Origin of the sequence: Serratia sp. 1D1416, assembly GCF_003641105.1 — a bacterium.
GTDB lineage: Bacteria > Pseudomonadota > Gammaproteobacteria > Enterobacterales > Enterobacteriaceae > Serratia > Serratia ficaria.
Genome location: NZ_CP032738.1, coordinates 4,946,478 through 5,003,256, shown reverse-complemented (window position 1 = coordinate 5,003,256; position 56,779 = coordinate 4,946,478). Strand labels below are relative to the sequence as shown.

Annotated in this window: 49 protein-coding genes, 3 tRNA genes, 3 pseudogenes and 1 riboswitch (2 of these 56 only partly in view); of the genes and pseudogenes, 25 read left to right on the top strand and 30 right to left on the bottom strand. The window is 59.4% G+C overall.

Features of this window, described 5'->3' with window-relative positions:
• Positions 1-423, bottom strand: the start of a protein-coding gene (locus D7I37_RS24260; protein WP_061797478.1) for a glycoside hydrolase family 1 protein. Its footprint begins 1,005 nt before the window's first position; 423 of the gene's 1,428 nt are visible here — the first part of the coding sequence; its start codon is at positions 421-423; its stop codon lies beyond the left edge, outside the window.
• Positions 424-431: 8 nt separating this feature from the next.
• Positions 432-1,754, bottom strand: coding sequence for a PTS sugar transporter subunit IIC (locus D7I37_RS24255; RefSeq protein ID WP_095098295.1), 1,323 nt, complete (start codon positions 1,752-1,754; stop codon positions 432-434).
• Positions 1,755-1,935: 181 nt separating this feature from the next.
• Here D7I37_RS24255 and D7I37_RS27130 point away from each other — a divergent pair, with 181 nt between their 5' ends.
• The 6 genes from D7I37_RS27130 (at position 1,936) to D7I37_RS27495 (ending at position 11,093) form a co-directional block, all read left to right on the top strand.
• A complete protein-coding gene (locus D7I37_RS27130; RefSeq protein ID WP_165283121.1) occupies positions 1,936-2,106 on the top strand; it encodes a hypothetical protein in 171 nt (56 codons plus the stop codon).
• Positions 2,107-2,260: 154 nt separating this feature from the next.
• Complete coding sequence (gene gcvA, locus D7I37_RS24250) at positions 2,261-3,166, top strand: transcriptional regulator GcvA (protein WP_061797565.1); 906 nt, start codon at positions 2,261-2,263, stop codon at positions 3,164-3,166.
• 75 nt (positions 3,167-3,241) lie between these two features.
• Entirely contained in the window at positions 3,242-4,069 is an 828-nt protein-coding gene (locus D7I37_RS24245; RefSeq protein WP_095098292.1) for a DMT family transporter, read from the top strand.
• Positions 4,070-4,089: 20 nt separating this feature from the next.
• The gene (locus tag D7I37_RS24240; RefSeq protein WP_129544502.1) at positions 4,090-4,980 is read left to right on the top strand and encodes an oxidoreductase; all 891 of its coding nucleotides are present in this window, start codon (positions 4,090-4,092) and stop codon (positions 4,978-4,980) included.
• A gap of 537 nt (positions 4,981-5,517) precedes the next feature.
• On the top strand, positions 5,518-9,921 hold the full coding sequence (locus D7I37_RS24235) for a DUF4011 domain-containing protein (protein ID WP_242502737.1): 4,404 nt from the start codon (positions 5,518-5,520) through the stop codon (positions 9,919-9,921).
• The gene (locus D7I37_RS27495; protein ID WP_242502736.1) at positions 9,918-11,093 is read left to right on the top strand and encodes a DUF3320 domain-containing protein; all 1,176 of its coding nucleotides are present in this window, start codon (positions 9,918-9,920) and stop codon (positions 11,091-11,093) included. The genes D7I37_RS24235 and D7I37_RS27495 overlap by 4 nt, the downstream gene beginning before the upstream one ends.
• A gap of 272 nt (positions 11,094-11,365) precedes the next feature.
• Here D7I37_RS27495 and D7I37_RS24230 read toward each other — a convergent pair.
• Together D7I37_RS24230 and D7I37_RS24225 are read right to left on the bottom strand one after the other, a co-directional pair.
• A pseudogene (locus D7I37_RS24230) lies at positions 11,366-11,817 on the bottom strand (Arm DNA-binding domain-containing protein); the annotation flags it as partial.
• A gap of 161 nt (positions 11,818-11,978) precedes the next feature.
• A tRNA-Asn gene (locus tag D7I37_RS24225) sits at positions 11,979-12,054 on the bottom strand.
• A gap of 325 nt (positions 12,055-12,379) precedes the next feature.
• Here D7I37_RS24225 and nac point away from each other — a divergent pair.
• Positions 12,380-13,303 (top strand): nitrogen assimilation transcriptional regulator NAC, encoded by a 924-nt coding sequence (gene nac, locus D7I37_RS24220; RefSeq protein ID WP_129544501.1) that lies wholly within the window; start codon positions 12,380-12,382, stop codon positions 13,301-13,303.
• Positions 13,304-13,315: 12 nt separating this feature from the next.
• Here the strand turns inward: nac and D7I37_RS24215 are convergent, their stop codons facing one another.
• Together D7I37_RS24215 and opgB are read right to left on the bottom strand one after the other, a co-directional pair.
• Positions 13,316-14,779, bottom strand: coding sequence for an AMP nucleosidase (locus D7I37_RS24215; RefSeq protein ID WP_061797446.1), 1,464 nt, complete (start codon positions 14,777-14,779; stop codon positions 13,316-13,318).
• A gap of 161 nt (positions 14,780-14,940) precedes the next feature.
• Complete coding sequence (gene opgB / locus D7I37_RS24210; RefSeq protein WP_095098259.1) at positions 14,941-17,244, bottom strand: phosphatidylglycerol--membrane-oligosaccharide glycerophosphotransferase; 2,304 nt, start codon at positions 17,242-17,244, stop codon at positions 14,941-14,943.
• A 292-nt stretch (positions 17,245-17,536) separates the two neighbouring features.
• Here opgB and D7I37_RS24205 point away from each other — a divergent pair, with 292 nt between their 5' ends.
• Complete coding sequence (locus D7I37_RS24205) at positions 17,537-18,256, top strand: transporter substrate-binding domain-containing protein (RefSeq protein WP_129544500.1); 720 nt, start codon at positions 17,537-17,539, stop codon at positions 18,254-18,256.
• A gap of 56 nt (positions 18,257-18,312) precedes the next feature.
• Here D7I37_RS24205 and D7I37_RS24200 read toward each other — a convergent pair whose 3' ends face one another.
• The 6 genes from D7I37_RS24200 to D7I37_RS24175 form a co-directional block, all read right to left on the bottom strand.
• Positions 18,313-19,248: an ABC transporter substrate-binding protein gene (locus tag D7I37_RS24200; protein WP_061797441.1), complete on the bottom strand. Its 936-nt coding sequence runs from the start codon at positions 19,246-19,248 to the stop codon at positions 18,313-18,315.
• Between the two features lie 26 nt (positions 19,249-19,274).
• The gene (locus tag D7I37_RS24195; RefSeq protein ID WP_061797439.1) at positions 19,275-20,042 is read right to left on the bottom strand and encodes an ABC transporter permease; all 768 of its coding nucleotides are present in this window, start codon (positions 20,040-20,042) and stop codon (positions 19,275-19,277) included.
• On the bottom strand, positions 20,039-20,776 hold the full coding sequence (locus D7I37_RS24190) for an ABC transporter ATP-binding protein (RefSeq protein ID WP_061797438.1): 738 nt from the start codon (positions 20,774-20,776) through the stop codon (positions 20,039-20,041). The genes D7I37_RS24195 and D7I37_RS24190 overlap by 4 nt, the downstream gene beginning before the upstream one ends.
• On the bottom strand, positions 20,773-21,453 hold the full coding sequence (tenA, locus tag D7I37_RS24185) for a thiaminase II (RefSeq protein WP_061797437.1): 681 nt from the start codon (positions 21,451-21,453) through the stop codon (positions 20,773-20,775). The genes D7I37_RS24190 and tenA overlap by 4 nt, the downstream gene beginning before the upstream one ends.
• 62 nt (positions 21,454-21,515) lie before the next feature.
• Positions 21,516-21,618, bottom strand: a riboswitch (TPP riboswitch).
• Positions 21,619-21,795: 177 nt separating this feature from the next.
• Entirely contained in the window at positions 21,796-22,194 is a 399-nt protein-coding gene (locus D7I37_RS24180) for a putative T6SS immunity periplasmic lipoprotein (RefSeq protein WP_129544499.1), read from the bottom strand.
• A gap of 3 nt (positions 22,195-22,197) precedes the next feature.
• Complete coding sequence (locus tag D7I37_RS24175; protein WP_242502735.1) at positions 22,198-22,746, bottom strand: type IV secretion protein Rhs; 549 nt, start codon at positions 22,744-22,746, stop codon at positions 22,198-22,200.
• Positions 22,747-22,990: 244 nt separating this feature from the next.
• Here D7I37_RS24175 and D7I37_RS24170 point away from each other — a divergent pair, with 244 nt between their 5' ends.
• The 3 genes and pseudogenes from D7I37_RS24170 (at position 22,991) to D7I37_RS27745 (ending at position 25,053) form a co-directional block, all read left to right on the top strand.
• On the top strand, positions 22,991-23,965 hold the full coding sequence (locus D7I37_RS24170) for a GlxA family transcriptional regulator (RefSeq protein WP_095100193.1): 975 nt from the start codon (positions 22,991-22,993) through the stop codon (positions 23,963-23,965).
• Between the two features lie 78 nt (positions 23,966-24,043).
• A pseudogene (locus D7I37_RS27750) lies at positions 24,044-24,289 on the top strand (glyceraldehyde 3-phosphate dehydrogenase NAD-binding domain-containing protein); the annotation flags it as partial.
• A 147-nt stretch (positions 24,290-24,436) separates the two neighbouring features.
• A pseudogene (locus tag D7I37_RS27745) lies at positions 24,437-25,053 on the top strand (type I glyceraldehyde-3-phosphate dehydrogenase).
• Between the two features lie 52 nt (positions 25,054-25,105).
• On the opposite strand, the gene D7I37_RS24160 reads toward D7I37_RS27745, so the two are convergent.
• The 4 genes from D7I37_RS24160 to D7I37_RS24145 form a co-directional block, all read right to left on the bottom strand.
• Positions 25,106-25,894 carry an inositol monophosphatase family protein gene (locus D7I37_RS24160; RefSeq protein WP_061797434.1) on the bottom strand — a complete coding sequence of 263 codons (789 nt, stop codon included), beginning with the start codon at positions 25,892-25,894 and terminating at the stop codon, positions 25,106-25,108.
• A gap of 9 nt (positions 25,895-25,903) precedes the next feature.
• Positions 25,904-26,980: an ABC transporter ATP-binding protein gene (locus D7I37_RS24155; protein WP_061797432.1), complete on the bottom strand. Its 1,077-nt coding sequence runs from the start codon at positions 26,978-26,980 to the stop codon at positions 25,904-25,906.
• Complete coding sequence (locus tag D7I37_RS24150) at positions 26,977-29,205, bottom strand: iron ABC transporter permease (protein ID WP_129544498.1); 2,229 nt, start codon at positions 29,203-29,205, stop codon at positions 26,977-26,979. Before D7I37_RS24150 ends, D7I37_RS24155 begins: the two co-directional genes overlap by 4 nt.
• Positions 29,206-29,283: 78 nt before the next feature.
• Complete coding sequence (locus D7I37_RS24145) at positions 29,284-30,312, bottom strand: ABC transporter substrate-binding protein (RefSeq protein WP_061797431.1); 1,029 nt, start codon at positions 30,310-30,312, stop codon at positions 29,284-29,286.
• A 236-nt stretch (positions 30,313-30,548) separates the two neighbouring features.
• Here D7I37_RS24145 and D7I37_RS24140 point away from each other — a divergent pair, with 236 nt between their 5' ends.
• Positions 30,549-31,571, top strand: coding sequence for a LacI family DNA-binding transcriptional regulator (locus tag D7I37_RS24140; protein ID WP_231922070.1), 1,023 nt, complete (start codon positions 30,549-30,551; stop codon positions 31,569-31,571).
• A gap of 60 nt (positions 31,572-31,631) precedes the next feature.
• Here the strand turns inward: D7I37_RS24140 and D7I37_RS24135 are convergent.
• A tRNA-Asn gene (locus D7I37_RS24135) sits at positions 31,632-31,707 on the bottom strand.
• Between the two features lie 102 nt (positions 31,708-31,809).
• Positions 31,810-32,598, bottom strand: coding sequence for a DgsA anti-repressor MtfA (gene mtfA, locus D7I37_RS24130; RefSeq protein WP_061797427.1), 789 nt, complete (start codon positions 32,596-32,598; stop codon positions 31,810-31,812).
• A 92-nt stretch (positions 32,599-32,690) separates the two neighbouring features.
• Here mtfA and D7I37_RS24125 point away from each other — a divergent pair.
• Positions 32,691-32,780, top strand: a tRNA-Ser gene (locus D7I37_RS24125).
• A gap of 149 nt (positions 32,781-32,929) precedes the next feature.
• On the opposite strand, the gene D7I37_RS24120 is transcribed toward D7I37_RS24125, so the two are convergent.
• Entirely contained in the window at positions 32,930-33,730 is an 801-nt protein-coding gene (locus D7I37_RS24120) for a MetQ/NlpA family ABC transporter substrate-binding protein (protein WP_061797425.1), read from the bottom strand.
• Between the two features lie 181 nt (positions 33,731-33,911).
• On the opposite strand from D7I37_RS24120, the gene D7I37_RS24115 reads away from it, so the two are divergent.
• Together D7I37_RS24115 and D7I37_RS24110 are read left to right on the top strand one after the other, a co-directional pair.
• Positions 33,912-34,133, top strand: a complete 222-nt coding sequence (locus D7I37_RS24115; protein ID WP_061797423.1) for a DNA polymerase III subunit theta — start codon at positions 33,912-33,914, stop codon at positions 34,131-34,133.
• A 110-nt stretch (positions 34,134-34,243) separates the two neighbouring features.
• A complete protein-coding gene (locus D7I37_RS24110; RefSeq protein WP_242502734.1) occupies positions 34,244-34,537 on the top strand; it encodes a YicS family protein in 294 nt (97 codons plus the stop codon).
• 13 nt (positions 34,538-34,550) lie between these two features.
• Here D7I37_RS24110 and D7I37_RS24105 read toward each other — a convergent pair whose 3' ends face one another.
• Positions 34,551-35,528 (bottom strand): GlxA family transcriptional regulator, encoded by a 978-nt coding sequence (locus D7I37_RS24105; RefSeq protein WP_061797420.1) that lies wholly within the window; start codon positions 35,526-35,528, stop codon positions 34,551-34,553.
• A 162-nt stretch (positions 35,529-35,690) separates the two neighbouring features.
• On the opposite strand from D7I37_RS24105, the gene D7I37_RS24100 reads away from it, so the two are divergent.
• From D7I37_RS24100 to D7I37_RS24090, 3 genes are all read left to right on the top strand, one after another.
• The gene (locus D7I37_RS24100; RefSeq protein WP_061797418.1) at positions 35,691-36,377 is read left to right on the top strand and encodes a cysteine hydrolase family protein; all 687 of its coding nucleotides are present in this window, start codon (positions 35,691-35,693) and stop codon (positions 36,375-36,377) included.
• 121 nt (positions 36,378-36,498) lie between these two features.
• Complete coding sequence (locus tag D7I37_RS24095) at positions 36,499-36,699, top strand: hypothetical protein (protein WP_061797416.1); 201 nt, start codon at positions 36,499-36,501, stop codon at positions 36,697-36,699.
• 156 nt (positions 36,700-36,855) lie between these two features.
• Positions 36,856-38,304, top strand: coding sequence for an EmmdR/YeeO family multidrug/toxin efflux MATE transporter (locus D7I37_RS24090; RefSeq protein WP_061797414.1), 1,449 nt, complete (start codon positions 36,856-36,858; stop codon positions 38,302-38,304).
• Between the two features lie 3 nt (positions 38,305-38,307).
• Here the strand turns inward: D7I37_RS24090 and D7I37_RS24085 are convergent, their stop codons facing one another.
• Positions 38,308-39,132 (bottom strand): AraC family transcriptional regulator, encoded by an 825-nt coding sequence (locus D7I37_RS24085; RefSeq protein ID WP_095100191.1) that lies wholly within the window; start codon positions 39,130-39,132, stop codon positions 38,308-38,310.
• A gap of 199 nt (positions 39,133-39,331) precedes the next feature.
• Between D7I37_RS24085 and D7I37_RS24080 the strand changes: the two genes are divergently transcribed.
• Positions 39,332-40,639, top strand: a complete 1,308-nt coding sequence (locus D7I37_RS24080; protein WP_061797412.1) for an alpha-glucosidase/alpha-galactosidase — start codon at positions 39,332-39,334, stop codon at positions 40,637-40,639.
• 81 nt (positions 40,640-40,720) lie between these two features.
• On the top strand, positions 40,721-41,989 hold the full coding sequence (locus tag D7I37_RS24075) for an MFS transporter (RefSeq protein WP_129544497.1): 1,269 nt from the start codon (positions 40,721-40,723) through the stop codon (positions 41,987-41,989).
• Here D7I37_RS24075 and D7I37_RS24070 read toward each other — a convergent pair.
• The 3 genes from D7I37_RS24070 to D7I37_RS24060 form a co-directional block, all read right to left on the bottom strand.
• The gene (locus D7I37_RS24070; protein ID WP_061797409.1) at positions 41,970-42,149 is read right to left on the bottom strand and encodes a hypothetical protein; all 180 of its coding nucleotides are present in this window, start codon (positions 42,147-42,149) and stop codon (positions 41,970-41,972) included. The two genes, D7I37_RS24075 and D7I37_RS24070, sit on opposite strands and share 20 nt — an antisense overlap.
• A gap of 300 nt (positions 42,150-42,449) precedes the next feature.
• Complete coding sequence (locus D7I37_RS24065; protein ID WP_061797407.1) at positions 42,450-44,822, bottom strand: glucose/quinate/shikimate family membrane-bound PQQ-dependent dehydrogenase; 2,373 nt, start codon at positions 44,820-44,822, stop codon at positions 42,450-42,452.
• A gap of 587 nt (positions 44,823-45,409) precedes the next feature.
• Positions 45,410-46,303, bottom strand: coding sequence for a LysR family transcriptional regulator (locus tag D7I37_RS24060; protein WP_061797406.1), 894 nt, complete (start codon positions 46,301-46,303; stop codon positions 45,410-45,412).
• Positions 46,304-46,513: 210 nt separating this feature from the next.
• Here D7I37_RS24060 and D7I37_RS24055 point away from each other — a divergent pair, with 210 nt between their 5' ends.
• Positions 46,514-46,909 carry a cupin domain-containing protein gene (locus tag D7I37_RS24055; RefSeq protein ID WP_061797404.1) on the top strand — a complete coding sequence of 132 codons (396 nt, stop codon included), beginning with the start codon at positions 46,514-46,516 and terminating at the stop codon, positions 46,907-46,909.
• 140 nt (positions 46,910-47,049) lie between these two features.
• Here the strand turns inward: D7I37_RS24055 and gabD are convergent, their stop codons facing one another.
• The 3 genes from gabD to D7I37_RS24040 all read right to left on the bottom strand — a co-directional run bounded on the left by gabD (position 47,050) and on the right by D7I37_RS24040 (position 50,259).
• Positions 47,050-48,525 carry an NADP-dependent succinate-semialdehyde dehydrogenase gene (gene gabD / locus D7I37_RS24050; protein WP_129544496.1) on the bottom strand — a complete coding sequence of 492 codons (1,476 nt, stop codon included), beginning with the start codon at positions 48,523-48,525 and terminating at the stop codon, positions 47,050-47,052.
• A gap of 196 nt (positions 48,526-48,721) precedes the next feature.
• Positions 48,722-49,636 carry a pyridoxamine 5'-phosphate oxidase family protein gene (locus D7I37_RS24045; RefSeq protein WP_095098198.1) on the bottom strand — a complete coding sequence of 305 codons (915 nt, stop codon included), beginning with the start codon at positions 49,634-49,636 and terminating at the stop codon, positions 48,722-48,724.
• 5 nt (positions 49,637-49,641) lie between these two features.
• Entirely contained in the window at positions 49,642-50,259 is a 618-nt protein-coding gene (locus D7I37_RS24040; protein WP_061797400.1) for a glutathione S-transferase, read from the bottom strand.
• Positions 50,260-50,358: 99 nt separating this feature from the next.
• Between D7I37_RS24040 and D7I37_RS24035 the strand changes: the two genes are divergently transcribed.
• The 4 genes from D7I37_RS24035 to D7I37_RS24020 all read left to right on the top strand — a co-directional run bounded on the left by D7I37_RS24035 (position 50,359) and on the right by D7I37_RS24020 (position 54,119).
• Entirely contained in the window at positions 50,359-51,267 is a 909-nt protein-coding gene (locus tag D7I37_RS24035) for a LysR family transcriptional regulator (protein ID WP_061797398.1), read from the top strand.
• Positions 51,268-51,419: 152 nt separating this feature from the next.
• A complete protein-coding gene (locus tag D7I37_RS24030; protein ID WP_061797397.1) occupies positions 51,420-52,235 on the top strand; it encodes an alpha/beta hydrolase in 816 nt (271 codons plus the stop codon).
• Positions 52,219-52,590: a RidA family protein gene (locus tag D7I37_RS24025; RefSeq protein WP_129544495.1), complete on the top strand. Its 372-nt coding sequence runs from the start codon at positions 52,219-52,221 to the stop codon at positions 52,588-52,590. Before D7I37_RS24030 ends, D7I37_RS24025 begins: the two co-directional genes overlap by 17 nt.
• Positions 52,591-52,721: 131 nt before the next feature.
• Complete coding sequence (locus D7I37_RS24020; protein WP_061797395.1) at positions 52,722-54,119, top strand: amino acid permease; 1,398 nt, start codon at positions 52,722-52,724, stop codon at positions 54,117-54,119.
• Positions 54,120-54,153: 34 nt separating this feature from the next.
• On the opposite strand, the gene paaY is transcribed toward D7I37_RS24020, so the two are convergent.
• The 3 genes from paaY to paaK form a co-directional block, all read right to left on the bottom strand.
• Positions 54,154-54,750: a phenylacetic acid degradation protein PaaY gene (paaY, locus tag D7I37_RS24015; protein ID WP_061797394.1), complete on the bottom strand. Its 597-nt coding sequence runs from the start codon at positions 54,748-54,750 to the stop codon at positions 54,154-54,156.
• 12 nt (positions 54,751-54,762) lie between these two features.
• The gene (gene paaX, locus D7I37_RS24010) at positions 54,763-55,698 is read right to left on the bottom strand and encodes a phenylacetic acid degradation operon negative regulatory protein PaaX (protein WP_095098192.1); all 936 of its coding nucleotides are present in this window, start codon (positions 55,696-55,698) and stop codon (positions 54,763-54,765) included.
• 78 nt (positions 55,699-55,776) lie between these two features.
• On the bottom strand, positions 55,777-56,779 hold the 3' portion of the coding sequence (paaK, locus tag D7I37_RS24005) for a phenylacetate--CoA ligase PaaK (protein WP_129544494.1). Its footprint extends 305 nt past the window's final position; 1,003 of the gene's 1,308 nt are visible here — the last part of the coding sequence; its start codon lies off the right edge, out of view; the stop codon is at positions 55,777-55,779.

Sequence of the window (56,779 nt, the reverse complement as noted above, 5' to 3'; positions counted from 1 at the left end):
GGCGTTCCAGCCGCCGTATTTTTCCAGCAGGCAGCCCGGCAGCTCGTAGTGTTCCAGGCACAGCATCGGCTCGACGCCCTGGCGTTTCATTTCGTCCAGCAAGGCGTCGATATAGGCGGCGTAATCTTCATCCACCACGCCTTGCTCATAATCGGTAAGAAAGCGCGCCCAGTTGATCGACGTGCGGTAGTGGCTGACGCCGCTTTGTTTCATCAATGCCACGTCTTCCGGGTAGCGGTTGATAAAATCGGTGGCGACCGATGGGCCATAGCCGTTATGCCAAACGTGGCGATCGTGCCGATACCACAAATCAAGGTAAGAATCTTGCCCCTGTTTTTTACCGCTCCAGCCCTCGGTTTGCCAGGCGGAAGCCGCCGCGCCGAGAATGAAATCCCCGGGTATCTCGATTGAAACCTGACTCATTGCTGACCTCATGCATTCTGTATAACGGGTTGTTCGGCCTGTGCGGCACGGCGTGCGGCGACTTTGACGAACGGCAGGTAAATCAGCGTGGCGACCACGATGCAAATCAGCTGGGTGATTACCGCGCCCATCGAACCGGCGGTCGATAGCCAGGCGTTGATGATCGGCGGCGTCGTCCACGGCACCATCACCACCGCTTTGCCGGCAAAACCGATGCTGGTGGCGAAATAACCGATGGTGCCGGTAATCAGCGGCGTGATGATGAACGGGATCGCCAGAATAGGGTTGAGCATGATCGGCATGCCGAAGATCACCGGTTCGTTGATGTTGAAGAAGCTCGGCCCGAGCGACAGCTTGCCGATTTCCCGCATCTCCTTGCGCTTGGTGGCGATCATCACCGCAAACAGCAGCCCCAGCGTGATGCCGGATCCGCCGATGCTCATATAGACATCCCAGAATGGCATGGTGATGATGTTGGGGATGTCCTTGCCCTGCTCAAAGGCGGTCATATTGACCATGATGGCCCCCAGCAGCAACGGCTCGCGGATCGGTTTTACCATCTGATTGCCGTGAATGCCGATGACCCAGAACAGCTGCGCCACGAACATCAGGATCAGGATGCCCGGCAGGCTTTGCACCACCGTTTCCAGCGGCTGCTGCACCACCTGGTATACCGCGTCATACAGATAAATGCCGGTGAGGCGGTGGAAGACAAAACCGAAGGTTGCGATTGCCACCACGGTGATGATCGCCGGGATCAGCGCCGAAAAAGACGCGGACACGTTGGGCGGAACGCTTTCCGGCATTTTGATTTTTAGCCGGTCGAGCGTTTCCAGTTTGGAATAGATCTCCACCGACAAAATGGCGATAAACATGCCGAGGAACAGGCTGCGGGTATCCGAAAACTGTTTTGCCAACACGTCTTTCACCAGCTGCATCTGGTTGTTGACCATCAGTTCAACGGTGGTCGGCGTGACCGAAATAAAACAGATCACCGCCAGCAGGCCGGGGAACAACGAGCGCGAGCCGTTAATCTTGCCCAATTCGATGCCGATCAGGAATACCGCGCCAATGTTGAGAAAGCTCAACGTGGCGTAGTTGATGCTGCTCATGATCGGCTTCAGGTCCGCAAGGAACGAAAACATGGCGAAGCTCGCCAGGCCATTCTTGGGATCCATCACCATATTGGAGATCAGCACCGAAAACGCGCCGACGATGATCACCGGCATCAACGTGATGAACGACGCCTTGATGGCCATAATGTATCTGTAACTGTTGAACGTATTGGCGAAGGCTCCCAGAGAGTCTATTAGCCGGTCCCGAAATGACATGACACCACCTCTTGTTGTGTTGTGCTTGCTCAGACGACCGATTCGCGTACCGCCGTTTCGCGATTTGGCATACCAAAAAATAGGCCAATCGAATTATTTTTCTGTGATCGCATTCTCACAAGCCGATATTGGAATTCCAATGTGATAAAAAAGCTATTTTTGGCATGCCAATGAGTGAGCTATGTCGAACGAACGGGAAGAAACGGTAATGGAACCGTTGATTAATGCCGGTGAAGCACGGTCTCACGCGATGACCGCCATGTTGTGCCACGATCTGGCCAAGGAAATCGTGCTGCTGCGCCAGGCGATTTTCTCCAACGGGACATCGCCGGCGCGCAGTGGCCTGTGCTGACGGTTTCAATAGGGCAGGCCAGCCAGCCCTATCAGGAGCCATTACGCCTTCGTTAAGGCGACTGGCTTGCAACACGCTCAAGGTTTACTGCTATCTTTTTCCGCGCTTCCGGCATAGGGTGTTATGAGCATAAGCTCATTGACAGGAACGAATGATGCGCGATCTCCCCCCAACAGCCACGCTGCGCACTTTTGAAGTCGCCACTCGCCACACCACCTTTACCTCCGCCGCCGCAGAGCTTTTCATTACGCAAAGCGCGGTCAGCCACCAGTTGAAAAATCTGGAGGAAATCTGGGGCCTGCAGCTTTTTGAGCGCGGTAAAACCCTCAGCCTGACGCCCGCAGGCGCCGCGCTCGCCCCCCTGGTGCGCGAATTCTTTAGCAAGTTGGAAACCACGTTGGCCGACCTTCGCGAGCAAAAAGGTCGGGTGCGATTGCGCGTTAACACCACCTATTCTTTCGCGCTAAAGTGGCTGCTGCCGCGCCTGCCCGGCTTGGCGCGTTTGCACCCGGAGATTCTGGTGACGCTGGAAAGCACCGACACGGCCATTAACTTCGCCAGCACAGACTCCGATGTGGCGATCCGTTTTGGCCACGGCCATTATCCCGCGCTGCACACCGAGTTTATGTTTCGCGAACAGCTATTTCCGGTTGCCAGCCCGGCGTTATTGCGGCGCTTCGGCACCCCCTCCGAACCCGCCGAGCTGCTGCGCTATCCGCTGCTGACGCGTGACGGCGCCGATTTGGTGCCGAAATGGGACGTCTGGTTTAAGCTGATCGGCATAAATACCGATGTGTTGCACGAAAGCGTACGCTTCGCCGACACAAACATGACGATTGAAGCCGCGTTACTGGGGCAGGGCATTGCGTTGGCGCGCAGCGGACACGTGGAAAAAGAGATCGGCGACGGCAGCCTGGTGCGGCTGTTTGACGTGCCTTTTCCTTCCCCGGCCGCCTATTATTTCGTCTGCCCGAAAGGCATCGAAACGCAGCCGCACATCACCGCATTCCGCCGCTGGTTGCAGGCAGAGTCACAGCAGGCGCAGCTCAGCTACCGTTAAAGCATGAGTATTTGCTCATGCCGCAATGACGACACTTCACTGTCAATCCGGGCGGCTGCCGTTTAGTATCGGCGCATGCCTGGACACATTGTTTTGCTTACCTTATTCGCCGCCCTGCTGCATGCCGGCTGGAACACCTTATTGCGCGGCGGCGCTGACCGATTGTGGTCGATGACCATGATGTGTCTGACGATCGCGCTTGCCTGCGCCGCCGCCGCGCTGTTTCTGCCGCTGCCCGCCCGCGCCAGCTGGCCGTACGCGCTGCTTTCGGCCCTGCTGCATGTCGGCTATAACCTGTGTCTGGTACGCAGTTATCAGTGGGGGGAGCTCGGGCAAAGCTACCCGATTGCGCGCGGTTCTTCGCCGCTGATGGTGACCTGCGCGGCGGCAATATTCGCCGGAGAAAAAATTGAATTCAGCACCCTTGGCGGCATCACGCTGGTGTCCGCGGGTATTTTGCTGCTGGCCGTGAAAGGGGGGCGGCTGGCGACGCCGGGCCTGCAATACGCCCTGGCAACGGGCGTTTTTATCGCCGCGTATAGCGTGGTGGACGGTATCGGGGTGCGGGTTTCCGGCAATGCGCTCTCTTATACCCTGTGGATGGGCGCATTATGGGGCGGGCTGATGACGGCGCTTTATATCGCGCTGCGCGACAGTAAAAGTTTACTGCGCCGGCGGCCCGGCGTGCTCCATGCGGCGGTTGGCGGTCTGGTTTCGCTGGTCGCTTACGGCAGCATCATTTATGCCATGACGGCCGCGCCAATGGGCGCCGTCTCGGCGCTGCGCGAAACCAGCGTGCTGTTCGCCGCCGCGCTGGGTTATCTGTTTCTCGGCGAAAGGTTAACGCCGAGAAAAATGCTGGCGTGCGCGGTGATTGCCGCCGGCACGCTGATGATGGGCTAATCGAATCAGGAGAACACCCGATGTCTGAGCATCCCACGCTGGCTCTTATTGGTCCGGGCGCTATCGGCACCACCATCGCCGCGGCGTTGCATGAAGTTGAGCGAACGCCGGTCCTGTGCGGGCGAACCGCGCATTCGCAGCTGATTTTGCGTCGCGATAAGCGGGAAATCGTAGTGCCGGGCCCGGTATTGAGCGATCCGGCGACGGTCGGCCACCCGTTCGATCTGGTGTTCGTCGCGGTGAAAACCACCCAAATTGCCGACAGCGCCAACTGGTTGGCCGCGCTGTGCGATGAAAACACCCTGGTATGTGCGTTGCAAAATGGCGTAGAGCAGGAAACCCTGCTGGAGCCCTACGTCAACGGCGCAAAGGTGCTGCCTGCGGTAGTGTGGTTCCCGGCGCAGCGCGAGCCGGATGCCTCCGTCTGGCTGCGCGCCGCACCGCGCCTTACGCTGCCCGATACGCCGCAGGCAAAACGGATAGCGGAGGTGTTCAGCGGCACGGGCTGCGCGGTTGAGCTGGCAGCCGATTTTATCTCCATCGCATGGCGCAAGCTGCTGCAGAACGCGGTCGCCGGTCTGATGGTGCTGGCCAATCGCCGCGCCGGCATGTTCTCGCGGGGAGATATCACTGAACTGGCTTTGGCTTACCTGCGCGAGTGTTTGAGCGTAGCGCGTGCCAGTGGGGCGCAGCTGAGCGATAACGTTCCGCAGGAGATCGTTGACGGTTTTCATCGTGCCCCTGCGGATTTAGGCACCTCAATACTTGCCGACCGCCAGGCCAACCGCCCGCTGGAGTGGGATATCCGCAATGGCGTGATACGGCGTTATGGTCGGTTACTGGGTATCCCCACCCCCGTCAGCGAGGTGCTGGTACCGCTGCTGGCGGCTGGGAGCGAGGGGCCGGGTTGAGAGATTAACCGCAGGGGATGGAGCAGAAAGGTTCTTCAGCAAAAAGCCCGCTCAGGTTTCCCTGAGCGGGCTTCTTTAATATGGCTCCTCTGACTGGACTCGTGTCATTATGTTAACTTGTTGATAATTAATATAAAGATTAGCTTCCCTTCTGTCAAGACCATCCGGATGACCACCAATAGATGTAGCAAAAAAACATTTTTTTACATATGAGTTGACTCTTGTTCGAGGCAGTTTAAAGGGAGTTATTCTGTTTGTTTAATCAGAATTAATTTCTTATATGCGGAGCTCTATAAATGGTGAGTGTATCTTAACAGTAAGGTGTGTCACTCGATAGGAAACAGGTCAAGGCCTATGACTCGTTCAGCAGAATGAAGCTAGTATGGAAACTACTCTACTGAGCTAGATTTTGCAGAGTTCGATTAGAATTATCCTAAAAAAATGGCTAAGATGATAGCATTCTGACGTTGAATACCTTTGTTACAGTATAGACCGGGTATGCAATGATGATTTTATGGAACCAACGGAATCCCAGCCATGAATGATAACGAAGATTCACTGTTTAAGAGTACTAGCCTTTCTCTTCAGCAAAAACTAGAACGAGCTCGTACTGAGCTTCTTGACTTATCTGCGCGCAATAAACTCCTCAATATCCCTCGTTCTAAAACAGCCAAACTCTTAGAAATTATCGATGAAAGGTCTACTGAGATTTATCGTTTACTGGTAAAAGAAGGGAAAGTATTTACTTTTCTACCGGGACGGGCAGGAAAAAAGGGGGAGCTAATTGATGCTGAGATCATTGAAACGGATTCGGATGAAGCTCTTATTGATGTTCGGTTGCTTGTTTTTGATGACGATGTTAATCCAAACGCTATCAGTGCTGAGCATCAGGATACAAAACTACAAACAAGGTTAACCCCACAAGGTTTGCAAAAAAGATTGTTGGATCTTTACCATGATTCTAAAACGTTAGAGGAAGAACAGGGTGTAAACATACTCTATTTGACGCTCGGAACCTTAAAATGGATTGATCCCAATAATAAAGAAAATATCAGATATGCTCCTTTAATATTGATTCCTGTTTCCCTTGAACGTGGAACTGCTGGTGAGAGGTTTAAACTACGGGCAAGGCAAGATGAGATTATTGAAAACCTATCTCTGGAGGCATTTCTACAGCGAACACATGAAATTTTATTGCCTAAGATCAACGCAGATGAGGAGTTGGACCTTTCGGGGTATATCGATGAGGTTGCTCAGGCTGTGCAGACAAAGCCTGACTGGAGCGTTCAAGAAAACGATATTACTCTGGGGTTCTTCTCTTTCGCTAAGTTCCTTATGTACCGGGATTTAGATCCAGAAAATTGGCCAGAGGATGACAATATCACAGAACAACCCCTTATCCAGTCACTTATGGTTGATGGGTTTGATGAGAAGGATAAAAGGCTTTCAGATGATGTGCCGATAGACCCTTTTATTTCCCCGAGGGATATGCTCCACATCATGGATAGCGATACCTCTCAAACTCTTGCTATCCATGATGTGCGTGAAGGGAAAAACCTTATTATTCAGGGGCCTCCGGGTACAGGGAAATCTCAGACGATTGCAAACATAATTGCTTCTGCAGTAGCTGATGGCAAAACTGTCTTATTCGTCGCAGAAAAAATGGCTGCGCTTGAAGTGGTGAAACGCCGTCTTGACCATGCGGGCGTGGGCGACGCATGTTTAGAGTTGCATAGTAATAAGACGAATAAAAAGGTCTTCCTAGAGGAATTAAAAAGGGTCTGGGAGCTGGGATCTCCAATAGGAGAGTTTCCAGATACACTGATTGGAAACTTAACAGAGGCTAGGAATAAACTTAACGAGCATCCAGCAAGGCTGCACAAGATATATCATCCTTCAACGTTCTCTCCCTATCAGGTCATGGGGCATCTTGTCCGGTTACGTCAGTTAGGCCAGGCTCCGACCGATTTTAGCCTTGAAAAATTTGAACATTGGAATGCCAATGATCTTGAGAAACACCTTAAGCTCGTTAAAGAGATTGTAGATCGCATCCGAGATATTGGTTTACCTGCCCAGCATCCGTGGAACGGTGTTGGTCTTGAGCAGATATTACCTATGGATGTAGAAAAACTACTTCCACGTCTGCAAGAGATTGAAGGAGATATTTTACGCATTACAAACGTTATTGCAAGTCTGTCTGGTGAACTTTCTGTTACGCCCGTGCCGGAAACATTTTCTTCAATTTATAAATTAGTTGAGGTTGCAGAATGCATCAATAAAGCACCTGACCTATCAGTGAGCGCTTTTATCTCTGCTGTTTGGTATGAAAATATACCTGCAATTAAACGCCTTATTGCGTTGGGTAAACAGTATCAGCAAGCTCGCTTAGATCTTGAGGCAGATATAGTAACTGAAGAAATTGAAACTCCAGTTACCGAGCTGGAAGATGCATTGACTAGGCTTCCTAGGGATTTTCAGGTTAACGGTTTTTCCGCCGCTCGTGCTCTGGCAAAACCCTTAGCTAAGTTACGTCTTGATGCAGCTCGTTTACATGAAGAACTCGGTACTCAGGAAGGGTATTACACAGTTCAGGAAATAGAACGTCTCATCACCCTGGGCGAAAGAATTGCAGCAGCCCCTAATGCCAGTCCCGACGCCTTTATTGCATCAGTTTGGGATCATGGTATCGAGAAAGCCGCTGAACTAGTTGAGTCGATTACCTCTTTCAGAATTGTTAGCGAAGCTCTTGAACCCCAAATTAATGAGGTTGCCTGGAAAACAGATGTTCAGGAGGCCAGAAATATCCTGGCTAGTCATATTGGTATTTTCCGTTACCTCAATGGAAACTGGAGAAAAGCGAGAGGACTAGTCGGTTCTTTACTGCGAGATCGTTCTTTGCCTGTTGAGCAGCAATTGTTATTGTTGGACAAGCTAATTAAAGCGCAAGCAGAGAAGAAAAAAATCCAGGAAGGTAATGATTTTGGCCATTCTGCTTTCGGTAGCGATTGGCGCGGCGAAAAAAGTGACAGTTCATCTTTAATGGCATTAGTTGAATGGATGAGAACGCTCCGTGGCGTAGGGGCTGAAGCCCGGCTGTTAGCCAGCCGACTTATCGACCGTGAAGGTGTGAGGCTTCGTGCGCAGCAACTAAGCCAGTTATTGCAGCAGGTTCGGGGCCAGTTGGACATACTATGGAGTGCGTTCGGTTTTTCACCTGTGGAGCATTTTACTAATCAGGTATCTATAACCCGTGTCTCATTAGTGTTCATTGAAGAGAAAATAAAAAATCTTATAGAGATTGATGAACAATGCGCTCGCGTAATGCTTAAACCTCCTGCGCATATTGATGAGCGTTGCCAACTAGTCATACGAATGATTGAGTTACAGAAACTCATTTCAGAAATACGTGCAGAAGTCCCGCTTGCTAAAAGCGCCTTTGACGAACAGTGGAAAGAGTTGTCATCTGACTGGGATTATCTGAGCGAGGCTTGTTCTTGGTTAGAGGCGAACAGTGAACTACGTTTCGTAGTTGCAAAACTGGCAGATAGAGCTGAAACTGCACAGATTGCACAAGAAACTTACCTGTTCAGCCAAAAGATAGTCAATGAACTGGAAAAAATCGCGAAGGAATTAAAAGGAACTATCGAAACCCTTTTTGAATCATCATCTGATAAATTAAAGATATCAGTTGCGTACGAAAAACTTAAAATATGGGCTGCGAATTCAGAACAACTCTCTAAATGGGTTGCGTATCAGCATCGTATTAAACAGGCTCAAAAATATGGATTATCTGAGGTAGTAGAAAAACTAGCTAGTGGAGATCTTTCTCTGGATTTTTCTATTTCTGCCGTAGAACGGACCTATTTTGAGTCGTTACTTAAAATCATGGTTCACGAAGAACCTGATTTGGTTCGTTTTGATGGTGAGCTTCATTCTCGTCAGGTGGCAGGATTTGCAGAGCTTGACCTTAAACGTATCAAAGCTGCCAGTCTTGAGGTTGTGCGTACCCATCATAGACAAATTCCATCCAAGAGCGGTGGTATTGGCCCTGTGGGTGTTCTGCGTTCGGAAATGGTGAAAAAGAGGGGGCATTTACCAATTCGTCAGTTAATGCTAAAGGCTGGAGTGGCTATTCAAGCACTCAAGCCGGTAATGATGATGAGTCCGTTATCTGTTGCCCAATTCCTCATCCCCGGAAAACAAAAGTTCGATCTTCTGGTCATGGACGAAGCGAGTCAGATACAACCAGTTGATGCGATAGGTGCAATTGCTCGCTGTAAACAGGTCGTAGTAGTCGGGGACGAACGTCAGCTTCCGCCTACGCGATTCTTCGCTAAGATGACAGAGTCTGCTGCTAATGATGATGATGATGATGTATCTCAGGTTGCTGATATAGAGAGTGTATTGGGCTTATTCGTTGCCAGGGGATTACCTCAACGTATGTTAAGGTGGCACTATCGAAGCCGTCATCAATCATTGATTGCTGTATCCAATAGTCAGTTCTATGAGAATAAACTCTTCATCGTGCCGAGTCCGTACACTCAGGAAGCAGGTATGGGTCTGCAATTCCATCACATCCCGGATGGTGTGTTTGAATCAGGCGGTAAGGGAACCAATACGATAGAAGCTAAAGTTGTCGCTAAAGCAATCATGGAGCATGCCCGTAAATATCCTGAACAGTCGCTTGGTGTTGCAACATTTTCTGTTTCCCAGCGTAAGGTTATTCAGGACGAGCTCGAATTATTACGCCGTCTGAATCCCGATCTAGAAGAGTTCTTCAATGCGCATCCGAGTGAGCCTTTCTTCGTTAAAAACCTTGAGAACGTACAGGGTGATGAGCGTGATGTGATTATGATCTCCGTCGGCTATGCCAGAAATGCACAAGGATACATGGCGATGCGTTTTGGTCCTTTGGGGGCTGAGGGGGGGAAAGAAGGTTGAACGTATTAATTAGCCGAGCCAAACGTCGATGTGAGGTTTTCGCTTCAATCACAGACGAAGATATCGATTTGGAAAGAGCAAAGGGCAAAGGTGTATTTGCCTTTAAACTCTTCCTACAATATGCCCGTACTGGTCGGATATCGTTAGCTCAGCGAACTGAAAGAGAAATGGATAGTGTATTTGAAGAACAGGTTGCTGATGCGCTTCAGAAAGCTGGTTATCAAGTCCATCCTCAGGTAGGTATTGCCGGGTTCTTTATCGATTTAGCTATTGCTGATCCAGATATGCCAGGGCGATACTTGATTGGTATTGAATGTGATGGTCGTGCTTATCATTCATCACGCTCTGCTCGTGAACGCGATCGCTTGCGTCAGGCTGTACTTGAAGATCACGGATGGATTATCCATCGTATCTGGAGTACGGATTGGTTCCAGCGACCTGAAGAACAACTGGAACGAACACTTCAGGCCATAGAGTCTGCCAAAAAAGAGTTATCAGAACGGAGTGAACAATTGAGGCAAAGGACCCGTGCGGTACCTGTTGAAATTGTTACTGTCGATAGAGGACCTGTAGTAGAGATTGGTCTTGTCGATTCGGATATTGCAAAAGAATCTGAGATTACCTATGTGGAGGCTACTCCATCCGCTAATATGGTTTATGAACTGCATGAAACCCCGTTGGGTATTCTCAGCGAAATAATTGAGCAGATAGTTGAGGTTGAATCTCCTGTTCATGTGAGTGAGGTTATCACTAGATTGCGAACTGCTTGGGGGTTACAACGTGCAGGGGTCAGAATTGAGGCCGTTGTGAACAGGGCTGTTAATCTGGTCTGCAACAAAGGTGATATCCTTCAGGATGGGAAATTTTTAATACATCAGAAATCAAAGGTTATCTTACGAAACCGACAAAATGTTCAGTCGTCGGGACTGCGTAAGTCTGAGATGTTGCCACCTCAGGAGATTGCTGTCGGAATTACTCAGGTAGTAAAAAATAACCTTGGTGCAACAGAAGAAGAGATTGTTATGTCTATTTCTAGATCTCTTGGGTTTAAAGCAACAAGTGGAACCTTACGTAAAGTTATTTCAGATGTGATTGAACAACTTCTATTTAAAGGGGATGTTATAAAAGAGGACTCTCTGATTATTGAGAATAAAAAAATAGTTATAGAGTAATTTTCTATATTAAGACAAACTCAAGGTGTATTCTTTGAGTTTGTTTTTTATTTTCAATAATAATTTTTTGGCGTATTAAACTCCGAAATTACTTTGTTGCGTTTCATGGTGGTTATCAATCAATAAGGCGACATGCCTGATCGCTTACTTACGAAGACGAGAATAAAATTACTGACAGAGAAAAAACATGACGATTTATATTAATATACTCCATTTGCACCTGCATCAATTGTTATGATATTAACGGTAGGTTGCAGATTTATATCCGGCTTCCCTTTCAGCAGAACAATGAAATGACGAGATTTAAGCTCAGAGACTGACAGGTACCTGATAACCGGAAAAATATGATTATTTATGCTGGCAAACTGACGGGCAGCATGGTTCTCTGGCCATGTTCTGTTGCTTTTATACCAACTCAGTACCCAGACATGAAGGTTTTGTCTGGTGAGGAAGTGGTTCGTTCAGTCGATTGATGTTGTGATAGGTTGATATTATGCGCCAGCAATTTACGGATGCCGTCACGTTGTTGACGGGCATCAGCCAAAGACACTTCAGGGTAGGCACCTAAGCCGAGGCGTGATTCTTTTCTATTGATACGATATTTGAGATACCAGAGACGTGAACCGGCTGGATTGACTAAAAGGTACAGGCCATGAGAATCGGAAACTTTGAAAGGTTTAGCGGATGGCTTTAAGCTGCGGATTTTTGTGTCGTTAAGAGACATTTGGGGGTCACTCCGTCATCGAACCAACTTGACCCCAAATCTGACCACCAAATTCTCCCGATGCGGAGGGAAAACTAAAAATGCATCGGGAAGATTTTTCACGCTAACTTGCTGAATCTAAAATGTATAAACATTCGTGAAGATGCATGAAAACATAAATTTGGCTCCTCTGACTGGACTCGAACCAGTGACATACGGATTAACAGTCCGCCGTTCTACCGACTGAACTACAGAGGAATCGTGTGAACGGGGCGAATCATAGCGGCGCGCTTCCGGCTTGTAAAGCCTGAAAACGCCGCGCCGTTTCGTTTGCTGCAAGATTATTCAACCTGCTGCTTTTTATGGCTTTTGTTGATGAAACCGCGCGCAGCGCCGCCGCGGATGCCCGAATGCCTTATCTTGGTGCAACCCGCGCGCCGTTGGCCGCGCCGTCTCTGCAGGCCAGAATATCATTTATTGTTATTTTTCCTGTGATTAGCCTGCCCATATGCTAATTCGCCGACTCTGGCCCGGATCTTGCTCCTATTTCCCATTCGCAGTTTCGCGGCATGACGGAGGCAATATGAATCTCAGGCGTCTGAAGTATTTCGTAAAAATCGTCGATATCGGCAGTCTGACCCAGGCGGCGGAGGTGCTGCATATCGCCCAACCGGCGCTTAGCCAGCAGTTGGCGACGCTGGAAGGGGAGCTGAAGCAGCAGTTGCTGATCCGCACCAAGCGCGGCGTGATGCCCACCGAAGCCGGCAATATCCTCTACGCCCACGCCCAGACCATTCTGCGCCAGTGCGAGCAGGCGCAGAGCGCGGTCAACAGCGCCGGGCAGGCGATGAGCGGCCAGGTGTCCATCGGGCTGGCGCCTGGCAGCGTGGCTTCGCAGCTGGCGCTGCCGCTGCTGCAGGCGGTGCGCGACCAGCATCCGGGCATCTTGCTCAGCCTGAATGAAAACATCGGCTCGGCGCTGGCCGGGCAGGTGGCCAGCCAAACGCTGGATATGGCGATGATTTACGGCGCCAAAATGCCCGCCGGCCTGCACGCCACCGTCTTGATGAAGGAAGACCTGTACCTGGTGGCGACGCGCGCGGTGCCCAGCCCCGGCAACAGCGTGGAGCTGCTGGACGTGGCGCGGCTGAACCTGTTTCTGCCGCGAGAAGGCGACGTGGTGCGCAGCCAGGTGGAGGAAGCGATGGCGCTGCGCAAGCTGGCGGCCAACGTGGTGGGGGAGATCGAGTCCACCGGCACCCTGAGCGCGGCCATCGCCAGCGGGTTGGGCGCCACTATTCTGCCGGAATCGCTGGCGCGCGCCATGATAGGGCCGGCCAAGGCGTGGATGGCGCGCATCAATGCGCCGACGCTGTCCGTGCCGTTGTCGCTGTGCATTTCCAGCCAGCATTCGCTGTCTGCGCCGGCGCTGGTGGTGAAAGAGATGCTGCTGTCGATCGCCGGCAGCCGCAGCCAGGAGAAACGCGCCCTGGCGCTGGTGCGATAGGGCGCGTCGGGGTTAGCGGAACGGCGGTTCGTTGAAGGTGCGCAGCTTGCGCGAATGCAGGCGGTCGCCTTCGGCGCGCAATAAATCGATGGCGCAGATGCCGATTTGCAGGTGCTCGGAGATCGCCCCTTCATAGAAGCGGTTGGCCTGGCCGGGCAGTTTGATCTCGCCGTGCAGCGGTTTATCGGACACGCATAGCAGCGTGCCGTAAGGCACCCGGAAGCGATACCCCTGGGCGGCGATGGTGGCGCTTTCCATGTCCACCGCCACCGCGCGGCTGAGGTTAAAGCGCAGCGCAGAAGCGGAGTAGCGCAGCTCCCAGTTGCGGTCGTCGGTGGTGACCACGGTGCCGGTGCGCAGGCGCTGCTTGACCTCTTCGCCGGGCATGCCGCTGACCATCTTGGTGGCGTCGTACAGCGCGCGCTGCACTTCGGCGATGCTCGGGATCGGGATATCCGGCGGCAACACCGAGTCCAGCACGTGGTCGTCGCGCAGGTAGGCGTGCGCCAGCACGTAGTCGCCGATCGACTGGCTTTCGCGCAGCCCGCCGCAGTGGCCGATCATCAGCCAGGCGCTGGGGCGCAGCACCGCCAGGTGATCGCAGATGGTTTTGGCGTTGGACGGGCCGACGCCGATGTTGATCAGGGTGATGCCCTGGCCGGTGCGGGAAATCAGGTGATAGGCCGGCATCTGGTGGTTTTTCCACGCCAAATCCGACACCGCCTGATCCGGCGCGTCGGTTTCCGGCGTGATGTAGGTGCCGCCGGCGCTGGACAGGGCGATGTAAGGGCTGGCCGGATCGGCGATCTGCGCGCAGGCCCAGCGGACGAACTCATCCACGTAGCGGGTGTAGTTGGTGAACAGCACGAACGGTTGGAAATGCTCCACCGGCGTGCCGGTGTAGTGCCGCAGCCGCGCCAGCGAGAAATCCGCGCGCAGCGCATCGAAGTGCGACAGCGGGAAATGGTTGCCGGTGGCGTGGAACAGGCCGTCGGCGGTTTCATCGCCGATTTGCGCCAGCTCGGTGGTGGGAAAATGCTGAGCGATGCCGGCGCTCATCGAGCGGTCCAGCGTCAGGCTGGAGCCGTCGATCACATAAGGGAAGGGGATTTCCTGCCGCGACGGCACCACTTCGATATGGGCGGCGTAATCCTGTTCCAGCATCGCCAGCTGTTCGGCCAGATAGTGGCGAAACAGCTGCGGACGGGTAATGGTGGTGCTGTAGCTGCCGGCGTGGGTGAAACGGCCGTAGGCGCGGGTTTTGCTCTGGCCGGATTTTTTGCCGTCCCAGCTGACGCGCAGCTCGGGATACACGAACTGCCCGGCGGCGCGCGCCTGTGGGTCCGGCAACGCGCCGTGGCTGATAAAATCGCCGACCGCCTGGCGCAGCGCGTCGACCGCGGCGTCATACAAGGCTTCCAGTTTATCGAGCGCCTGGGCGGCGCTGAGGCCGGTGCGGGATGGGTCGTTGCTCATGCTCTCTCCTTGGTTCTCCCCCCGCGGCGGCGGGAGGCGGGCGGATGCCGATATCATTTCACCGCAACAGGTTAGCCGAAGACGAGCGCAAAAGCTTGGTCGAAATGGCGGGCGGGAAAAGAAAGCGCAGCGGCGCACCGGGCCGCCGCTGCGTTGGGCGGTCAGGAGGCGGGAGCCGCCCGTTCCACCTTGAGCGACACCAGGCCGATGCCCAGTTTTTTCGGCGTGAAGCCGCCGCTGGCGCCTTCCTGCGGCTCGGTGGGGGCCGGCGGGGTGATGCTGATTTTGCGCGCGCCCCGCGGGTTGTCGAAGCGCAGCGTGACGGTGCTGTCCTGCTCGCCGAGCGAGACGAAACGCTCTTCGTCGCCGACGCGCACCGAGATAGGCTCGCCGACGTTTTTGCCGTAGGCGCGGGCGCGCAGCACCAGATCGAAGGTTTTCGGCAGCGGCTCTACGTAGTCGATGTCCACCGCCGGCGCCAGGTTGGCGTCGGACCAGCGGCCCCAGTCTTCGACGCCGGACACCCCGGTAATGGCTTTCACCTGCTCGGGCATGCCCGGCAGCATGAATTCGATGGCTTCCGCCTGATACTTCACCGCCGCGTCGTCGACCTGCAGCCGGGCGATGGCGTCCTGGTAGCCGGCGACGCTGTCCGCCGCCGGGCTCTGGAAGCTCACCTTGCCGCGGAAGCGCTCGCCGGTGGCCCGCACGATCTGCGGCGGCGAAGCCAGGGTGCCGGAGGCGACGCAGATGTCGGTGCTCAGCGCCAGCTTCGGCGCCCAGACGCGGCCGATTTCATAGCATTTGTCGACCCAAACGAATTTCTCGCCCGCGCCCAGCCCGGCCAGCTGCTTTCTCAGCGGCGTGGACAGGTAGACGTTAAACATCGGTTCAATCTTATTGTCCGCCACCTTGAGGATAAACGGCACCTTGAAGGTTACGCCGGAGAAGGTGAAGCGGCGGCCCCGGGTATCGACGCTGTAGTCGGTGATGCCGTTCGGGAAGCCCCATTGCTTGATCACCGCCGGTTTCCAGCCGTTGATTTTCTCGTCGATGTTGAGGAACACCGTGGACAGCGTCGAGGCCGACAGGCTGCTGCGGCCAAGGCCGATGTAGTTGTCGCCGCCCATGCGGTCCAGCACGGTGGCGCCGTTGTCCAGCGTGCTGCGCTTCTCGTTGCGCTGTTCCGCCTGCGGGCGGGTGCCGTCGATGATAAAGAACAGGTTGCGCCGCTTTTGCTTGGCCAGAATGTCATAGGCGGTATTGTTCATCGCCAGATGATCGGAAGACACCACGATCACCGTGTTGCTGAAATACGGCGAACGTTTGATTTTTTCGATCAGCGCGGCGATATGTTGCTGGCTGCAGGCCACCGCGCTCAGTGAACGGTTGTCTTTATTCTGCCAGGCGTAGGTTTTTTTGCTGCAGCTGGCGGAGATAAAACCGTCCGGGTGATGGGTGTCGACGGTCAGGGCGAACAGCGAAAATTTTTGCTGCCGGCTGGAGAGCTCGACAAACTTGTCGTACACCAGATCCAGCAGGGTATCGTCATACCAGCCCCAGTCGTTTTTATAGCCCGGATCGCTGACCTGAGCGCGCAGTTCCTTATAGCCGTAAACGTGGTCGAAGCCGTGCGATTTGAGGAAGGTGTCCTTGCCGGCGAACGCCAATTCGGCGCCCTGATAGAAATAGTTGCCGTAGCCGGCGGATTTCAGCACGTCTCCCAGGCAGACGTTTTCCGGATAAAAGGTCGAAACGGCGCTGGACGCGTTGCCGTCGAACGGGGCGAACAGCGGGATGCCGCACTGCGAGGCCACCATGCCGGCGATGGTGTAGCCGGTGCCCGGCAGCTGTTGGGTGTTGCTGAAATCAATGCTGTCTTCCCGCAGCCGGTCCAGTTCATCGGTCAGGCCGGGGAAGCTGTGCCGATCGAAATAGGTGCGTTCCAGGCTTTCCGCATAGATATACACCAGGTTAGGCTGCTTGCCCTGCAGGGTCTTTTTCGGCGCTTTATAGTAGGTGGCGAAATCGGCGGTATCGCCGCCGATTTGGCTTTTGACCAGCAGCGAAATGTCCTGAAAGGCCGGCGTGGTGCCGACCGAAAACAGCGCCAGCAGCACGGCGATCAGGCTGTAAATCACGCTGCTGCTTTTGGCCTTGCGGCGCAGCAGGCTGCGGGCCAACAGGGCGAAAATCAGCGCCAGCGCCGCCAGCAGGCCGAGAAACGGCAGCACGTATTTGCCGACGCCGGCGCCTTTCAGGCTGCTGGTGACGGTGTAGATCACCGCATCGGTAATGCCGTCGCCGGTGAAGTAGTTGCTGGCGATCAGGATAACGTTCAGGATCAGATAGCTGCCGAGCAGCGTCAGCAGGATAGCGAACCACCAGCGGTTGGCGGCGGCCCGGGTGCGATAGATTGAAATCGAGGCCAAAAAAAGAACGAACGACGCGAGTGCTGAAACCATCCACCGAATCCTGTCTGATTAGAAAGAAAATCTTTACTGTTCTGGCGCACGCCGCCAACGCTGCCGGGGCGTGAAAAATGAAGGGTATAGCCTATTGAAAGCGGCAGGGCAATGCGCGTTTGCGCCGCGCGGCGTTCGGCGGCGGCGATTGGCGGTTTTTGTGACAATACTGTGACAATCATCACGCCGCGCAGGCCGATAACGCCGAAATATTGCTCGCCGGGCTTTTGGCTCTACCATTAATGGGTAGCGTCGAATGCCGGCGCGCCTATCAGTCATTCAGGAGAAAAACATGCAGGCTATTCCCGCAGCCGTACTCGAGGAACTGGCGCCGCAGGGCGCCCTGCGCGCGGCGATCAACTTCGGCAACCCGGTGCTGGCGCAGCGGGGGCCGGGCGGCGAGCCGCAGGGCGTCTCGGTCTCTCTGGCCGCGGCGCTGGCCGGCGAGCTGGGCGTGGCGCTGGAGCTGGTGCCCTATGATGCGGCGGGCAAGGTGTTCGCCGATCTCGACAGCGGCGCCTGGACCCTGGCCTTTATGGCCATCGAACCGGTGCGTGCGGAACAGCTCGCCTTCAGCGAACCTTATGCGATCATCGAGGGCACCTATCTGGTGGCCGAGGCGGCGCCCTATCGGCAAGTGGCCGAGCTGGATCGGCCGGGCGTGCGCATTGCGGTGGGCAAAGGCGCGGCCTATGACCTGTTCCTGTCGCGCACGCTGCAGCAGGCGCAGCTGGTGCGGGCAGGCACCTCCGCCGAAGCGATCGGCCTGTTTCTGGAGCAGGGGCTGGAGGCGGCGGCGGGGGTGCGCCAACCGCTGCTGGCCGCTGCGGCCGCGAACCCGGGGCTGCGGGTGCTGGCAGGGCATTTCACCGCGATCAGGCAGGCGATGGCGGTGCCGCGGCGCAAAACGCAGGGTGCGGCCTACGTGAACGATTTTATCGAACGCTGCAAGGCCGACGGCCGGGTGGCCGAGGCGCTGCGGCGCTGCGGCGCAGCGGCCAGGGCGATGTGACCGTGGCGGGCGGCAAGGCGCCCGGCTAAACGGGCTCCCGCCGCGGCCGGGGCAACTCAGCGCAGTTCGACCGCGTACTCCTCCACCGGGGTGATTTTCTTGATCAGCTTATTGTCGAACAGGAACTGCTCGTAAGCCTGGTAGCGCGCGCTGTCCAGCCTGGCCGGATCGGTGGCGAACAGCGGCAGGCTGGCCTGCCAGGCCTGCTTGTTCAACGCGGTATCCAGTTCGGGATGGGCTTTGGCGAACGCCAGCCAGGTTTGCTGCGGGTGCGCGCGCAGATAGTCGCCGCCTTTTTTCAGCGCGGCGAGGAATTTTTTGATCTTCGGCTCCGCCAGCGCGTCGCGGTTGGCGACGATGATCAGCTCATCGTAGGCCGGCACGCCGTAGTCTTCCACGTTGAACACCCGCGGCTCCTTGCCCTGCAGCTTCAGCTCCAGCGCTTCGATATTGCGATAGCCGCCGATCACCGCGTCCACCTGGCCCGCCAGCAGGGCGCCGGTCAGCTGGAAGTTGACGTTGATTAGCTTGATGTCGTCAGGGTTGACGCGCTGATTTTTGGCCATGGTGGCCAGCGTCGCCTGTTCGATGCCGCTGACCGAATACCCGACCTTTTTGCCTTTGAGGTCCGCCGGCGTGGCGATGCCTTTATCCAGCGTGATGACGGTGTTCAGCGGCGTGTCGATCAGCGTGCCGACGCGCACCAGCGGCAGGCCCTGATCGGCGAAGAAGTGCAGCTGCGGCTGATAGGTGATCGCGAGGTCCGCCTGTTTGGCCGCCACCAGCCGCGGCGGCAGCGCCGGATCGGACGGCGGCACGATCTTGACGTCCAGTCCGGCGTCCCTGAAGGCGCCGATCTGTTCGGCCACCATGATCGGCGCGTGATCGGGGTTGATGTACCAGTCGAGCACCAGCGTCAGCTTTTCGGCGGCGCCGGCCTGGCTCGCCATGGCGGCGCCGAGCAGCAGGCCGCAGACGGTTTTTTTAAACATGGTTGTTCCCTTAGTGGTTGAAATCATCAATGGTTCTCCGGCGCCCAGACGATCAGACGCCGCAGCAGCGCATCCACCGCGACCCACAGCAGCACGGTCATCAGCACCAGAATAAACAGCGCGGCGAAGCACAGGTCGGTCTGCATGCGCGCGTTGGCGTTGAGCATCAGGTAACCCAGCCCTTCGGCCGAGCCGACCCACTCGCCGATGATCGCGCCGATCGGGGCGACGGCGGCGGCCATGCGCAGCCCGGAGCCGAAGGCCGGCAGCGCCGCCATCAGCCGCACGTGGCGCAGCAGCGCCCAGCGCGAGGCGCCGAGGGTGCGCGCCAGGTCGAGATAGTCGTCATTGACCCGGCGCAGCCCGTCGAAGAAGGCGGAAACGACCGGGAAGAAGATCACCAGCACCGCCATCGCCACCTTGGCGCTCATGCCGAAGCCGAACCACAGCACCAGCAGCGGGGCCAGCGCGAACACCGGTATCGCCTGGCTGGTGAGCACCAGCGGCATCAGCCAGCGCTGCAGGCGCGGGGAAAAGATCATGCCCAGCGCCAGCGCCGCGCCGAGCAGCACCCCCAGCGCCAAGCCGCTGAGGATTTCCGAGGCGGTGACCAGCGTATGCCAGGCGAGGTAATCGCGGCCATGCCACAGCGCCTGCGCCACCGCCGCGGGCGAGGGCAGCAGGAAGGCGGGAATGTTGCCCAGGGTGAGCAGCCACCACAGCAGCAGCAGCCCGGCGAACACCGTCAGGCCGCGGCGCAGGCGGCTCAGGCCGCTTTCTGTCTGCGGTTTCATTGCGCCGCCCTCACCAACTGCCGCAACAGTTCCGCCTGGCTTTTCAGCAGGTGCGGATCGTCCGGCGCGCGCGGCGGTTGCCCGCCGATCGGGTGGTTATCGTCGATGCCGCTCGGCGAGTTCGCCAGCACCAGCAGGCGGTGGCTCAGGCGGCAGGCCTCCATCGGATCGTGGGTGATCAGCAGCACGGTGTTCTGCGCCAGCAGCTCGGCCGCCAGCGTCTGAATAGTGGCGCGGGTAATGGCGTCCAGCGCCGAGAACGGCTCGTCCATCAGCACGATCGGCCGGCGCTCGTACAGGGTACGCGCGATGGCGGCGCGCTGACGCATGCCGCCGGACAGCGCGGCGGGCAGGGCGCCGCCATAGCCGCTCAGCCCGACCCGCTCGAGCAGGTGGGCCGCCCATGGGCGATCGGCTTTCTCCCCGCGCAGCCGTGAGCCGAGCGTGATGTTTTCATCGATGGTCAGCCAGGGATAGAGCAGGTCTTTTTGCCCCATATAGGCGATGCGCCCGGCGATCGGCAGGCCGTCGCTGCCGCAGACGCTGCCCGAGGTGGCCTGAGCCAGCCCGGCGATGATCTTCAGCAGGCTGGTTTTGCCGGCGCCGCTGGCACCGAGCAGGGCGACGAAGCTGCCGCCGTCGATCGTGAAGCTGAGCCGTTCGAAAATCACCCGATCGCCAAAGCGCAGGGTTAAATCCCGGACCTCGATGCCGGGTGGCTGGCGGGGCGTCATGAGGCGTTCAGCCCCATCTGCCAGAACGCCGACTCCAGCCGGGTGGCGGTGGTGAAAATCTGCGCCAGCTCGGCGAAGCGGCTCTCGGCGCCGCGCTGGCGGCCGACGTTTTCCAGCAGATCGATGGCGGCCTGCACCCCGGCCAAGTAACCCGGATCGCCATAATTTTTGATCCAGGAGGCGTAGGGATTGCCCTCCATCCGGGTGGCGGGATCGTTCAGCAGCCGCAGGCCGATTTCGGCATAGCCGGCGACGCAGGGCAGCAGGGCGGCCAGCAGTTCCAGCGCATCGCCGGCGTGGCCGATGTCCAGCACGTAGCGGGTGTAGTTCATGGTTTCTGGCGCTTCGGGCTGGGCGGCGATTTCACCCTCGTCCAGCCCCCAGCCGGCGCAGTAGGCCAGGTGCAGCGGCAGTTCGGCGACGATGGCGTTGAGCGAGGCGGCGGCGGCGCGCATTTCCGGCAGGGTGCGCAGCTTGCTGACCAGCAACGCGTAGGCGCGGGCGAAGTGGATCAGGAACAGGTAGTCCTGGGTCAGATAGCGGCGGAAAGCGGGCTCGGGCAAGGTGCCGGCGGCCAGCTGTCGAATAAAGGGATGAGCGACGTAGTCCTGCCAGTGACCGCCGGCCTGTTGGCGCAGCCGTCCGTAAAGGCCGGTTTCGAACATGGTGGTATACATGGGACCTCCATAAGTGAGTGGAGATCCGGGCGCGCTGAGGTATGAACAGGTAATGAGCGAAGGCGTTATTGCCGACCCGTCCCTTCGCTGGCATGACCCAGATCAGGTTCAAAGGGTTCGGCTTGCGCCATCTCAGCCCATAACAGGACACCCCTCGGAGGTGCCTGTTATACGACATTTATTTTTTGATTACAATGCCTGGCCGCAGGGCGCGGCGGCGGCGGAAATCGGTTCGTTTAGTGCGATCGGGGGCGATTTTTCTGGCACGGGCAGCGGTATTTTTGTCACTGTAATCCCGCTACGTTGAATCTGAGGACAACATCTTGCGCGCCAGCCCATGCTTTATTTTGGAGTGATTTCCAACCCACCGGTTGATGTCCGCAATATTGTAAAACTTATAGCGAAAGTCCGCTCTTTACCCGCATCTTTTTTTCCAAGGCTATAATACGTAGAGTAGGTGTTTTGAGGCATGAAATTAAATCCAAATATAGGGAGGCATGCTCCTGTGGCTACATGAGGTCTCGTCACTGGATCAGAAAATGTCTTAAAAAAACGCTGCCCTGATTCACTGTAGAGTTGTACGGAGGTTATGTATTCCCAGTCTTTTTCTGATATTGAAATACAGACGTTGTTGTCTTTCATTGCCACTTGAGCGGGATGCTCTATCACGATAGGGTCTTGATGCCCGGGGCAGCCAGACAAGAGGAATACAGTGCCTAAAATTAATTTTTTTTTCATCATGATTTATCTCCGGCCTGTAATGATTCTTTTGTAAATAGAAGGAATTTCCCGCATGTTATTTACCCCGCGATATTTCCCCATCCTGTTTGGGCTTTGATAAAATCGCCATGCATCCATCCCATAAACTAATAGCAGCCAGTAGTCTGAAAGTATAGATGCCTGCTGTTCGAGAGAATAGTCGGTCAATTTCTCCTTATCCAGTCGATATGTATAATCAGCCGCCCAACTAAATGATCCACGCAGCCTGACCCATTGCCTGTTTTGGTGCTGCCAGACATGACCAAGTTCATGGATAAATACATATTTACTTTCTACTTTGACAGACGAAGCCGAGAAGTCTGGAGCATATCCGTCTTTTCGAAACCATATTTCACCATTCGGAGTCATTGCGAAGTTCGGCTTTTGCAGCCCAAAGGGTAAATAACTATCGCAATGCACCCAGACTCGATTATATAAGATTGAATCGCCGTACACTCGGCGAGCCATAGCAATCTCTCCTTGAGTCATCAGACGTAATGTCCCTTCCTGTACTTGTGGCGTATTGGCTTGCATCAACAAAATCCTTTTTGTTCAGTAAGAAAAGTAGAATCATATAGATTATTTTTTGTGCGGTCCAGTTCGCAAGTGATTTTGTAGAGCGATAAGTTACTGATAGTTCTATCAATGCCCTGCTGATGCCGGCATATCATGGTTTTCGGTATGCAATGTCATGTGTATACCCGATAGATATCTGCGACAAGGCTGATATAAAATGGCATTATTGTGTCTTATTTTGCTCATTTTGTATTTTAAGGACATGCATACATTTCTGATTATCGTCCCCGAAGGGGGCATGCTGTTCGAATCGGCGGGCATCGCCGACATTCTGATGCAGGCCAACCGCCTGCGGCCCGCCGATGCGCCGCTGTATCAGGTCGCGGTGGCCACCACGCAGTCCCATCGGGTGGTGCACGGCTCGTCCGGCCTGAACCTCTTGGCCGACCATCGCCTGTGCGATCTTGACCCCGAACGGGAACGCGACACCATAGTGGTGACCGGCCGGGGGGCGAACGAGGAAGAAGGGGCGTTGGTCGCGGAGTGGCTGCGGCGCGCCGCCCCCAACGCTCGGCGTATCGCCTCCGTTTGCGGCGGCGCCCTGCTGCTCGCCGAGGCCGGTTTGCTCGACGGCCGCCGGGCGACCACCCACTGGCGATTGCTGGAGACCCTGCAGTCCCGCTTCCCGCAGGTGAGCGTCGAAAACGGCCCGATTTATGTCCAGGATGGGCAGGTCTGGAGCTCCGGCGGCGTCAGCTCCGGTTTCGACCTCACGCTGGCGCTGATAGAAGACGACTACGGCTTTATTCAGGCCCGCGAAGTGGCGCAGGATCTGGTGATGTTCCTGCGGCGGCCCGGCGGCCAGTCGCAGTTCAGCCGCTACCCGTTGAACCAGGCGAAAACGCCCGGCCCGATCCGCGATCTGCAATGCTGGATCCTGGAAAATCTCACCGACGATCTTTCCGTTGAAAAACTGGCCGAGCGAGTGGCGATGAGCCCGCGCAACTTTACCCGAGTGTTCACCCGGGAAACCGGCATTTCGCCCGCCAGATTTGTTGAGGAGGGGCGCTTGCACAGCGCCAGACAGCGCCTGGAACAGAGTGCGGAAAGCATCGAACGCATCGCGGCGACCACCGGCTTCGGCAACGGCCTCAACCTGCGGCGGGTATTTGAAAGAAACCTGCAGCTCACCCCCAGCGAATATCGCCAGCGTTTTCATAGCCGCAATTTGGCGTAAATAGATCTAAAAACGTCATTTACGCCACCCGCGCTCCGGGCTAAGTTTACCTCAGAGCCAATAACGGAGGAGCAGATCATGGTCAAAGTAGGCATCAATGGATTCGGCAGGATCGGGCGCAACGTGTTGCGCGCGGCGCTGGGGCGCGACGATTTCGAGGTGGTGGCGATCAACGATTTGACGGACAGCAAAACGCTGGCGCACTTGCTGAAGTACGATTCGCTGTCGGGCACGCTGGCCGCCGACGTAGCGGCCGGTGAGAATCAGCTGCTGCTCGATGGCCGGCCGATTCGCGTGTTCTCCGAGCGGGATCCCGGCGCCATTCCCTGGAGCAGCGTTGGCGTCGAGGTCGTGATCGAGGCCACCGGCTTCTTTACCGATAAGGCCCAGGCCGAAGTGCATATCACCAAAGGCGGCGCCAGGCGGGTGATTATCTCGGCTCCGGCCAAAAACGACGACATCACCCTCGTGATGGGCGTCAATGACGGCCAATACGATCCGGCCCGGCATCGGGTGGTCAGCAACGGCAGCTGCACCACCAACGGGCTGGCGCCCGCCGCGCAGGTGCTGCATCAGACCTTCGGCATCGAATACGGCCTGATGAACACCACCCATGCCTACACCAACAGCCAGGCGCTGCACGATCAGCCGGAAAAGGATCTGCGCGGCGCCCGGGCGGCGGCGCTGTCGATAGTGCCTTATTCCAGCGGCGCGGCCAGGGCGCTCGGCAAGGTGATCCCGGAACTGGACGGCCGCCTGACCGGTTATTCGCTGCGGGTACCGGTGCCGGTGGTGTCGATCGTTGATTTGACGGTCACGCTGAAACGCGAAGCGAGCGCGGACGAGATCAACGCCGCGTTCCGCCGGGCCGCGGAGTCTGGCCCGCTGAGGGGATCCTCGGCTACAGCGATGAGCCCCTGGTGTCGAGCGACTATAAAGGCGACCCGCGCTCATCGATTATCGACGGGCTGTCTACCCTGGTCATCGGCGGCAAGCTGGTCAAGATCCTGGCGTGGTATGACAACGAGTGGGGGTTCTCGAACCGTCTGGTCGATCTGGCGGTGCTGATGGAAAAACGCGGGCTGTAACCGCCCAGCTAACGTCACCCGGCGCAAACCGGGTGACGCATTCAGGCGCAGATCACAACTGCGCGATTTGCGTTAACGCCTCTCTGGCCCCCGGGGCCACCGCCAGCACCGGCGCGCCGCGCAGCAGATGATCACCGGCGGTGTTGAACGGGTGCGTCCAGCCGCCGGCCTCGTTGACCAGGCAATATCCCGCCAGACAATCCCAGGCGTGCATATAGGGTTCGTAGTAGCCGACCAGCCGGCCTGCGGCCACCCAGGCCAGCATCATGGCGCCGGAACCGTTGCGGAAGAAGTTGCCGCCCGCCGCGGTGATCCCGGCGGCAATCTCACCGACGCGCTCGGGGGGAACATGGCTGTTGGCGCCGAAGCCGGTGACGTGATTTTGCATGGTGCGCGTCGGATCCACCCGCAGCGGTTTGCCATTGAGCGTGGCGCCTGCGCCGCGCGCCGCGATAAAGCATTCCTGCTGGCAGGGGGCGACGATCGCGCCGATGACCGGCTGGCCCTGATGAATGACGGCGATGGACACGCACCAGTTCGGCATGCCGTTTACGAAGGGGCTGGTGCCGTCGATCGGATCGACTACCCAGGTGTAATCGGAATCGCCGGCCTGCAGGCCAAACTCTTCCCCGAGAAACCCGTCGTCCGGAAAGCGCCCGGCGATCTGTGCGCGGATCAGCAATTCGACTTCGCGGTCGGCGATCGAGACCACATCCTGCGCATCGCGCTTGGTTTCAATCACCAGGCTTTCGCGGCGGTTGAAGTAGTCCAGCGCTTTGGCGCCCGCTTCGCGCGCCGCCTGTTCGGCCAGCGTCAGCCGCTGGGAAATCTGTGGGTTCATATAAGGTCCTTAACGCGTTGCGGATGGCCGGGCGATCAGCGCCAGCCCCTGAGATTTGAAATCCACGGCCACGCGGGTGGCCGGCGGCAGTTGGCGTTCCATCTGCACGTCGACGATAAACAGCGCGCCGAGCTCGGTCTTCACTTCATATTCGATATGGTCGCCCAGCCAGGTGCTGTGGGTCACTTCGCCGTTCAGGGCGCCGCTGTGCCCGGCCTGCAGGGTGATAAACTGCGGGCGCACCGAGAGCTGCGCCGCGCCGGGGCGAGCCTGCGCACCCGGCACCCGGTATTGGCGGCTGCCGAGGGTGATCAGCGCCTCGCCATTCTCCACCCGTTCGATGTCGCAGGGCAGAATATTGGCCTCGCCCATAAAATCGGCGATAAACACCGAAGCCGGGGAGTGGTAAAGCTCCTGGGGTGCGCCCTGCTGAGCAATATGCCCTTCTTTCATGACGATAATTTTATCGGAGACCGCCAGAGCCTCTTCTTGATCGTGAGTCACGTACACGGCGGTAAAGCCGAGGCGCTGCTGCAATTCGCGGATTTCGGTACGCACGCGGCGGCGCAGCCGCTCGTCAAGGTTGGACAGAGGCTCATCGAGCAGCAGCACCTGCGGCTCCAACACCAGCGCGCGCGCCACGGCGATGCGCTGCTGTTGGCCGCCGGACAGCTCCGCGGGCAGGCGCCGGCCCATGTTTTCCAGCCCGACCAGCTTGAGGCCGTCATGCGCCCGGGCCTGGGCCTCCTTGCGCGACAGGCCGCTGGCCAGCAGGCCGTACATCACGTTGTCCAGCGCGTTCATGTGCGGGAACAGCGCGTAGGACTGGAACACCATCGCGACGTCGCGTTCGTTGGCGGGCAAATGCGTAACCTCCTTGCCGCCAATCAGGATGCGCCCCGACGTTGGGTGCTCCAGGCCGGCCAGCAGGCGCAGCGTGGTGGTTTTGCCGCAGCCGGAAGGGCCGAGCAAGGTTACCAGCGTACCCGGTTCGACGCTGAGTGACAGACCGGGCAGGGCGATGAAGTCGGCGAATTGTTTGGTGACGTTTTCAAACACCACCGAGCCGGAACGAATGGCAGTCATGCGGCATTCTCCTGATGTAGGGCCGACGAGGGCGAGACCGGCGGCGTGGCGACACGGACGGCGCGGCGCAGGCGGCGTTCGCCGACCAACAGCTGAAAGGTGAGGATCACCGCCAGCATCACCACGATAAGCACCGAAGAGTAGGCGATGGCCACGCCGTACTCGCCGTTTTCGACCAACCCGACGATATACGAGGTGGCCATGTTGTACTGGGCGCTGACCAGGAAGATCACCGCGCTGATGGAGGTAATCGCACGCACGAAGGCGTACACCAGGGCGGCGCTGATGGCGGGTTTCAGCAGCGGCAAGATCACTTTGCGCAGGGTGCGGAAACTGTTGGCCCGCAGCGTCAATGACGCCTCATCCAGGCTGCGATCCAGCTGGCTCATGGCGGCGATGCCGCCGCGCACCCCCACCGGCATATTGCGGAACACGAAGCAGGCGACCAGGATCAGCGCCGTGCCGGTGATCTCCAGCGGCGGCAGGTTGTAAGCCATAATGTAACTGACGCCGATCACCGTGCCGGGAATGGCGAAGCTGAGCATCAGCATGAATTCGAATGTCTGGCGGCCGGCAAACTTTTGCCGCACGATCAGCCAGGCGGTGAGCAGGCCTACGATGGCGGTGAGCGGAGCGGCGATCAGGGCGATTTCCAGGGTGGTCCAGAACGAGTTCCAGGCCACGCCGGTCCAGACGATCTGGCCGTCGCGCCAGTGGAAGCCGAAAGCGCGGGCGTAATGCCCCAGCGTCAGGCTGTTGTCGAGCCCCCATGACTGCACGAAACCGCCGATCAAAATCATGCCGTAGACCACCAGCGTGAACAGGCCCCAGGGGATCACCAGCGCGTACACGCCATAACGCAGCCCGCGCGGCAGCCCGCAGTGCGTGCCGGAGTCGCCTTTACCGGTCACGGTGGCGAAGTTTTTCCCGGCCAGCCACAGGCGCTGCAAAATAAAGGCGCCGAGGGTAAAACACAGCAGGATGACCGCCAGCACCGCGGCGCGGCTAGGATCGTTTTGCGCGCCGACCACCGAGAAGAATATTTCGGTCGACAGCACGCCGTGGCTGCCGCCCAGCACCATCGGATTGCCGAAGTCCGCCATGCTTTCGATAAAGCCGATCAGGAAGGCGTTCGCCAGGCCGGGCGCCATCAGGGGCAGTGAAACATGGCGGAAGGTGCGCCAGCGGTTGGCGCGCAACGTTTGCGAAGCCTCTTCCAGCGACGGGCTGACCCCTTCGACCACCCCAATCAGCACCAGAAAGGCTATCGGGGTGAAGGACAGCACCTGGGCAATCCAAATGCCGGTCAGGCCGTACAGCCAGCGACCCGGCTCGATGCCGAACAGGTTGGCGAGCAGTTCGGTGACCACGCCGGCGCGGCCAAACAGCAGCATCAGCGCCAGGCCAATCACGAACGGCGGCGTGATGATCGGCAGCACGGTCAGCAGGCGCAATCCCTTCTTGAACGGCAGCGGCGTGCGGGTGGCGGCGAGCGCAAAGGCCAGGCCGAGCAGCGTTGAGCCGCCGGCGCTCATCAAGGCCAGCGTCAGGGTGCGCCAGGCGGTGCCGCAGCTGCCGCCGCGCAGGCAGCCCAGGCTCCAAATCGCCGGATCCCGCATGTTGGCTATCATGCCGTCGGGCTTGAACGATCCCTCCACGTCCTGCACCGAGGCGACAAACATGCTCAACACCGGGTAAAGCACGAAGGTGCTGACCAACGCCACCAGCAGCACAATCGCGGCCACCACAAAGGCGTCGCCTTTCAGAACGCCGCGCTCGGCCAACCCAAAAGAGAACAGCAGCAAAAAAGCGGTGAGCAACAGAACGGCGCCGGCGCCAAAGGCCGGTTGGCCGTCGCTGAGCGCGCCGAACAGCCGCTCGCTCCATTGCCAATTCCAGCCGCCGTAGCCGATGGCATGGCCTTCAAACAGCAGGAACAGCACGCCGGCGACGCTGGCGCCCATCAGCAGCTGCGTGCGCAGCCGGCCGACGGGCCGCAGGCGAGCCAGCGCGCAAATCGCCAGCAACAGCACGGCGCCAGCCAGCCAGGGGCGCTGAAAATGCAGCATTTGCCACAGCAATGGCGCGCTCTCCCGATCCCGCCAGAGCGTACTCAGCCAGCTAAAGTCGAAGAACCCGGATTCCTGGCTGTACCAGGGCAGCGCCAGCAATGCCAGCGCGCCGAGCAGCAGCGCCCCGTCAAGGCGGCGGTTTTGAGTATTCATCGTGACCTCGATCAATTCATCGTTCTTTCACTGCGTTATCGCAGGGCGCATGGCATTCAGAAGGGAAATCGACGGGAATTATTGGGCGCTGGCGCCGATCTCTTTGTCCCAACGGCTGAGCAGCGCCTTACGCTTGTCCGTGGCGCCGTAGGTCTTAAAGTCGTAATCGATCAGTTTGATGTTCTCGAAGCGCGGTGCGTATTCGGAAATCGCCGCGTTGCGATTTGACGGCAGCTGGAAGGATTTGGCGTCTTTCATGTGCGACTGGGCCTCTGCGCCGAGCGCCCAGTCGTACCATATCTTGGCGTCGGCCAGGTTGCGCGCGCCTTTGACGATCGACATGGAGCCGATTTCAAACCCGGTGCCCTCGCAGGGCGCCACCGCTTTTACCGGGAAACCATCCACCTGCATCGCCACCGCGTCATGCATAAACACGATGCCGACGGTCGTTTCGCCGCGCGCCGCCGCTTTCACCGGCGCGGAGCCGGATTTGGTGTACTGCGAAATATTGGCGTTGAGCTTTTTCAGGTACTCGAAGGCCGGATCTTCCCCCATGATTTGCACCAGCGTGGCGAGGGTGTTGTAGGCGGTGCCGGAAGAATTCGGGTTGGCCATCTGGATCTCGCCTTTATACGCCGGATCCAGCAGATCGCTCCAGCAGGCGGGCACCTTGAGCTTTTTCTCCGCCAGCAGTTTGGTGTTGTAACCCCAGCCGAGGGCGCCCGCATAGACGCCCACGGTGCGGTAACCGGCGCTTGCGGCCTGCTTGCGCGCCCAGTCTTGCTGTTGGTCCAGCAGCGGGGATTTATAGGGTTGGGTCAGGCCCTCTTCGGCGGCCTGCATATGCGGATCGCCCGTACCGGCCCACCAAATGTCGGTGCGCGGGTTGCGGGCTTCGGTACGAATACGCGCGTAGGCTTCCCCGGCGGAGAGGCGCACCATACTGACTTTGATGTTCGGGTGTTGTTGCTCAAACAGATTGGTCATTTGCTCGCAGACCACGACGTCGGCGGAACAGATCATATTCAGTTTGCCGGCGGCGTGAACGGGCAGGGCTGAGAGCGCAGAGCCGGCGGCGAGGGCCGCCATCAGAGTAACGCGATGCATGGTGTTCTCCTTGGTTGTGTAGGGTGGCGATACGTTGTCGCCATTTTCTTTGCACGTGTGTGCAAATAACTAGAGGATAAAAAATGCGCTGTCAATCTTGCTATAATACAATTCAAACCATTCGTCACAAAAATGAAACAATTTCGCAGTGAAAAATTTGCACAGCTTTGCAAATTGCGGCAAACTTTTCTCGGCAAGAGAAACGGAGAGATGTGAACAGGGCTATGGAAAAGGACATGATCAGTGCGAAAGACGTGGCGGAGCTGGCCGGGGTTTCCCGATCGGCCGTCTCGCGAACCTATACGCCAGGCGCCAGCGTTTCGGCGGCAACCCGCGAAAAGGTGATGCGAGCCGCCGCCGAGTTGGGTTACCACGTCAATCATCTGGCGCGGGGATTGGTGCGCAATCGCAGCGGCATCGTCTGCCTGATCGTTTCGGAGTTGGCGACGCCTTATCGGGCCAGCCTGGTGCGATTGTTGACCCAGCATCTGCAGGAGGCGGGCAAAATCGCCATGCTGATTAACACCGACCGGTCTGACGACAGCGTCTCACAGGCGTTGCAGCAGGCGATTAACTTCCGGGCGGATGCCTCTTTTGTGCTTTCCGGCATGCCGGACAGCGCTATTGCGCGCCTGTGCCACAAGCACGGCCAGCGGCTGGTGCTGATTAACCGTGATGATGTTTTACCGGGATCTCTGAGCATCAATCTGGATAACGAAGAAGCGGCCGGCAGGGTGGTGATGGCATTTGTGCGCGCCGGCTGCAAACGGATCGCCTTCGCCAATTCACTGGCGGGCACGCCGAGCCTGATGGCGCGCGAACGCGGTTTTATCCAGGCGGCGGAAGCGGCGGGGCTGCAGGTGAGCGTCGAACGCTTCGGCACCACTTCCTATGAGAGCGGCCAGATCCTGGCGCACCGGTTATTGACCCGCAGCACGCGCCCCGATGCGGTGTTCTGCGTGACCGATCTGCTGGCCTGTGGCTTTATGGATGAGGCGCGCCATCGCTTTGCGCTGCGTATTCCGCAAGACCTTTGCGTCGCGGGTTACGACGATATCCCGCAGGCGGCATGGTCCTCCTACAACCTCACCACCTTTACCCAACCGGTGATGCAGTATGCGCAGGATTCGGTGTCGTGGCTGGTGGCGGAGGAGACGAAGGAAGAACACATGCCGCCGGCGTTAGGGCAGGAAATGCCGGGGGAAACGCGGCTGTACCATGCCGATTTTGTTTGGCGCGGCACCATTCGCGGCGCTTGAAACCGGGCGTTCCAACAGCAAAAAGCCCGCTCAGGTTTCCCTGAGCGGGCTTCTTTAATATGGCTCCTCTGACTGGACTCGAACCAGTGACATACGGATTAACAGTCCGCCGTTCTACCGACTGAACTACAGAGGAATCGTGTGAACGGGGCGCATCATATCCAGCCGCCCCGGGCGTGTCAACGCTAAATTGGCCAATACGGCGCGACTGCTCGGTATCTGAGCAATGCGCGGCGATTTACTGCGCCTGCGCGTCGGATTCCGCCTGCAGCCGCAGCAGGCGCGCCAGCGGATCCTGGCGGTAGAAGCGGCAAAAATGCTGGTACAGCGCCGGAAAGCGCTCGGCCAGCAGCTCGGGAGCGCTGAAGAAATACTCCGACAGCACCGCGAAGCATTCGGCCGGATCGGTGGCGGCGTAGGCATCCATGCTGGCGGCCTCTTCGCCGACCATGTCTATTTCATCCTGCAGGCTGTCCATGGCGGCGTGCAGGTCATGCTCCCAGGCGGCGATTTCGCGCAGCGGAATAGGGGGGATGCCGGTAGCGACGCCGCCGTTGCGCATGTCCAGCTTGTGCACCGCCTCGTGGATCACCAGGTTAAAGCCGGAAAGATCGAAGGAATCCTGCACGTCCTGCCAGTTGAGCACGATCGGCCCCTGTTCCCAGCTTTGGCCGGATTGCACCACCGGCCCGGAGTGCACCAGGCCGATATCGTCCTGCCACTCGTCTTCCACCACGAAAGGCGACGGGTAGAGCAAGATTTCATTGAAGCCGTCGAGGCATTCCGCCCCCAGTTCCAGCACCGGCAGGGCGAACAGCAGCGCGATGCGCGCCTGCATTTGCGACGTCAGCTGCAGCCCCTGCAGCGGCACGATGCGTTTTTGCTGCAGGATTTGCCCGGCGACCGTCACCAGCCGCCGCTGTTCCTGTTCGTCCAGCGGCGAGAGCAGCGGGATCGCCAGCGCGTCCTGCCACTGGGCCTGCGTATCCGCCTGGGGTTGATTTGCTTTCCACGGCCATTTAATCATCAGGTTGCTCGTAAAGTGGTCACTTGAACGTTCGGCTGGAGGCTAACACTGTAAAAATGCCGCAAAAAGGGGCATGATAGCAAGCGTTGTCAGGAGAGATGCCGGAGCGGCTGAACGGACCAGTCTCGAAAACTGGAGTAGGGGCAACTCTACCGGGGGTTCAAATCCCCCTCTCTCCGCCATTATTCAATCACTTACGTAGTGATCTTTCAACGATCCCGGTCACAGATAGCCCATCCCCACCGCAGTACGCCCGCATCGAACACCTTGTCAAGCAGTAGCTCCGGGGATAGCTGACCCGGCACAGGCGCGTTCGCCGTGCCGGTGAAGATTACCAGGCCTTAATGGCGTCGCCCTTATAGACGTCCCGCGCTTTGTCCTCGACGCCCTTCGACTGGAAGGCCGCTTTCAATTTCTGCAGTTTTTCACTGTCTTTATCCTCTGCTCGCACCACCAGCGCATTCACGTAAGGCGAGGCGACGCCTTCCATAAACAGGCCGTCGCGCGCGGCGGACAAACCGGCCTGCGCCGAGAAATTGGTGTTGATGATCGACAACGAGACGTTAGGGTCGTCCAGCGTGCGGGTCAGCTGCGGCGTATCCACTTGCACGAACTTGAGCTTTTTCGGGTTTTCGACAATGTCCAGCGTGGTGGGCAGGTAGCCGACGCCGTCCTTCAGCTTGATCAAGCCCTGTGCCTGCAGCAACAGCAGGCTGCGGCCGAGGGTGGTGGCTTCGTTGGACAGGGTCAGGGTGGCGCCATCCTGCAGCTCGCTGAGCTTGCGGATTTTGTGCGAGTAGGCGGCGATCGGGAAAATAAAGGTCTTGCCGAGAATGGCGAATTTATAGCCGCGCTCCTTCGATTGATCTTCCAGATAAGGCAGGCTCTGGAAAGCGTTGGCGTCGACGTCTTTATTTCTCAGGGCTTCATTGGGCAAAACGTAGTCATTAAAGGAAATAACCTCGACATCCAGCTGGTATTGGCTCTTCGCGACCTTTTGCACTTCCTGCCAGATAGCCTCATCCGGCCCGGTATTGATCGCCACCTTTATCTTGCTGTCGTTGTCGGGCGAACAGGCCGACAACAAAATAACGGATGTGGCTACCAACGCCGAAAACATCAACTTTTTCATCAACTACGCTCTCCTGAGATCATGATTGATGGATACTATTACATCCCTTTCCGGCTGTATATCGCTTCTCATCCGGCGGCGGCGCTGGAAGATCGTTATATACTTGGTTATATTACGGTGGGTTGAGGCTGGTTCCCTGCGCGGATGCGGCCTCGAAATTTAGAGGTCTTCAGGGGGCGGCATGTCACTTTACTATCGGGGTTATTCGGGCAATTACGTCGGCAAACTGCATGCGGATATTGCGGCCAGCTGCGTGGCGGGCAAGGAGCGGTTGAACCTGCCGGTGACGCCCGCGCTGGTGGAGGCCGAGCAGCCCGAGCATCTGCGGCACTATTTCAAACAGCGTCTGGAGCACTACCGCCAGGTGGCGCAACGGCTGCCCCCCGAAAAAATCAACGGCTGAGCCATCGTCACCGGCGGCGCAGGGCTGCCGCTCGCTGCGCCGTTTGCGCATTGTTTAGGGAGAACATATAGTTAAAGCTATCTTACCCTTCCTGAACCAAGGAGCGTTCCGTGGCCGCATCAAGAAAACTTTTACTGTGGGTCTGCCTGCTGGCTTCCGGCAATGCGCTGGCTGAATCCGCATTGCAATCCCTGCAGTTTGAGCAACATAAACAGCAGGTGATGGCCGAGCTGAAGAAAGTCTGCCGTCAACAAGCGGGAACGTCCGATAACGACTGGGCGAACAAAATACTGTCCGTTGGCGACAATAAGCAGCATATCCGCGAGGCCACGGTGGCGATAGAGCGCAAAAACGAGAAGAATTATCGGGATGCTCTCGCCAAGGTGCAGTGCCCGGCATCCTGATCGGGCGGCCATTTCACCCTGTTCCGGCCGGTGCCTCGGTTAACCGAAACTCCTTGCGGTACAGCGAAGGCGACGTCTTGAACTGTCGTTGAAAATGGCGGCGCATCGACAGCGCGGTGGCGAAGCCGGCGGCCTGCGCGATACGCTCGACGGGCTGATCGGTTTTCTCCAAAAAACGCTGCGCCATCGCCAACCGTTGGTTGAGCAGCCACTGCATGAAGGTGGTGCCGGTGGTTTGCTGAAAGCGCCGGGTGAAGCTGCGGCGGCTCATGCAGGCCCTGGCCGCCAGCGCGTCCAGCGTCAGCGGCTGCCGCAGGTTTTCCGTTGCCCAATTCAGCGTTTGCATGAACCGATCGCCACCGGCGGTGTTATACACCGGCTGTTCGATAAACTGCGCCTGGCCGCCCTGACGATGCGGCGGCACCACCAATTGTCTGGCCACCGCGTTGGCCGTCTCCGCACCGCAGTGGCGGCGCACCAGATGCAGGCAGCAATCGATGCTGGCGGCGGTGCCCGCCGAGGTGACGATATCGCCGTCGTCCACGTACAGCACGTTTTTGTCTACCGACACCCGCGGATAACGCTGCAGAAAATCCGCCATCCAGTGCCAGTGGGTGGTCGCCGGCCGGCCATCGAGCAGGCCGGCGGCGGCCAGCACAAAGGCGCCCATGCACAGGCCGACAATTTGCGCCCCGCGCGCGTGGGCGGCGAGCAGGGCGTCGGTCAGCGCCGGCGGCGGCGGGATGTCCGGGGTGCTCCAACTGGGCACGATCACCATGTCGGCCTGCGCCAATGCCGCCAAACTCTGTTCCGCGATAATGGAAAAGCCGGCGTTGGTGCGCAGCGGCCCGGGTTCGGTGGCGCAAATCATCAGCCGGTAGGCGGCCTCGCCCTTGGCGTCCAGCGCCTTTTCGAACACCGCGCAGGGCACCGAAAGATGAAACGGGATGATGTCGTTAAAGACCACGATAGCCACGTTGAGGGGTGACATGTTGCTTCCTTCTGATGATGCACCGTCCGCGAAAATTTGGCCCGATGGTATCGTTTTTGGTGACTGGAGTATCTGTTGCCGCCGCGCCGCAACCCGCAAAATTGATCCTGTCCCCGCGGCGGATTGTCCGCGGTTTTTCTTACCTCACAAGGATAACCGAAAATGAAAAAACTGATTGCCTGCGGTGCGTTGACGCTGTCGATGGCGGCCTCCGGCCTCGGCTTCGCCGCCGACGCGCAAACGGCGCCGACCATCCGCACCCTGAGCGGCGCCCAGGCCACTCAAAGCCTGCCGGCCAACGCCACGGCGTTGCTGGTGATTGATTTCCAGAATGAATACTTTATCGGCAAGATGCCGATCCCCGACGGCCTCAAGGCGTTAAAGCATACCCAGCGGCTGGTGGCGTTCGCCCATCGGCATCATATGCCGGTATTCTTCGTGCGCCATCTTGGCCCGGCCAACGGCCCGCTGTTCGCCGAAGGCAGCCAGTTCGCCGCGTTCCATCCGGACCTGCAGCCCGCCGCCGGGGATAAGGTGATTACCAAAGCGACGCCCAGCTCGTTTGTCGGCACCGATCTGGATCGGCAGTTAAAACAGGCGGGCGTCAGGCAGCTGATCGTCAGCGGCTTGATGACTCACATGTGCGTTTCCTCGACGGCGCGCGATGCGGTGCCGCTGGGGTATCAGGTGATTATTCCGGCGGACGCCACCGCCACCCGCAGTCTGGCGACCTGGGACCATCAGGTGGTGAGCCATGCGGACCTGCAGCGCGCCGCGTTGGCCGGCGTCGCCGACGTGTTCGCCGAAATCATGAGCACCGATCGGGTGCTGGCGCTGCCGGTAAACTAACGCCGTTATCCTCATGCCGGCCGGTCTGGGCCGGCAAAGCGGGCTGTCCCCCCGCGGCGAATCGCGGTAAAATGCGGCGGTGAACCCTATCGCAACGCACCAGGCCGCTCAGACACTGTTTATGAAAACGCTTAAACCGCGCCGTCCGCACGGGCGGTGGATTTATTACATCCTGCATGAAGACATGCTGTGGCCCTGCCCGGTCAAATGGGAGTGGGAAAGCGGCTATAACGCCTGGCTGCCGTTCTACTACTCGCCCACCCTCGAATTCGTCGCCGGCAACCCCGCCCGGGCGACCAAGGTCAGCGGCGCCCGGCGCTAAGCGGCCAACCGTTGCTGCCGGGCTTTTCCGCTCGCCCACGTGCCATCGCCCCGATTTTTGCTGCCGCGCGTGAATCGGCTAAAAAATTCTTTGCAGGGTAACGGTTTGTCACTCATCATTTGAAATGAAGTTTCACTTTTATCCCGCGAGCCCATCTTGAATTTATATGCCGCACTGCGCCAGCGCGTGGAAAACACGCCCTGGTACGCCAAACGCAAGAGCTACCGGGTGCTGTTCTGGCGCGAAATCACGCCGCTGGCGGTGCCGATCTTTATGGAGAACGCCTGCGTTCTGCTGATGGGGGTGCTGAGCACCTTCCTGGTCAGTTGGATCGGCAAGGAAGCCATGGCCGGCGTCGGGCTGGCGGACAGCTTCAATATGGTGATCATCGCCTTCTTCGCCGCGGTGGATCTGGGCACCACCGTGGTGGTGGCCTTCAGCCTGGGCAAGCGGGATCGCAAAAGGGCGCGGGCGGCGGCGCGCCAGTCGCTGGTGCTGATGACCCTGGTCTCGCTGCTGTTGGCGGCGGGCATTCACCTGGCGGGCGAGCGGATTATCGACGTCATCGCCGGGGCGGCCACGCCGCAGGTCAAGGCGTTGGCGCTGTCTTACCTGCAAACCACGGTGTGGAGCTACCCGGCGGCGGCGATTGCGCTGATCGGCAGCGGCGCGCTGCGCGGGGCGGGCAACACCAAAATTCCGCTGCTGATCAACGGCGGCATGAACATTCTCAATATCATCATCAGCAGCATACTGATTTACGGCATGCTGGGCTGGGACGGGTTGGGCTTTGTCGGCGCCGGGCTGGGGCTGACCATTTCGCGCTATATCGGCGCCGCCGCGATTATTTACGTGCTGATGATCGGGTTTAATCCGGCGCTGCACATCACGCTGAAAAGCTATTTTACCCCGCTGAAGCTGAATATCCTGTGGGAGGTGCTGGGGATCGGCATACCCGCCAGCATCGAATCGGTATTGTTCAACGGCGGTAAACTGCTGACCCAGATGTTTGTCGCCGGGATGGGCACCAACGTCATCGCCGGCAATTTTATCGCCTTCTCCATCGCTTCGCTGATCAACCTGCCGGGCAATGCGCTGGGATCGGCGTCGACCATCATCGTGGGCCGGCGGCTGGGCAAAGGGCAGATCGGCCAGGCGGAACGCCAGCTGCGCCACATATTTTGGCTGTCGACCCTCGGGCTGACGGCCATTGCCTGGGGCACCGCGCCGCTGGCCGGGGTGTTCGCCGCCTTTTATACCCAACAGGATGACGTGAAAGAGGTGGTGAAGGTGCTGATTTGGCTCAACGCCGCCTTTATGCCGATCTGGGCCGCCTCCTGGGTACTGCCCGCCGGGTTGAAGGGCGCGCGCGACGCCCGTTTCGCCATGTGGGTGTCGATGCTGGGCATGTGGGGTTGCCGGGTGGTGGCCGGCTATACGCTGGGCATCGTGCTGGGCATGGGCGTGGTGGGGGTGTGGCTCGGCATGTTCTTCGACTGGGCGGTGCGCGGCGCGCTGTTCTATTGGCGCATGGTCAGCGGCCGCTGGCTGCAGAAATATCCGCGGGTTAAAAGGGCGGCCGCGCAAGAGCGGCCCGGCGGCTGACCCTCAGGCCGGCTGATTCTGCAGCCGCCATTTGGCGGGCGACAGGCCATACACCTGCTTGAAGGCCTTGGAGAAGTGCAGCTGGTTTTCATAACCCACCGAAATGCCGACCACTTTGATCGCCGTCTGGCTGTTGCACAGCAGGCTGACGGCGATGTTCATGCGCAGTTTCAGCAGATACTCCTTGGGCCCGACGCCGAACTCCTGTTTGAACAGCCGACACAGGTGGCTGCGGTTGAGATTGCAGTAGGCGGCCAGGCCTGCGACGGTCAGCGGCTCATGGTAGCGGTTTTCAAGGTATTTCACCGCCTTGCGCAGGTGCTGCGCGCGGTCGCTCTGCCGCTCGGCGGCGCCCTGCGGCGTGCTGGTCACCAGCGCGGAGAAAAACAGGTAGCACAGGCCGATCGCCGTCAAGCGGTGGCGCTCGCCCTGCGCGATGATTTGCCGCAGATAGCGCAGGGTATCGGGCTCATCGCCGTACTCTGCGGGGCGGTAAACCGGGGCGCGGCGGCTCAGGCGGCACTCTTCGAACATCTTGCCGGCGATCAGCCCGTCCACCTCCAGCCACATGTAGTGCCAGGGATCCCGCGGGTCGGCGCAATAGGTGGTGACATCCTGCGGATAGATCAGGAAACCTTCGCCGGCGGCAACCGGAAACGCGCCGAATTCGCTGTGCAGAACGCCGTGGCCGCTTATCACATAATGAAATAGATAGTGCCGCCGCACGGCGGGGCCGAAGCTGTGTCCTTTCGCGCAATTTTCCTCGCCGTACTGATACAGGTTCAGTTCGATGTTATCGGTGTGGCTCAGGGTAAAACTCTTGTGCATCAGGCAGTCTCCACACTTTTTGTTCTCGTTGACAGTGTAGCCGCCGCCGGCGAACGGCGCGCTCGGCAGACTCAGACTCAGCTCACAGTTTTTGACCGGCGTCATTTTTCGCCATAATCAGGTCACATTTATCCCTATACCGGGTCACCGCCGCCGGGTAGTTTCAAGCCATCGAAAACAGCAGCAGCGGAGACAGACGATGATTAAAGTGACATTTATGGGCGCAGGCAGCACCATTTTCGCCAAGAACGTGCTCGGCGACATCATGGCGACCCCGGCGTTGAAAGAGGTGGAGATTGCGCTGTATGACATCGACAGCGCCCGGCTGGATGAATCCTTCGCCATGTTGAGCAATATCAACCGCAACATCAACGCCGGCAGGGCGCGTATCGGGCGCTACCTCGGGGTGGAAAATCGCCGTGCGGCGCTGAAAAACGCCCACTATGTGGTGAACGCCATTCAGGTTGGGGGTTACGATCCCTGCACCATCACCGACTTTAAGATTGCCAAAAAGTACGGCCTGCAGCAGACCATCGCCGACACCCTGGGGATCGGCGGCATCTTCCGCGCGTTGCGCACCATCCCGGTGCTGTTCGATTTCGCTCGCGATATCGAAGAGGTTTGCCCCGACGCCTGGCTGTTGAACTACACCAATCCGATGGCGGCGCTGACCGGCGCGATGCTGCGCCATACCGGGGTGAAAACCGTCGGCCTGTGCCACAGCGTGCAGGTGTGCGCGGAAACCCTGTTGAAAAGCGTGGACATGCCCACCGACGACGTGCAGTTCCATATCGCCGGCATTAACCACATGGCCTGGCTGCTGGATATTCGCCGCCACGGGGAAGATCTGTATCCGGAGATCAAACGCCGCGCCAACGCCCTGCAGGGCAAGCACGACGATATGGTGCGCCATGAGATCATGAAAACCTTCGGTTATTACGTTACCGAATCATCCGAGCACAACGCCGAATACATGCCGTACTGGATCAAGCGCCACTACCCGGAACTGATCGAGCGCTTCAATATCCCGCTGGACGAATACCCGCGTCGCTGTATCGAGCAGATCGACCGCTGGCAGCAGCAGAAACTGGCGTTGACCCATGACGCCACCCTGAGCCACAGCCGCACCCACGAATATGCCTCTTATATCATCGAGGCGATAGAAACCGACCGGCCGTACAAGATTGGCGGCAACGTGCTCAACGCCGGCCTGATCGCCAACCTGCCGGCGGAGGCCTGCGTCGAAGTGCCGTGCCTGGTGGACGGGCAGGGGATTACGCCCTGCCACGTCGGGCGCCTGCCGGAACAGTTGGCGGCGCTGAACCGCACCAACATCAATACCCAGCTGTTGACCATCGAGGCGGCGGTGACGCGCAAGCGAGAGGCCGTCTATCACGCCGCGCTGCTGGATCCGCATACCTCGGCCGAGCTGTCGATCGACGACATTCGCAGCCTGTGCGACGAACTGATCGAAGCGCACGGCAGCTGGCTGCCCGCCTACCACTAAAGGTTAACCGAACGCATTTACCGCCTCGATAACGCACAAGGCGCAGGGCCTCCTGCGCCGTCAAAAATGGGATGGTGAGCCATGTTTTATTTGAAAAACAAGAATTTCTGGATCTTCGGTGCCTTCTGTTTTTTCTATTTTTTCATCCTCGGCGCGGTGCTGCCGTTTTTCCCGATCTGGCTGCATGACGTCAACCAGCTCGACCAGCGGCAAACCGGGCTGGTGTTCGCCAGCATGGCGCTGTTCGCGCTGATTTTTCAGCCGATCTTCGGCTTTGTCACCGACAGGTTCGGCCTGAAGAAGCACCTGCTGTGGATGATCATTTTCCTGCTGCTGTTCCTGGCGCCGCTGTTTATTTACGTGTTTTCACCGCTGCTGCGCAACAACTTTGGCCTGGGCGCGCTGCTGTGCGGCATTTATCTCGGGGCGGTGTGCAGCGGCGGGTCGCCGGCGATCGAAGCCTACGTCGAAAAGGTCAGTCGGCGCAGCCGCTTCGAATATGGCCGGGCGCGGCTGTTTGGCTGCATCGGCTGGGCGGTGTGCGCTTCGATCGTCGGTTACATGTTTACCATCAACAACCAATTTGCTTTCTGGCTGGCCTCCAGCTTTGCGCTGGTGCTGGCCGGGCTGCTGTTGCTGTTCAAACCGGAGCAAAACAACACCCTGACGGTGGCGCAGGGGCTGGCGTTGAACCACCAGCCGCCCAAACTCAAGGCGGCGTTGAACCTGCTCAAGATGCGCAAGTTCTGGTGCCTGGTGATGTACATCGTCGGCGTCGCCTGCGTGTATGACGTGTTTGACCAGCAGTTCGCCAACTTTTTCACCTCATTCTTCAGCGATCGCCACGCCGGAACCCAGGCCTTCGGCTATGTGACCACCCTGGGCGAGTTCCTCAACGCCTTCATCATGTTCTTCGCGCCGTTGATCATTAACCGCATCGGCGGCAAGAACGCGCTGTTGATCGCCGGGATCATCATGTCGGTGCGGATTATCGGTTCGTCGATGGCGGAGTCGGTGGCGGCGGTGATCGTATTGAAAACCCTGCATATGTTCGAGGTGCCGTTCCTGCTGGTGGGGGTGTTCAAATACATCACCACGCAGTTTAACGTCAACCTCTCGGCGTCGATTTACCTGTGGGGATTTTGCTTCTTCAAGCAGCTGTCGGCCATCGGCATGTCCTATGCGGCGGGCCTGATGTACGTCAGTTACGGCTTCAAGACGTCCTATCTGATCCTGGGCTGCGTCGCCTTGCTGTTTACGCTGCTCTCCGCGTTCACCCTGAGCGGCAAGGTGACGGTGTTGAAAGAGGAGGGCGCGCCGCAGGGGCCTTTCAATACCCTAGCGTCATAGCGCCGAAAAACAGCAGCGTCAGCACGATGATCACCACGTTTTGCACCGCTTTGCGCACCAGCCGGCTGGCGCCCAGACGGCTGTCTATCGCATACAGCACCGGCACCATCAGCAGCACATAGGCGAACATCAGCATGGCGGTAAAGGGCTGCGGGATCATGCGGATTTCTCCCGTTCGCCGCCGTCGCGGATGGGGCGATGCATTGGCGATGTGTGCCGAGCCTTGTCTTGCCGCTGGGGGATATGCCTGACCATGTGCCTCCGAATAAGGCCGCCCGAAGGCGGCCGACTGTTTACTGCCTGTGATGTGGAGAATGATTGTCGGCCACTGCCGGGGCCAACGCAGACATAATATTGCAAATGATAATCATTATCAACAATGGCGTAATATTTTATTGCCGGGCGGGGATAAAAAAAGAGCACGCCGGGCGGCGTGCTCTGGGTCGCATTACTGCAGCGGTTATTTCGCGTCAGGCAGCGCGTAGGCCACGATATAGTCGCCCAGCGTGGTGCCGAACGAACCGTGACCGCCGGCGGAAATCACCACGTATTGCTTGCCGTTGGCCTCATAGGTCATCGGCGTCGCCTGGCCGCCGGCCGGCAGCCGCGCTTCCCACAGCTTCTCGCCGTTGGTTACGCTGAAGGCGCGCAGGTAGTTGTCTGCGGTGGCGCCGATGAAGAAGACGTTGCCGGCGGTGGAAACCGGCCCGCCCAGCATCGGCATGCCCATTTTGAACGGCAGCGGCAACGGCGAGCTGTCGCGTACGGTGCCGATGCGTTTTTTCCACACGATGTCGTTGGTTTTCAGGTCAACGGCGGAAATGTAACCCCAGGCCGGCTGTTTGCACGGCAGGCCAAACGGCGACAGGAACGGGTTCAGGGTCACGCCGAACGGCACGCCGTACTGCGGCTGCACGCCGGATTCGCTACCGCTGCCGCCTTTGTCGCCCTCTGGCGGCTCAATCGGGTTGCCCGGGCCGCGTGGGATCAGTTTGGAAACGAACGGCAGCGCTATCGGGTTGGCGATGGCGATCTGGCGGTCGGTGTCGACGGACAGGCCGCCCCATTCGAACATGCCGAGGTTACCCGGGAATACCAGCGTACCCTGCTCGGAAGGCGGGGTGAAGGTGCCTTCGTAACGCAGGCTGTGGAACATCACCCGGCAGACCAGCTGGTCGTAGATGGTGGCGCCCCACATGTCCGCGCCGGTCAGTTTCTTCTCGGGACGGAAGGTCAGCTCGGAGAACGGCTGGGTTGGCGACAGGCGATCGCCCTTGGCCGGGCCCTGCGGCACCGGTTTCTCCGGCGCCGGCACCACCAGCTCGCCGTTGGTGCGGTTCAGCACGAAGATGTTGCCGGTTTTGGTCGGCACGTAGATCACCGGCACTTTGTTGCCGCTCTTGTCGGTGATGTCCGCCAGCGTTGGCTGCGCCGGTACGTCCATATCCCACAGATCGTGGTGCACCGTCTGGTAGAACCAAACCAGCTTGCCGGTGGTGGCGTTCAGCGCCAACAGGCCGCTGGCGTAACGCTCCATTTCCGGCGTACGGTCGCCGCCCCAGATATCCGGCGTGGTGACCCCCATCGGCAGGTAGACGATGTCCAGCTTGGCGTCATAGGCGGATGGCGCCCATGAGTTCGGCGAGTTCGGGGTAAAGTGATGCTCGTCCGCCGGAATGGCGTTCGGATCCTTGGCGCCCGGATCGAATGCCCACAGCAGCTTGCCGCTGTTGACGTCGAAACCGCGGATCACGCCGGAAGGTTCGCGATTCGAATAGTTGTCGGTCACCGCGCCGGCGATGACGATCACTTTGTCGGTGATCACCGGCGGCGAAGTCGGTTCATAGTGCCCCGGCGTCGCGTACGGCATGTTGCTCTGCAGGTTCAGTTCGCCGTTGTTGGCGAAGTCCGGGCAGCGTTTGCCGCTGTCGGCATCCAGTGCGAACAGGCGGCCGTCGTTGACCGGCAGGATGATGCGACGCGCGCACAGCGCCGGAGCGGCGCCGGCGGCAGCGCCCGCGGCGGCGGCGGTTTCATGGTAAGACACGCCGCGACAGGTGATGTGCTGGAAGGTCGGATCGAACTTCAGCTGCGGGTCGAACAGCCATTTCTGCTTACCGGTCGCCGCGTCCAGAGCGAACAGCTTTTGGTGCGGGGTGCAGAGGTAGAGCGTATCGCGGATCTTGATCGGGGTGACTTCGTTGGTGATTTCGCCCGGATCGTTGGCGGTCTTCAGATCGCCGGTCTGGAAGCGCCAGGCTTCCTGCAGCTGGCCGACGTTTTTGTCGTTAATCTGGCTCAGCGGCGAGTAACGGGTGCCTTCCTGGGTGCGGCCATAGGCCGGCCAGTCGGCGGCCGTCGCGTCGGTGGGCTGTACCTGCGCCGCGTCCAGGGTGCCGTTGATCTCTTGCGGATCGTTAAACACCGAATAGGCCAGGGCGACGACCGTGATCACCAGCGCGGCGCTCAGCGCGCCATAGGCCAGTTTGCCGTTGGCAATCAGGCGACGGTAAATAAACGGCAGCACCAGCCACAGGCCGAAGAAGAAGGTGACGTCCAGACGCGGCGTCAACGCCCAGAAGTCCGGGCCCACTTCCCACAGCGCCCAGGCGGTGGTGCCGAGCAGGAATACCGCGTACAGCAGCAGCGCGGTCGCGCGGCGGCGGAACAGCAGCCATGAGGTCAGCAGCAGCACCAGGCCGGCGATGATGTAATACAGCGAACCGCCCAGCTTGGCCAGCCAGATGCCGCCCCCGAGCAGATAGAGCCCGCTCAGGGCGGCAAATAGCGCCGTCAGGATGAGCAGCGGCGATAATGACGCTTTATTTTGCATAGCAATACCCTTACCAAAAATGAAAAGTCCCCGATTTAGAGATTAAGCTAAATCCAGAAAAACACGCGGTTTCTCGCTAAATAGGGTGACGTGAATACCGTCCCGCGCATTAGCCTAATGGTGCTTTGCCTTATTCAAAGCCTGAAGACAGGGTGGCGCGTTCACCCTGGCCGCACCCCGACGCCTCCCAGCGGCCGTCATGATGGACAACGTTTGCCGCTGCGCCGGGTGCACCGGGGCGAGAGTATCCCGATGCCGTCGGCGAGTGTCAATTCCCAGATATTTCCTTGCCAAAACCATCCCCCCGCCGGCGCGGCTCCGCGCTCGCCTCGGTGAAGTTTTTCAGGCATGGGCGAAGCCCACGGGTGATGAAAGGGTAACCCATCGCGGATCGTGAATAGCCATCTGTTGCTCCTTGTACATGACGCTAAACGGGAAGAGAAACGCATCCTGCATCGAGTATAGGTTATTCCGTTGTCAACCGCCCCGAGGCGCGTTTGCCTTGGAGGCGCGTTTCAGCGCCGAAGCGCGCAGGGCCAATCAGGCGCTGGTGACGGTGCCGGGGCGGATAGCGCAGTAAAAGGGCGTTAAGCCCGGTAGCGCAGCGCGTCGACCAACAGCGCGAAGGCGGTGGTGTGCTGCCTGCGGCTGGGATAATAGAGGTAGTAGCCGGGGAACGCCGGACACCACGCCTCGAGCACCTTGCGCAGGCGGCCGCTCGCCAGCTCTTGCGTCACGGTGTCTTCCGGCACAAAGGCGATGCCGAGGCCAAACAGCGCGGCGTCGATCCTCTGGCGCAGGCTGTTGAAGGTCAGCTGGCCGTCGACCCGCACCTTGATTTCGCGGCCGTCGCGTTCGAACTCCCAGGCATAGAGCCCGCCCATGGTGGGCAAGCGCATATTGATGCAGCGATGATTCTGCAGATCCTGCGGGCCGTTGGGCACGCCGAATTGTGCAAAGTAAGCCGGCGACGCGATGGGTACCATGCGCATTTCCGGCCCGATGCGCACGGCGACCATGTCCTTCGCCACCTGCTCGCCCAGACGAATGCCGGCGTCGAAGCGCCCGGCGACGATATCCGTCAGGCTGTTGTCGACGGTGATTTCCACGTTGATATCCGGATAGTCGGCGAGAAACGATCGCAGCACCGGCCACAACACCGAATCAACGGCATGTTCCCCGGCGGTGAGGCGGATATTGCCGGCGGGGCGATCGCGCATTTCGCTCAGGGCGTCGAGCTCGCTCTCAATTTGCGCAAAGTGCGGGCCGATGTTGTTCACCAGCCGCTCTCCGGCCTCGGTGGGGGCCACGCTGCGGGTGGTGCGGGTCAATAACCGCAGTTCCAGCCTCTCTTCCAGCCCCCTGATGGCGTGGCTGAGCGCCGATTGCGAAACGCCGAGCTTTGCCGCCGCCCTGGTGAAGCTGCGCTCTCTGGCCACCACCAGAAAAGAAATCAAGTCGCTGAAGTTCTCTTTTAACATCCCGGCTCCCGCAGGCTGGCGAAAATTCATCTCGGTATTCTATACCCTGGCGCGGAGGGGCACATCCGCTGATTCATGAGTTTTACTCATAGCTCCTTGCGTATTTTGCTGGCTAGCGCCCATCGGCTGTCGGCGGTATCTTTTCGTCAGCGCATCCCATTATCTTGTCACTGTCAGCGCCGGCAACCCGTGCCGACGCGGAGGAAAAAAATGAAGATTCAACGCAGCGGTTCCTTGCCTTCCCAACGCGGCCCGGAGAACTACTTTACCGGCCAGGTGCGCATCGACGCGCCCTTCGCCGGCACCGAACCGGCCCGGGTAGGCGGCGCCACCGTCACCTTCGAACCCGGCGCCCGCACCGCCTGGCATACCCATCCGCTCGGCCAGACGCTGATCGTCACCCAGGGGCGCGGCTGGATCCAGGTGTGGGGCGAAGCGGTTCAGGAAATGAACCCGGGCGATATCGTCTGGATCCCGGAAGGGGTGAAGCACTGGCACGGGGCGACGCCCGACACCGCCATGACCCATATCGCCATCGCCGAGTCGCTGAACGGCAGCCCGGTGACCTGGATGGAAAAGGTCAGCGACGCGCAGTATCAGGGATAGCATCGAGCCCTGCCGGCGTTGCCGGCAGGGCTTGTGGCGTTACGCTCGCTCGCGAAGCGCCGCCGGTTGCCGAAGGGATCGGCGACGTTCCAACCGAGAGGATGCGGAGCCGCGGGGGAGAACTCCATCTTAGTGTCCTGTTAGTCGCTCAGGCCGCCGAGACACAGGTATTTGATCTCGAGATAGTCCTCGATGCCGTATTTCGACCCTTCACGCCCCAGCCCCGAGTTTTTCATGCCGCCGAACGGCGCCACCTCGGTGGATATCAACCCTTCGTTAATGCCGACGATGCCGTATTCCAGCGCTTCGGCCACGCGCATTACCCGGCCGATATCGCGGCTGTAAAAATAAGCGGCCAGGCCGAACGGCGTGTCGTTGGCCAGTTCGATGGCTTCGTCTTCATGAGTGAAACGGATCAACGGGGCGACCGGGCCAAAGGTTTCCTCGCGGAAGATTTTGGCCTCGCGCGGTACCCCGGTCAGGATGGTCGGGGCATAGAAGTTATGGCCCAGCGCGTGCGGTTTGCCGCCCAGCAGCACCGAGGCGCCGTGTTTGACGGCGTCGGCGATATGCTCGCTGACTTTCTCCACCGCCTCCCGATTGATCAACGGGCCGATGGTGACGCCGTCGTCCATGCCGTTGCCGACCTTCAGCCGTTCCACAGCAGTTTTCAGCCTGGCGGCGAAGGCGTCATACACGCCGTCCTGCACCAGGAAACGGTTGGTGCAGACGCAGGTCTGGCCGGCATTGCGGTATTTTGACGCCACCGCCCCCGCGACCGCGGCATCCAGATCGGCGTCGTCGAACACGATAAAGGGCGCATTGCCGCCCAGCTCCATGCTGGTCTTTTTGATGGTCGGCGCACACTGCGCCAGCAGCTGCGCGCCCACCTCGGTGCTGCCGGTGAAAGACAGCTTGCGCACGTCGGGGTTGGCGGTCAGCTCGCCGCCGATGGCCTTGCTGGGGCCGGTGATCACGTTGCACACGCCGGCGGGCAGCCCGGCGCGCTCGGCCAGCACGGCAATCGCCAGCGCCGAAAACGGCGTCTGGCTGGCGGGACGGATCACCCCGGTACAGCCGGCCGCCCAACCGGGGCCGGCCTTGCGGGTGATCATCGCCGCCGGGAAGTTCCACGGGGTAATGACGGCGAACACGCCGATCGGCTCTTTTTGCACGATGATGCGTCGGCCCGGCTGGTTTTGCGGGATGGTGTCGCCGTACACCCGTTTGCCTTCTTCGGCGAACCATTCGATAAAGGACGCCGCATAGGCTATCTCTCCGCGGCTTTCCGCCAGCGGTTTGCCCTGTTCTGCGGTCATGATGCGCGCTAAATCGTCCTGATTTTCCATCATCAGTTCAAACAGCTTGCGCAGCTTGCCGGCGCGCTCTTTGGCGGTCAGCGCGCGCCAGGCGGGTTGGGCCTTTCTGGCGGCGGCGATCGCCCGGGCGGTTTCTTCGGCGCCGAAGGCCGGCACCTGGCCGACCGGTTCGCCGCTGGCGGGATTGCGGATTTCGATCGCCTGGCCGTCTTTAACCGGCAGCCATTGCCCGTCGATGTAGTTGGCCTCGCGGAACAGTGCGGGATCCTTGAGGGTGGCGGAAAAGTGAGTGCTCATCGGTATCTTCCTTTGCAGAATTCAACACAGGGTGGTCTGCCCCATACGACACCCTTCACCCTAGCAAATTTTTGCGGCGTCGTTGGGTCAAGCCCGACAAGAAAGCCATTTGCCGCATGCGCAGCAAGGCCGCCTGTTCTTTGAGCGGCTGAGTTATTTTCGCCAGTTTTATCAGGCCGACGCGGGGCTTGTTGTTTCAGCCGGGCCATACGCCGGTGCTGAGCGTCGCCGGCGAGTATTCCCGGTTGCGCCCCCGCCAGGGCAACGCCGCCTTAAAACGCCATGCGCTGCGGACATCAAATCGCCAGTAGCGTTCGGCGCCCTCGACCCCCGGGCCGCGTTCCGGCCGCCAGAGGATCTCCGTTTCCCCCTGCAAATGCAGCACGTCGCCGCGTTCGAAATCGATAAACAGCAGCGCGGCGCGCGGCTCGGCCAGCAGGTTGCCCAGCGTATTCATATAACGGTTGCCGCGAAAATCCGGCATCCACAAGCTGGCGCCGGCCAGATGGATAAACCCCGGCCGGCCGCCGCGGTGCGAAATGTCGACGCCGCCCTGCGCCAGCTCAAGGTGCGCGGCGCTGGCGACGAAGCAGGTGTCGGCCTGGCGGATCAGCGCCTGCGCCGCCGCGTCCAGCGCGCCGAGATGCTCGATCGGCTGCGCAACGCCCGCCGCCGGGTACAGCTCACGACGCTGAATATACTGCGGACAGTTGCCGAAGCTTTGCCGCACCGCGATCTCCAGCCGATTTTTGTCGGTGCGGCTGATGACGCCGTTGACCCGATTGCGCCGCCGGTTGCTGAAGTCCAGCCCCAGCGCGCCGACCGGTTTGCCGGGCAGCAGCATCGCCTGAGCCGGATCGTCGCCGCGGCGCGGCGCGCCGATGCGCAGGTGCCGGTCGTCCGGGGTGCGCAGAAACCCCGGCGGCCCGCTGAACAGCGTGGCGACCGGCCAGCGGTTATCGTCCAGCGTGGCGACGAACAGATAGGGCAGCGCGGCGAAGAACTCCCGGTGCTGCTCGGGCATGGCGTCGTAGATGCCGCTCCCCACGCGGTCGAAACCGGCCAGCGTCTGGGCGCGCAATTCGTCGGGGTGAAATACCGGGCCGGTCATCGGCTTCAGCTCGCAGCGGGTTCTGGCAGCGCCGGCATGGCGAAAAAGCCGGGCAGCGCGGCGATGCGGGCGATCCAGCGCTGGATCGCCGGATAAGGCGCCAGCGAGACGCCGCCCTCCGCCGCCACCGCCAGGTAGCTGTGGCAGGCCAGATCGGCGATGGTCGGCCGCTCGGTCGCCAGATATTGGCGATCGCCGAGATGCCGCTCCATCTGCGGCAGGAAGCGGTCGTTGATCGCCAACGCCGCCTGATAATCCTCCGGCGCGGAGAACTGCGCGATCAGCCGGCAGGACGCCGGGCCATAGCGCACCTCGCCGGCGGCTTTCGACAGCCATTCCTGCACCTGCGCCGCCGCCAGCGGCTGTTCAGGCAGCCAGTGGCTGCCCGGCGCGTAGCGTTTCACCAGATACACCAGTATGGCGTTGCTGTCGGCCAGCGTCAGTTCGCCGTCCTGCAGCACCGGGATCTGGCCGAACGGATTGAGGCGGCGAAACGCCGCGCTTTGGCGCATCGCCGCCGCGGCCTCGACCCATTCATAGGGCAGGTCGAGCATGCGCAGCAGCAGCGCCACGCGGTGGGCGTGGCCGGAAAGTGGCGTGCCGTACAGCTTGATGGTGGACATAATGTGTCTCCTCGTTCGTTTTCCAACAGCATACTCTTGCATTCGGTGACGTGAATCCGGCAATGTAGAAATTGATAATTTCACTTTATGGAACAGTCTATGGACCGATTGGACGAGCTGGCGATATTTGTGGCGGTGATCCAGCACGGCAGCCTGGCCGCCGCCGGGCGCAAGCTGCGGCGTTCCGCGCCGGCGGTCACCCGGGCCATCGCCGCGCTGGAGCAGCGTTTTGGCGCCCGGCTGGTGGAACGCACCACCCGGCGGCTGGCGCCGACCGAAGCCGGGCTGCGGTTGGCGGAGCGCGCGCAGCTGCTGCTGCAGGATTATCACGCGGCGGTGCTGGATACCGCCGATAGCCAGCTCAGCGGCCTGCTGCGCATTACGTCGCCGGTGCAGTTCGGCCGCATGCACGTGGCGCCGGTGGTAATGGCGTTTCTCGACGACTACCCGCAGATGCAGATTGAAATGGTGCTCAACGATCGCAACCTCGAGCTGATCGACGAGGGGTTGGACGTGGCGGTGCGCATCGGTCACCAGCAGGACTCTTCGCGGGTGGCGCGCCGGCTGGGGCAGGTCAGCCGGGTCACGGTCGCCAGCCCGGCTTATCTGGCGCGCCGCGGTGAACCCCTGACGCCGGCGCAGCTGGCAGATCACGACACCATCGTCGGCACCCAGCGGCCTTCGCTGCGCGAATGGCGCTTCGGCCCGCAGGAAAACGGCGAACGGGTGCGCCTGACGCCCCGGCTGCTGCTCAACGAGGTGGAAACTCAGCTGCTGGCCGCGCGCGCCGGCAAAGGCATCGCCCGTTTGCTGTCTTATCAGGTGGCGGACGATCTGGCCGCCGGCGCGCTGGTGCGGCTGCTGCCGGCGTTTGAACCGCTGCCGATGCCGGTACAGCTGGTGGCGCAGCATGTACAACGGATGCCGCTGAAGGTGCGCACCTTTTGGGATTACGCCTTCCAGCGGCTGAGCCGATTACCGCAAATTCAGGCCGGGCCGCCGGTTTAAATAAGCGCAATACGTTTCGCTGGTTGAACTTTTCGAGCGGAATTCAAGATTTATATTGTCGGGCGCGCATTGCTGATGCAGCCGTCTTGACAATATTTTTAGTGATTGCTAATAGTTAACTCACTTCTTAAATAATAAACGAAGTTTAATATATGAAACTTATGCCGGGGAGTTATGACAACGGTTCGACGGTGGAAAATGAAGGTGAAATTCTGGCTTCATTTCAATCGCGCAGTCGAGAGGTTTATCGAAATGGTCGGCATGATAAAAACATTCCCTATGGCGACTCTCCGCGAGAAGTTTTCGACTGGTTTTATTCCGCCGGAAATACGCAGGGGACGTTAATTTTTATTCACGGCGGTTATTGGCAGTTTTGCAGTAAAGAAGATTTCGCTTTTATTGCGCCGGCGCCGTTGGCGCTCGGTTTTGACGTGGTGCTGGTGGAATATGCGCTGGCCCCCGTGGCTTCTCTGGACGATATATGCCGCCAGCTGGGGGCGGCGCTGGACGTTATTCAACGGCGTCTGCCGCCGCGGCCCCGGCGGCCGGTTTACCTGTGCGGCCATTCCGCCGGCGGCCATTTGGCCAGCCTGTGGCAGCACCATGCTGCGGTCGACGCGGTCTTGCCCATCAGCGGCATCTTCGAGCTGGAGCCGCTGTTGAACTGCTATGTCAACCGGGCGCTGCAGTTGACCGGGCGGCAAATCTTGACGCTCAGCCCGGCGCGCAACATCCCCGAACGCATCAAGCCCATGACGCTGTTCTACGGCGCGGCGGAGCTGCCGGAGCTGATCGGCCAATCGCGGCACTATCACGCCGCGCTGCGGGAGCGCGGGCTGCGGGCCGGCCTGAACGCGGTGCCCGGCGCCAATCATTACACCATTCTGGATGCGCTGTTCGCCGCCGACGGCGCGTTGATCCGCCAACTTGGCAACCATGAGGAACTTCAGCATGCGCAAGGTCATTGATACCGGGCTGCCCGACATCGGCCAGCCTTTTTCCTGGGCCACCCAGGGCGGGGGCATGCTGTTTACCGCCCACGGGCCGGTCAGGGCCGACGGCAGCATAGAAACCGGAGCGCCGGAAAAACAAATAACCCTGACGTTCGATAATCTGGCTCAGACGCTAAAGGCGGCAAATAGCCATTCCGATAACGTGTTGCAGGTCATTATTTATTTGACCGACGTTAACGACGTTAAATTGCTCGATGACATTTATCTTGAATATTTCAACTATCCGTATCCTAACCGTTCCACCGTTATTGTCGAAAATCTGGTGGTGCCCGGCATGAAAATAGAGATTACCGTCAGCGCCATCGCCTGATTGTTTTTTCAGGCGTTGTTTCAGTTAATTCCATAGTGAACTAAGGCTTACCTGTGCTTGAAATTGTTAATTCAGCCACCGCCGCCATTTCGGACGTTAACCGCACTGCGTGAATAAGGTAGGGCTTAGTGATGAAACCGATAAAAGATTTTGAGCATATCGCCCGGCGCCAGGGCGGGTTGAATAAACACCTCACCGCCGGGCAAATGTCGATGCTGGCGATCGGCGGCGCCATCGGCACCGGGCTGTTTCTCGGCAGCGCCTACGCCATTCAAATGGCGGGGCCCAGCGTCCTGTTGAGCTACCTGATCGGCGGCGCGATCGCGCTGTTGCTGATGGGGTGCCTGGCGGAAATGACCTCCGAACACCCGACGCCCGGTTCGTTCGGCGACTACGCCGAGTTTTACCTCGGGCCGCTGTTCGGCTTTTTGGTGCGCTACTCCTACTGGTCCTGCGTGGTGCTGGCGGTGGGCACCGAGGTGACCGCCATCGGCATGTACATGCAGTTCTGGTTCCCGGCCACGCCGATCTGGCCCTGGGTATTGCTGTTCTCGGCGGCGGTGATCGCCATCAACCTGATCGGCGTGAAATCCTTCGGTCAGGTGGAATACGCGCTGTCCACCGTCAAGGTGGTGGCGATCGTGGCGTTTATCGTTATCGGCATCGGCATTCTGTCGTTTTCCGCCAACCCGGCCTTCGGCCTGCGCAATCTGACTGAGGGCGGTTTTCTGCCGTTCGGCGTCAAAGGCATGTGGTTCGCGGTGATCGTTTCGATCTTCAGCTACCTGAGCATCGAAATGATCGCGGTGGCGGCGGGCGAAGCCAAAAATCCGGTTATCGCGGTTCGGGCGGCATTCAAGGGCACCATTGTGCGCCTGTTTATTTTCTACATGCTGTCGATTGGCCTGATGCTGGCGATTGTGCCCTGGCGCCAGTCCGGCACCGGCGAGAGCCCGTTCCTGATGGCGATGAACGTGATCCATCTGCCCGCCGCCGCCGGCATCTTCAACTTTATCGTGCTGGTGGCGGCGCTGTCGGCGATGAACAGCCAGCTGTACATCACCACCCGCATGATGTTTTCGCTGTCGCGCGCCGGGCAGGCGCCGGCGGCGCTGGGGCGGATCAGCCGGCGCGGCATTCCGGTCAATGCGCTGGCGATGTCTTGCATCGGCATCCTGGTGTCGATCGTGCTGAGCCTGGTGGCGCCCAAAACCTCATTCGCCGCCATGATGTCGATTTCGGTGTACGGCGCCTGCTTCACCTGGTTGATGATCTTCGTCACCCACCTGTTTTTCCGCCGCCGCCATCGTCAGACGCACCTGAAGTTTCGCATGTGGGGCTTCCCGTACACCACGCTGGCCGGCGCGTTGCTGATGGCGGCGCTGATGGTGTCGACCGCCTTCACCGAGTTTTTCCGCATGACGCTGTGGTTCGGCATTCCGTTCACCCTGCTGCTGGTGGCGGCTTATCTGTTCCATAGCCGGCGCGCGCCTGCGCCGCAGCCACTCAAGGTGCCGGAGGTGGAATAGGGGGGAGGGCTGAAGGAAACCTTCAGCCTGGGGATCACAGCTGGCTTTTCGGGATCAGATGGTCGCCAAAGCTCAGGCGCTGGCGGCCAGGTTCGATTTCCGTCAGGGGGGCGACTTCGCGCAGCGAGGATTTGCAGCGCTGCACCAGATCCTGGTATTCGCGGGTGCCGGCGACTTTCCACTCCAGCTCTTGTTCGGTCAGATCGCGCAGCACGCGCGCCGGGCTGCCGACCACCAGTTTGTTGGCGGCGATCACCGCCGCCGCCTTGACGAACGCCATGGCGCCGACGATGGTGTTCTCGCCGATTTCCGCGCCGTCCATAATCACCGCATTCATGCCGACCATGGCGTTGCGGCGGATGCGGCAGCCGTGCAGGATCGCGCCGTGGCCGATGTGGCCGTCTTCCTCCACCACCGTATCCTGCTGCGGGAAGCCGTGCATCACGCAGTTATCCTGGATATTGGCGCCGTCGCGGATCACCAGCCGGCCAAAATCGCCGCGCAGGCTGGCGTTCGGGCCGATATACACCTGCTTGCCGACGATCACGTCGCCGATCAGCACCGCGGTCGGGTGCACGTAGCTGCTGGGGTCGACCACCGGGGTCAGGCCGTCAATCTGATACACAGGCATAGCGAAAGCTCCTTAAAAAGTGTCGCGCGGCAGGCCGCCGAAGCGCCGATAGTAGCTCGCCGAGGGGGCGGGCAGGGCGCCGATGGTGGTTTCCGCCAGTGCGCTGACGTAATCGGTCGCGGCGCGATCCACCTGCTGATAGATATTGATGCACAGGTTGCGGGCGATTTGCCCTTCCCATTGGGCGGGCAACAGCGCATCCGGCAGCAGCGGATCTTTCAACACCACGCGGCGAAAGAAGTGAATCAATAATAGCTTAATCTGGAAACAGCGCTGTGGCGTCAGCGCCGCGGGGGCGATCTCGCGCAGCAGCGCCATCAGCGGGCGGAAAGAGACGATAAACTCGTGGTAGCCCGCCGCCACTTCGTTCAGCGACCAACAGTCGGCCACCAGCTGCTGCAGCGTCTGTTCGGAGCGGTTGTAGGGGTAGTCGGCGCGGAAGTAGATCACCCGCTCGCTGGCGTTGAGTTCGCCGAGCAGCGCCGTGACGTCGGTCTGGGCGTGGGTGGGGGCCGCCATCAGGTTGTTGGCGATCTGGCCGAAGCCCAGCCAGCCCAGCTCTTTCTTCAGCCGCGCCCGTTCGTGCTTGTCGGCGCGCTCCAGCAACAGCAAATCCCATTTGCCGTCCCAGGCCGGTTGTTCGCTGAGGTAAATTTTCGACTCGGCATGGCGGAACTGGCGCATGCCCTGTTCGGTCACGCGGTAGAAGCTGCGCCGGCCGATTTTCTCCACCGCCAGCCAGCCCTCTTTTTGCAGGCGGAACACCGAGGTGCGCACGAAGCGATCGCCAAAACCCAGCGCCTCCAGCAGCGCGCTGAGGCTGCCGAGCCAGATCTCGCCGCCGCGGTGGCTGAGCGCGTCGCCGTACAGCGAGATGATAAGCGACGTGCCGCTGACCGGTTGGGCGTCTACGGCATGGCGGATAAACGCATCCAGTTTATGTTCCATATTTTTCCATGGGTTAGCCGACGATGAGCCCTAACATTACCATAATTCGCCGCGGCGTCATCCGTGACGCCGCGGGCCTCAGCGCGGCCGCAGGTCGACCACCCGCTGCGCCTTGCCTTCCGAACGCGGGATGTCGCCGCAGTTGGCGATGCTGACGTCGGTGCTGACGCCAACGATCGATTTGATGTGGTGGCGCAGTTGGTGGCAGATGTCGCAGCGCTGCTGGTGGCTGAGGCCGAGCGCCGATTCCTTCAGCTCGACGCGCACCGCCAGGGTGTCGAGGTGTCCGCTGCGGCTGACCTGCAGCTGGTAGTGCGGCGACAGCTGCTCGAATTGCATGATCTGTTCCTCCAGCTGCGACGGGAACACGTTGACGCCGCGGATGATCAGCATGTCGTCGGAACGGCCGGTGATCTTGCCCATGCGGCGCATCTGGCGGGCGTCGCCCGGCAGCAGCCGGGTGAGATCGCGGGTGCGGTAGCGGATCACCGGCAGCGCTTCCTTGGTCAGGGTGGTGAACACCAGTTCGCCGTGTTCGCCGTCCGGCAGCGCCGCGCCGGTTTCCGGGCAGATGATTTCCGGCAGGAAATGGTCTTCCCAAATGGTCGGGCCGCCGCCGCTTTCGGCGCACTCCATCGCCACGCCCGGGCCCATCACTTCGGACAGCCCGTAGATATCCAGCGCCTTGATGCCCATGCGGGTTTCGATTTCGTGCCGCAGCGCTTCGGTCCAGGGCTCCGCGCCGAACACCCCGAGGCGCAGCGAGCAGCCGCGGGCGTCGCCGCCCATTTTGCGCTCCAGTTCGTCGATCAGCGTCAGGCAGTAGGACGGCGTCACCATGATCACGTCGGGTTTGAAATCCAGGATCAGCTGCGCCTGCTTTTCGGTTTGGCCGCCGGACATCGGGATCACCGTGGCGCCAAGGCGCTCGGCGCCGTAGTGCGCGCCGAGCCCGCCGGTGAACAGGCCGTAACCGTAGGCGACATGCACCTTGTCTTTGGCGGTGGCGCCGGCGGCGCGCAGGCTGCGGGCGACGATATCGGCCCAGTTATCGATATCGCGCCGGGTATAGCCGACCACC

Bases quoted from the DNA above. Each gene is read 5' to 3' on its own strand.
- D7I37_RS24255 (WP_095098295.1), bottom strand. From the start codon at position 1,754: ATGTCATTTCGGGACCGGCTAATAGACTCTCTGGGAGCCTTCGCCAAT.
- D7I37_RS27130 (WP_165283121.1), top strand. From the start codon at position 1,936: ATGTCGAACGAACGGGAAGAAACGGTAATGGAACCGTTGATTAATGCC.
- gcvA (WP_061797565.1), top strand. From the start codon at position 2,261: ATGCGCGATCTCCCCCCAACAGCCACGCTGCGCACTTTTGAAGTCGCC.
- D7I37_RS24245 (WP_095098292.1), top strand. From the start codon at position 3,242: ATGCCTGGACACATTGTTTTGCTTACCTTATTCGCCGCCCTGCTGCAT.
- D7I37_RS24240 (WP_129544502.1), top strand. From the start codon at position 4,090: ATGTCTGAGCATCCCACGCTGGCTCTTATTGGTCCGGGCGCTATCGGC.
- D7I37_RS24235 (WP_242502737.1), top strand. From the start codon at position 5,518: ATGAATGATAACGAAGATTCACTGTTTAAGAGTACTAGCCTTTCTCTT.
- nac (WP_129544501.1), top strand. From the start codon at position 12,380: ATGAATCTCAGGCGTCTGAAGTATTTCGTAAAAATCGTCGATATCGGC.
- D7I37_RS24215 (WP_061797446.1), bottom strand. From the start codon at position 14,779: ATGAGCAACGACCCATCCCGCACCGGCCTCAGCGCCGCCCAGGCGCTC.
- opgB (WP_095098259.1), bottom strand. From the start codon at position 17,244: ATGGTTTCAGCACTCGCGTCGTTCGTTCTTTTTTTGGCCTCGATTTCA.
- D7I37_RS24205 (WP_129544500.1), top strand. From the start codon at position 17,537: ATGCAGGCTATTCCCGCAGCCGTACTCGAGGAACTGGCGCCGCAGGGC.
- D7I37_RS24200 (WP_061797441.1), bottom strand. From the start codon at position 19,248: ATGTTTAAAAAAACCGTCTGCGGCCTGCTGCTCGGCGCCGCCATGGCG.
- D7I37_RS24195 (WP_061797439.1), bottom strand. From the start codon at position 20,042: ATGAAACCGCAGACAGAAAGCGGCCTGAGCCGCCTGCGCCGCGGCCTG.
- D7I37_RS24190 (WP_061797438.1), bottom strand. From the start codon at position 20,776: ATGACGCCCCGCCAGCCACCCGGCATCGAGGTCCGGGATTTAACCCTG.
- tenA (WP_061797437.1), bottom strand. From the start codon at position 21,453: ATGTATACCACCATGTTCGAAACCGGCCTTTACGGACGGCTGCGCCAA.
- D7I37_RS24180 (WP_129544499.1), bottom strand. From the start codon at position 22,194: ATGATGAAAAAAAAATTAATTTTAGGCACTGTATTCCTCTTGTCTGGC.
- D7I37_RS24175 (WP_242502735.1), bottom strand. From the start codon at position 22,746: ATGCAAGCCAATACGCCACAAGTACAGGAAGGGACATTACGTCTGATG.
- D7I37_RS24170 (WP_095100193.1), top strand. From the start codon at position 22,991: ATGCATACATTTCTGATTATCGTCCCCGAAGGGGGCATGCTGTTCGAA.
- D7I37_RS24160 (WP_061797434.1), bottom strand. From the start codon at position 25,894: ATGAACCCACAGATTTCCCAGCGGCTGACGCTGGCCGAACAGGCGGCG.
- D7I37_RS24155 (WP_061797432.1), bottom strand. From the start codon at position 26,980: ATGACTGCCATTCGTTCCGGCTCGGTGGTGTTTGAAAACGTCACCAAA.
- D7I37_RS24150 (WP_129544498.1), bottom strand. From the start codon at position 29,205: ATGAATACTCAAAACCGCCGCCTTGACGGGGCGCTGCTGCTCGGCGCG.
- D7I37_RS24145 (WP_061797431.1), bottom strand. From the start codon at position 30,312: ATGCATCGCGTTACTCTGATGGCGGCCCTCGCCGCCGGCTCTGCGCTC.
- D7I37_RS24140 (WP_231922070.1), top strand. From the start codon at position 30,549: ATGATCAGTGCGAAAGACGTGGCGGAGCTGGCCGGGGTTTCCCGATCG.
- mtfA (WP_061797427.1), bottom strand. From the start codon at position 32,598: ATGATTAAATGGCCGTGGAAAGCAAATCAACCCCAGGCGGATACGCAG.
- D7I37_RS24120 (WP_061797425.1), bottom strand. From the start codon at position 33,730: ATGAAAAAGTTGATGTTTTCGGCGTTGGTAGCCACATCCGTTATTTTG.
- D7I37_RS24115 (WP_061797423.1), top strand. From the start codon at position 33,912: ATGTCACTTTACTATCGGGGTTATTCGGGCAATTACGTCGGCAAACTG.
- D7I37_RS24105 (WP_061797420.1), bottom strand. From the start codon at position 35,528: ATGTCACCCCTCAACGTGGCTATCGTGGTCTTTAACGACATCATCCCG.
- D7I37_RS24100 (WP_061797418.1), top strand. From the start codon at position 35,691: ATGAAAAAACTGATTGCCTGCGGTGCGTTGACGCTGTCGATGGCGGCC.
- D7I37_RS24095 (WP_061797416.1), top strand. From the start codon at position 36,499: ATGAAAACGCTTAAACCGCGCCGTCCGCACGGGCGGTGGATTTATTAC.
- D7I37_RS24085 (WP_095100191.1), bottom strand. From the start codon at position 39,132: ATGCACAAGAGTTTTACCCTGAGCCACACCGATAACATCGAACTGAAC.
- D7I37_RS24080 (WP_061797412.1), top strand. From the start codon at position 39,332: ATGATTAAAGTGACATTTATGGGCGCAGGCAGCACCATTTTCGCCAAG.
- D7I37_RS24075 (WP_129544497.1), top strand. From the start codon at position 40,721: ATGTTTTATTTGAAAAACAAGAATTTCTGGATCTTCGGTGCCTTCTGT.
- D7I37_RS24070 (WP_061797409.1), bottom strand. From the start codon at position 42,149: ATGATCCCGCAGCCCTTTACCGCCATGCTGATGTTCGCCTATGTGCTG.
- D7I37_RS24065 (WP_061797407.1), bottom strand. From the start codon at position 44,822: ATGCAAAATAAAGCGTCATTATCGCCGCTGCTCATCCTGACGGCGCTA.
- D7I37_RS24060 (WP_061797406.1), bottom strand. From the start codon at position 46,303: ATGTTAAAAGAGAACTTCAGCGACTTGATTTCTTTTCTGGTGGTGGCC.
- D7I37_RS24055 (WP_061797404.1), top strand. From the start codon at position 46,514: ATGAAGATTCAACGCAGCGGTTCCTTGCCTTCCCAACGCGGCCCGGAG.
- gabD (WP_129544496.1), bottom strand. From the start codon at position 48,525: ATGAGCACTCACTTTTCCGCCACCCTCAAGGATCCCGCACTGTTCCGC.
- D7I37_RS24045 (WP_095098198.1), bottom strand. From the start codon at position 49,636: ATGACCGGCCCGGTATTTCACCCCGACGAATTGCGCGCCCAGACGCTG.
- D7I37_RS24040 (WP_061797400.1), bottom strand. From the start codon at position 50,259: ATGTCCACCATCAAGCTGTACGGCACGCCACTTTCCGGCCACGCCCAC.
- D7I37_RS24035 (WP_061797398.1), top strand. From the start codon at position 50,359: ATGGACCGATTGGACGAGCTGGCGATATTTGTGGCGGTGATCCAGCAC.
- D7I37_RS24030 (WP_061797397.1), top strand. From the start codon at position 51,420: ATGAAACTTATGCCGGGGAGTTATGACAACGGTTCGACGGTGGAAAAT.
- D7I37_RS24025 (WP_129544495.1), top strand. From the start codon at position 52,219: ATGCGCAAGGTCATTGATACCGGGCTGCCCGACATCGGCCAGCCTTTT.
- D7I37_RS24020 (WP_061797395.1), top strand. From the start codon at position 52,722: ATGAAACCGATAAAAGATTTTGAGCATATCGCCCGGCGCCAGGGCGGG.
- paaY (WP_061797394.1), bottom strand. From the start codon at position 54,750: ATGCCTGTGTATCAGATTGACGGCCTGACCCCGGTGGTCGACCCCAGC.
- paaX (WP_095098192.1), bottom strand. From the start codon at position 55,698: ATGGAACATAAACTGGATGCGTTTATCCGCCATGCCGTAGACGCCCAA.